Origin of the sequence: Pseudorhizobium xiangyangii (assembly GCF_020531965.1) — a bacterium.
Classification (GTDB): Bacteria; Pseudomonadota; Alphaproteobacteria; order Rhizobiales; family Rhizobiaceae; genus Neorhizobium; species Neorhizobium xiangyangii.
Window position 1 is genome coordinate 1 of sequence record NZ_JAJAWH010000031.1, and the last position, 47,643, is coordinate 47,643.

Annotated in this window: 35 protein-coding genes; 18 read left to right on the forward strand and 17 right to left on the reverse strand. The window is 61.1% G+C overall.

The features are described from left to right. Window positions 1-190: 190 nt before the first annotated feature. From LH464_RS21030 to LH464_RS21040, 3 genes are all read left to right on the forward strand, one after another. Window positions 191-898, forward strand: a complete 708-nt coding sequence (locus LH464_RS21030) for a phosphatase PAP2 family protein (RefSeq protein ID WP_226788376.1) — start codon at window positions 191-193, stop codon at window positions 896-898. 110 nt (window positions 899-1,008) lie between these two features. Next, window positions 1,009-1,590 (forward strand): J domain-containing protein, encoded by a 582-nt coding sequence (locus tag LH464_RS21035; RefSeq protein ID WP_226788377.1) that lies wholly within the window; start codon window positions 1,009-1,011, stop codon window positions 1,588-1,590. Between the two features lie 54 nt (window positions 1,591-1,644). Further along, complete coding sequence (locus LH464_RS21040; protein ID WP_226788378.1) at window positions 1,645-2,142, forward strand: cupin domain-containing protein; 498 nt, start codon at window positions 1,645-1,647, stop codon at window positions 2,140-2,142. A gap of 22 nt (window positions 2,143-2,164) precedes the next feature. On the opposite strand, the gene glgB is transcribed toward LH464_RS21040, so the two are convergent. The 5 genes from glgB to LH464_RS21065 all read right to left on the reverse strand — a co-directional run bounded on the left by glgB (window position 2,165) and on the right by LH464_RS21065 (window position 11,922). After that, complete coding sequence (gene glgB / locus LH464_RS21045; protein WP_226788379.1) at window positions 2,165-4,372, reverse strand: 1,4-alpha-glucan branching protein GlgB; 2,208 nt, start codon at window positions 4,370-4,372, stop codon at window positions 2,165-2,167. Further along, window positions 4,369-7,656 carry a maltose alpha-D-glucosyltransferase gene (treS, locus tag LH464_RS21050; RefSeq protein WP_226788380.1) on the reverse strand — a complete coding sequence of 1,096 codons (3,288 nt, stop codon included), beginning with the start codon at window positions 7,654-7,656 and terminating at the stop codon, window positions 4,369-4,371. Before treS ends, glgB begins: the two co-directional genes overlap by 4 nt. A 12-nt stretch (window positions 7,657-7,668) precedes the next feature. After that, on the reverse strand, window positions 7,669-10,911 hold the full coding sequence (locus tag LH464_RS21055; RefSeq protein ID WP_226788381.1) for an alpha-1,4-glucan--maltose-1-phosphate maltosyltransferase: 3,243 nt from the start codon (window positions 10,909-10,911) through the stop codon (window positions 7,669-7,671). A gap of 61 nt (window positions 10,912-10,972) precedes the next feature. After that, the gene (locus LH464_RS21060; protein WP_226788382.1) at window positions 10,973-11,194 is read right to left on the reverse strand and encodes a DUF982 domain-containing protein; all 222 of its coding nucleotides are present in this window, start codon (window positions 11,192-11,194) and stop codon (window positions 10,973-10,975) included. A gap of 224 nt (window positions 11,195-11,418) precedes the next feature. After that, on the reverse strand, window positions 11,419-11,922 hold the full coding sequence (locus LH464_RS21065; RefSeq protein WP_226788383.1) for a TIGR00645 family protein: 504 nt from the start codon (window positions 11,920-11,922) through the stop codon (window positions 11,419-11,421). Between the two features lie 247 nt (window positions 11,923-12,169). Here LH464_RS21065 and LH464_RS21070 point away from each other — a divergent pair, with 247 nt between their 5' ends. Beyond that, window positions 12,170-15,067, forward strand: coding sequence for a hybrid sensor histidine kinase/response regulator (locus LH464_RS21070; protein ID WP_226788384.1), 2,898 nt, complete (start codon window positions 12,170-12,172; stop codon window positions 15,065-15,067). A gap of 18 nt (window positions 15,068-15,085) precedes the next feature. Here the strand turns inward: LH464_RS21070 and LH464_RS21075 are convergent, their stop codons facing one another. After that, complete coding sequence (locus LH464_RS21075) at window positions 15,086-16,339, reverse strand: AGE family epimerase/isomerase (RefSeq protein ID WP_226788385.1); 1,254 nt, start codon at window positions 16,337-16,339, stop codon at window positions 15,086-15,088. Between the two features lie 154 nt (window positions 16,340-16,493). Between LH464_RS21075 and metH the strand changes: the two genes are divergently transcribed. Further along, a complete protein-coding gene (gene metH / locus LH464_RS21080) occupies window positions 16,494-20,258 on the forward strand; it encodes a methionine synthase (RefSeq protein ID WP_226788386.1) in 3,765 nt (1,254 codons plus the stop codon). Window positions 20,259-20,348: 90 nt separating this feature from the next. Here the strand turns inward: metH and LH464_RS21085 are convergent, their stop codons facing one another. The 5 genes from LH464_RS21085 to LH464_RS21105 all read right to left on the reverse strand — a co-directional run bounded on the left by LH464_RS21085 (window position 20,349) and on the right by LH464_RS21105 (window position 25,319). After that, complete coding sequence (locus tag LH464_RS21085) at window positions 20,349-21,404, reverse strand: ABC transporter ATP-binding protein (protein WP_226788387.1); 1,056 nt, start codon at window positions 21,402-21,404, stop codon at window positions 20,349-20,351. 13 nt (window positions 21,405-21,417) lie between these two features. Beyond that, entirely contained in the window at window positions 21,418-22,209 is a 792-nt protein-coding gene (locus tag LH464_RS21090; RefSeq protein ID WP_226788388.1) for an ABC transporter permease, read from the reverse strand. Beyond that, window positions 22,206-23,081, reverse strand: a complete 876-nt coding sequence (locus tag LH464_RS21095; RefSeq protein WP_226788389.1) for an ABC transporter permease — start codon at window positions 23,079-23,081, stop codon at window positions 22,206-22,208. Before LH464_RS21095 ends, LH464_RS21090 begins: the two co-directional genes overlap by 4 nt. A gap of 116 nt (window positions 23,082-23,197) precedes the next feature. Further along, entirely contained in the window at window positions 23,198-24,304 is a 1,107-nt protein-coding gene (locus tag LH464_RS21100) for an ABC transporter substrate-binding protein (protein WP_226788390.1), read from the reverse strand. 127 nt (window positions 24,305-24,431) lie between these two features. Continuing rightward, on the reverse strand, window positions 24,432-25,319 hold the full coding sequence (locus LH464_RS21105) for a MurR/RpiR family transcriptional regulator (RefSeq protein WP_226788391.1): 888 nt from the start codon (window positions 25,317-25,319) through the stop codon (window positions 24,432-24,434). A gap of 163 nt (window positions 25,320-25,482) precedes the next feature. Between LH464_RS21105 and LH464_RS21110 the strand changes: the two genes are divergently transcribed. From LH464_RS21110 to LH464_RS21135, 6 genes are all read left to right on the forward strand, one after another. Beyond that, window positions 25,483-26,253, forward strand: coding sequence for an N-formylglutamate amidohydrolase (locus LH464_RS21110; RefSeq protein ID WP_226788392.1), 771 nt, complete (start codon window positions 25,483-25,485; stop codon window positions 26,251-26,253). 122 nt (window positions 26,254-26,375) lie between these two features. Beyond that, complete coding sequence (locus LH464_RS21115; protein WP_226788393.1) at window positions 26,376-27,875, forward strand: amino acid permease; 1,500 nt, start codon at window positions 26,376-26,378, stop codon at window positions 27,873-27,875. 66 nt (window positions 27,876-27,941) lie between these two features. After that, entirely contained in the window at window positions 27,942-29,312 is a 1,371-nt protein-coding gene (locus tag LH464_RS21120) for a glutamine synthetase family protein (protein WP_226788394.1), read from the forward strand. Between the two features lie 57 nt (window positions 29,313-29,369). Further along, a complete protein-coding gene (locus LH464_RS21125) occupies window positions 29,370-30,755 on the forward strand; it encodes an aldehyde dehydrogenase family protein (RefSeq protein WP_226788395.1) in 1,386 nt (461 codons plus the stop codon). Further along, complete coding sequence (locus tag LH464_RS21130; protein ID WP_226788396.1) at window positions 30,752-31,897, forward strand: iron-containing alcohol dehydrogenase; 1,146 nt, start codon at window positions 30,752-30,754, stop codon at window positions 31,895-31,897. The genes LH464_RS21125 and LH464_RS21130 overlap by 4 nt, the downstream gene beginning before the upstream one ends. A gap of 203 nt (window positions 31,898-32,100) precedes the next feature. Further along, on the forward strand, window positions 32,101-32,814 hold the full coding sequence (locus LH464_RS21135) for a ParA family protein (RefSeq protein ID WP_226788397.1): 714 nt from the start codon (window positions 32,101-32,103) through the stop codon (window positions 32,812-32,814). A gap of 48 nt (window positions 32,815-32,862) precedes the next feature. On the opposite strand, the gene LH464_RS21140 is transcribed toward LH464_RS21135, so the two are convergent. Continuing rightward, window positions 32,863-34,233 carry a L,D-transpeptidase gene (locus LH464_RS21140; protein WP_390625031.1) on the reverse strand — a complete coding sequence of 457 codons (1,371 nt, stop codon included), beginning with the start codon at window positions 34,231-34,233 and terminating at the stop codon, window positions 32,863-32,865. Window positions 34,234-34,426: 193 nt separating this feature from the next. On the opposite strand from LH464_RS21140, the gene LH464_RS21145 reads away from it, so the two are divergent. From LH464_RS21145 to LH464_RS21155, 3 genes are all read left to right on the forward strand, one after another. Then, window positions 34,427-35,266, forward strand: coding sequence for a DUF4432 family protein (locus LH464_RS21145; RefSeq protein ID WP_226788398.1), 840 nt, complete (start codon window positions 34,427-34,429; stop codon window positions 35,264-35,266). Window positions 35,267-35,337: 71 nt separating this feature from the next. Continuing rightward, window positions 35,338-35,676, forward strand: a complete 339-nt coding sequence (locus tag LH464_RS21150) for a TIGR01244 family sulfur transferase (protein ID WP_226788399.1) — start codon at window positions 35,338-35,340, stop codon at window positions 35,674-35,676. Window positions 35,677-35,742: 66 nt separating this feature from the next. Beyond that, the gene (locus tag LH464_RS21155; RefSeq protein WP_226788400.1) at window positions 35,743-36,084 is read left to right on the forward strand and encodes a RidA family protein; all 342 of its coding nucleotides are present in this window, start codon (window positions 35,743-35,745) and stop codon (window positions 36,082-36,084) included. Window positions 36,085-36,133: 49 nt separating this feature from the next. Here the strand turns inward: LH464_RS21155 and LH464_RS24655 are convergent, their stop codons facing one another. The 5 genes from LH464_RS24655 to LH464_RS21175 all read right to left on the reverse strand — a co-directional run bounded on the left by LH464_RS24655 (window position 36,134) and on the right by LH464_RS21175 (window position 41,285). Continuing rightward, the gene (locus LH464_RS24655) at window positions 36,134-36,259 is read right to left on the reverse strand and encodes a hypothetical protein (RefSeq protein WP_255648559.1); all 126 of its coding nucleotides are present in this window, start codon (window positions 36,257-36,259) and stop codon (window positions 36,134-36,136) included. Between the two features lie 57 nt (window positions 36,260-36,316). Continuing rightward, complete coding sequence (locus LH464_RS21160) at window positions 36,317-37,966, reverse strand: thiamine pyrophosphate-binding protein (protein WP_226788401.1); 1,650 nt, start codon at window positions 37,964-37,966, stop codon at window positions 36,317-36,319. Further along, window positions 37,963-39,168 (reverse strand): CaiB/BaiF CoA transferase family protein, encoded by a 1,206-nt coding sequence (locus tag LH464_RS21165; RefSeq protein WP_226788402.1) that lies wholly within the window; start codon window positions 39,166-39,168, stop codon window positions 37,963-37,965. Before LH464_RS21165 ends, LH464_RS21160 begins: the two co-directional genes overlap by 4 nt. A gap of 11 nt (window positions 39,169-39,179) precedes the next feature. After that, window positions 39,180-40,070 (reverse strand): DMT family transporter, encoded by an 891-nt coding sequence (locus LH464_RS21170; RefSeq protein WP_226788409.1) that lies wholly within the window; start codon window positions 40,068-40,070, stop codon window positions 39,180-39,182. A gap of 240 nt (window positions 40,071-40,310) precedes the next feature. After that, window positions 40,311-41,285 (reverse strand): alpha/beta fold hydrolase, encoded by a 975-nt coding sequence (locus tag LH464_RS21175; protein WP_226788403.1) that lies wholly within the window; start codon window positions 41,283-41,285, stop codon window positions 40,311-40,313. Between the two features lie 50 nt (window positions 41,286-41,335). Between LH464_RS21175 and ettA the strand changes: the two genes are divergently transcribed. The 4 genes from ettA (at window position 41,336) to metF (ending at window position 47,622) form a co-directional block, all read left to right on the forward strand. Next, a complete protein-coding gene (gene ettA / locus LH464_RS21180; RefSeq protein WP_226788404.1) occupies window positions 41,336-42,985 on the forward strand; it encodes an energy-dependent translational throttle protein EttA in 1,650 nt (549 codons plus the stop codon). 269 nt (window positions 42,986-43,254) lie between these two features. Further along, a complete protein-coding gene (locus LH464_RS21185; RefSeq protein ID WP_226788405.1) occupies window positions 43,255-45,567 on the forward strand; it encodes a methyl-accepting chemotaxis protein in 2,313 nt (770 codons plus the stop codon). Between the two features lie 136 nt (window positions 45,568-45,703). Continuing rightward, window positions 45,704-46,705, forward strand: a complete 1,002-nt coding sequence (locus tag LH464_RS21190) for an ArsR/SmtB family transcription factor (RefSeq protein WP_226788406.1) — start codon at window positions 45,704-45,706, stop codon at window positions 46,703-46,705. Between the two features lie 17 nt (window positions 46,706-46,722). Next, the gene (gene metF, locus LH464_RS21195) at window positions 46,723-47,622 is read left to right on the forward strand and encodes a methylenetetrahydrofolate reductase [NAD(P)H] (RefSeq protein ID WP_226788407.1); all 900 of its coding nucleotides are present in this window, start codon (window positions 46,723-46,725) and stop codon (window positions 47,620-47,622) included. The last annotated feature ends 21 nt before the right edge of the window (window positions 47,623-47,643 follow it).

The following is a 47,643-nucleotide window of genomic DNA, read 5'->3' on the forward strand; positions in this document are numbered from 1 at the left end:
TCCATGGAAGCGGGCCTTTTCCGTTTCCCGCCGATGTCCCGCGGGTCTGATCGCGCTCGGGTTGTTTGTGTTCGGTGTCTAGGGTTTGATCGAGGCGCGCTATCGCATAATCCGCATACCGGCACTAAGTGATGCCAAGCGCGCGGTGACCTGATAGCCGTGAAGAAGAACACCAGGAGCGGAGTTACGGATGGCGTTTCCCCAGCGGGTCGGCCGCAAGATCATGGACCGGATCACGGCTTTCGAACCGGTCACCCTTATCCTGGTGGCGGTTGCGGCGGGCGGTCTTTTCATCTTCCTGCAGTTGACCGGTGAAGTGATCGAGGGCGATACGCATGCCTTCGACGAGAAACTGCTGCTGCTGCTCCGCACCACGGATGATCCCGGCATGCCGGTTGGTCCATACTGGCTTTCTCATGCGGTCAACGACATCACTGCGCTCGGCGGGGTAACCGTCCTGACGCTAATGACGGTTATGGTCACCGTGTACCTCATCCTGTCGAAGCGCCCGGCAATCGCCATCTTCACCTTTCTCTCCGTGGTGGGAGGCTGGCTCTTGAGTTCGCTGCTGAAGCTCGGAATTGCCCGGCCAAGGCCTGAAATCGTTCCCCATCTCGTCGAGGTTCATGATCTCAGCTTCCCCAGCGGACACGCCATGCTCTCGGCAGTAACGTATCTGACGCTTGGTGCCTTATTGTCACGCGCGCAGCCAAGCCGCATCACAAGGCTCTACCTGATAGGCGTCGCCGTATTTCTGACGTTTATCATCGGTTTGAGCAGGGTCTATCTCGGTGTACACTATCCGACCGATGTTCTCGGCGGCTGGTGTGCCGGCGCGACCTGGGCGTTGATCTGCTGGCTGATCGCGCGCCGCTATATCGCACGCACGCCGGGCTGAGACGGTTGTCGTTGATGGGGAAAATGTCGTTTCGCCTTGAGCGGAGGAGCGGCAAGCTCTAGGACAGGGGCGGCTGGAAATCGGGCTGACCGGAAATCAGGTGGGACACGTTGATCGATCCATACGAGACCCTCGGTGTTGCGCGTAATGCCGATGCAGCACAGATCAAGACGGCGTACCGCAAGCGCGCCAAGAACGCGCACCCGGACGCCGGCGGCGACGTCGAGGCGTTTGCCAGACTGACGACCTCCTACGAAATCCTGTCCGATCCCGTGCGTCGCAAGGTCTATGACGAGACCGGCTACGACCCGACGCTCGCCGACGCGAAGGATCTGGAGGGGCTGGTCGTCCTGGAAAGCCTGATCAACGAGTTCATTCTCGATGAACGGGATCCCGGCAGTTTCGATCCGGTCGCGGCCATGCGCCGCAAGTTGACCGACAGGATCGTCAACGTGCGTTTTCATATCCTTGAGCTTGAGCGCCACCGGGCCCGCATCCGCAACCATCTGGACCGGATCGGAAAGCGACCGGATACGGATTTCCTGGGCAGCATGATGCGTGCGCGCAGCGATTCCATAACCGATGCGATCATCAAGGCGGAGACCCAGATCGCCACGATCGAGCAGGCGTATCAGATGCTCGACGGCTATTCCTACGAGATGGAAGTCGAGGCGAGGAGCGCCGCCGAATAGGAGTTGAACCGGTCCAGTTCGCTTCGGCTCCGCGCCAGATCAGGAGGAGCGACGATGCATGTGGATCATTTCCTACTGTCAAAGAATGGTTGGGTGCCGAACAATCCCCGTTTGCCGGTGATCATCTATCATGGCGTATCTGGAGACGGTGAAGATCTGGCCGATGCTTTCGAGGCCAGGTTTGCCCGGAATGGGTGGAAGGGCATCTGGCGCAACGGCGTCTATAACTATCATCACTACCACACCATGGCGCACGAAGTGCTGGGCGTAGCCAGGGGATACGCGACCGTCGTGCTGGGCGGTCCCGGCCAGCGCGAGTTCCTCATATCCGCCGGTGATTGCCTGATCCTGCCGGCCGGAACCGGCCACTGCTGCATCGGCGCCAGCAGCGATTTCCTCGTTATCGGCGCCTATCCGCCGGGGCAGAATCCGGACCTGCGAAAAGATGCGCCGGGCGAGGCCGGGATACACTACATCGATACGCTTCCTCTTCCGGATGCCGATCCTCTCGGGGGCGACGCACTGGAGAGGCTATGGACGGGCAAGGCGTAACACGATTCAGTCGAGGTCACAGCTACCCCCGCCACAGGAGATAGATCGTCGCGAGCGGCGGCAGGGCCAGTATCAGCGACTGTTCCTTGCCGTGGGCCGGCACGGTTTCGGTCCAGACCTGCAGATTGCCAAGATTGGAGCCGCCATAGCAGGCGGCGTCAGTGTTGAGAATTTCCTCCCACCGGCCGGCATGCGGCACCCCGACGTGGTAGCCCTGTCGGGGAACCGGTGTCATGTTGGAAATCGCCAGCACACATGAGCGGCGATCTTCTGGCCAGCGGAACATGCCGAAGATGGAATTCTCCGCATCGTCGCCGATCGCCCATTCGAACCCCTGCGGGTTCAGGTCTCCGAATTGCAGCGCCGGTTCCCGCACGTAGACATGGTTGAGGTCCCGGATCAGCCGTTGCATGCCGGCGTGCTCCGGTCGGTCGAGAAGGTCCCAGACAATCGAACCGTCGTGGTCCCACTCCATTTCCTGCGCGATCTCGTCGCCCATGAAGATCAGCTTCTTGCCCGGATGCGCCCACATGAAACCGTAGTAGGCACGCAGGTTCGCATGCTTCTGCCAGCGATCGCCGGGCATCTTGCCGAGCAGAGAGCCCTTTCCGTGCACCACCTCGTCGTGGCTGAGCGGCAGCATGAAACGCTCCGAGTAGGCGTAAATCATGCCGAAGGTCATCATGCCGTGGTGATATTTCCGGTAGACGGGGTCCTCCTGCATGTAATGCAGGCTGTCGTGCATCCAGCCCATGTTCCACTTGAAGTCGAAGCCGAGGCCTCCTTCTTCCGGCTGCTTGGTGACGCCCGGCCATGCGGTCGATTCCTCGGCCGCCGTGAAAGCATGCGGGCAGCGGTGGTGGATGATGCTGTTGAGGTGCCTGAAGAACTCGACGGCTTCGAGGTTCTCGCGGCCGCCGAACTGGTTGGGAACCCAATCCCCGGCATCGCGGCTGTAGTCGCGGTAGAGCATAGAGGCGACTGCATCCACGCGCAGCGCATCGACGTGATAGTGCTCCAGCCATTCCAGCGCGCTGGCGATCAGAAAACCTTTTACCTCGTTGCGGCCGAGGTTGTAGATCAGCGTGTTCCAGTCCCTATGGAAGCCTTCGCGGGGATCTGCATGTTCGTACAGCGGAGTTCCGTCAAAGCGGGCGAGGCCCCAGACGTCGGTCGGGAAATGTGCCGGCACCCAGTCGAGAATGACCCCGAGCCCGGCGGCATGGCAGCGGTCGACGAAATAGGCGAAATCCTCGGGCGTGCCGTAACGGCCAGTCGGTGCGAACAGCCCGAGCGGCTGGTAGCCCCAGGAGCCGCCGAAGGGATGCTCCATGATCGGCAGCAGTTCTATATGGGTGAAGCCGAGATCGGCGGCGTAGGGCACAAGGCGCTGGCTGAGCTCGACCCAGCTGAGGTTGCGGTTGCCTTCCTCGGCTATGCGCAGCCAGGATTCCAGATGGACCTCGTAGACAGACATCGCGCTTCGGCCTTCGCGGGCCGCCTGATGCTTGCGCATCCATTCGTCGTCACTCCACCGGAATGGCTTGTTCGATGCGACGATGGACGCGGTTGACGGTGCCGCTTCGCTGGCGCGGGCAACCGGGTCGGCCTTTTGCGGCAGAACATGGCCATTGCTGTCGATGATTTCGAGCTTGTACCTGTCGCCGGGTCCGAGCCGGGGAATGAACAATTCCCAGATGCCGGCCGAAGGGCGCAGCCGCATCGGGTGCCGCCTACCGTCCCATGAATTGAAGTCGCCGACGACCGAGACCCGCCGTGCATTGGGTGCCCATACGGCAAAACGCACGCCCGATATGCCGTCGATATCCATAGGCTGGGCGCCCAGAGCCCGGGCAAGATCGTAATGCGTGCCTTGCGAGATCAGGTGCAGATCGAGGTCGCCAAGAAGCAGGCCAAACGAATAGGGGTCCTCCGTTTCCTGAACCGCATCCGGCCATGTGATGCGCAGACGGTAGTTTCCGCGGCCACCGATGTCTGCGGCGTAGAGGCCGCCGCCGAACACCTGTTCCATCCGCGCCACGACGCCGTTGCTGTCGCCATCGATCACCTCGACCGCGGTCGCGCCGGGAAGCAGCGCGCGAACCACGTTCGTTTCCCCGACCGGGTGTCGCCCAAGGATCATGAACGGGTCGCCATGGCGACCATCGATGAGAGCCTGAAGAGCGCCGTGATCGATGTTGAGAAGAAGGTCAGCGCGCTCGAGGTTCATTCGGCATTCTCCAGGAGCCGCTTTGCAATTTCGGAAAAGCCGCCAAGCGGTATCGGCAACCATTTCGGCCGATTGCGCGCTTCGTATCCGATCTCATAGGCGGCTTTTTCCAGCAGGAAGAGGTCAAGCAGGTCGGCGCGCTTGCTGTCCGGCACGGCAAGGGGGGACGATCCGCCAACCGCTTTGAAATACTGCTTTCGGAAGGCCTGTTCGGCACCGGTCACGAAGTGGTCGACAACGGCGTGCCGGCGGGACTGGTCGGCATCCACGACGGCGTCCTGCTCGAGATCCGCTGTCGCGGCCAGATAGTTGAGCGATCGCAGGAAGCCGGCGACATCCCGCAGCGGGCTGGACTTTGCCCGCCGATCAGCAAGGTCGCGAGCAGGTTCACCTTCGAAGTCGATCAGGTAGGCGTCGCTTTCCGCGACCAGTATCTGCCCGAGATGGAAGTCGCCGTGGTGCCGCGTCATGAGGCTGCCGATACCGGCATCGGCAAGTCTTGAGGCTGCTGCGATCAGGCTTTCCCTCTTGTCCAGAAGCGGTTGCACCTGCTGGGCCATTTCCGGTTCGAGATTGCTCTTCTCTTCCACCAGAATATCCAGCGCGCTGGCGATCTGGTCGGTAACGGACGTCCGCCACGCCTCGATGTCTCCGGCCGTTGCCTTGACCGGCGCGAAATCCGGGTCGTCCGTCGGGCTGGCGAGTGCGACATGCAGTTCGCCCAGCCGTTTTCCGGCAGTGCCGGAGAAATCCACAAGGGGACGGAAATGGTCGGCAATCGCCTCGTGCTCGCCGCCGGTCAGCAGGACCTCGTCGATGCCACGGCGCAAGCTGTTCAGCATCCAGGACCAGGCATCTCCCTGGTTGCGGATGGCGCCCTGGATGATGATAAGCGTATAGCGGCTGCCATCCGGGGCGGTCCGTACCACTTCACCCAGCAATGGTGGCGTATTGGCATAACCGGCCTTGGTCAGGTGGCGGGTCATTTCCACTTCCGGGTGAACTCCCGGGAAGATGTGACGGATAAGCTTGATCATCGCCATGTCGCCGACAATCAGCGAACTGTTCGACTGTTCCGCCGACAACCAGTGGACGTGCAGGTCGTCGGTCATGCCCATGCAGTCGAGCTGGTCCGTCCCAACGAATTCCAGGGTACCTGCGCGCCCGGAAATCGTCGAACGCTCGCAGAGACCGCGGATAATGGCCCGCGCCATAGCCTCCATGGCAAACCCGTCCGTCAGGAAGCCGACGCGTCGACCGTGACGGATGCGTGCGAGCGCCAGCTGCTGGGCAAGAGCCGTCGGGCCGGTTTCGTCCCATGCCGCCGCGAGAGGCAGGAGGTAGGTCTCGGTATGGCCCTCGAGCTCCGCTTCAAGTTCGCCCAGCAACATGTTGCCTGCAAAGGGCAGGGGTGTTGCCGCAACGAGGTGCGCACTTTTCAGAACCTCGCCCTTGGAACCGAACCAGCGTCGCTTCTCGAGATAGGCGGGCAGGATGTCCTTGGACATGGTGTTGGACAGGCGTGAATCGTCCACAAGCTCCAGCAGGTCGCGCCGGATGACCATGGTCACAAGGTCGGGTAGCTGTTCCGGCGGCTCCTTCCGCCAGGCTGGTCCGTCGGCCTCTGCCACCAGCTGGAACCAGAAGAACCCGTAGGGCGGCATTGTCAGCAGGTAGGTCAGCTGGCCGATCGGCGGGAAGGGCGACATGCCGGTCAGTTCTATGGGCACGCGGTTCTGGAATTCGGAAAGATCCAGTTCGACCGCCTGGGGAAGCCGCGAAAGATTGGCGACGCAGAGGATCGTCTCGCCGTTGTGTTCTCGCAGATAGGCGAGGATCTTCCGGTTGCCCGGCGCCAGAAAGCGGAGCGTGCCGCGACCGAACGGCGGATGCTTGCCGCGTAGCGCAAGCATTCTGCGGGTCCAGTTCAGGAGCGAGTGCGCGTCGGCTGCCTGCGCTTCGACGTTCAAGGCCTCATAGCCGTAAAGCGGGTCCATGATCGGTGGCAGGACGAGCCGCGCGGGATCGGCTTTTGAGAAGCCGCCATTGCGATCCGGCGACCATTGCATCGGCGTGCGCACACCGTCGCGGTCGCCGAGATAGATGTTGTCGCCCATGCCGATCTCGTCGCCGTAGTAGAGGACCGGCGTCCCGGGCATGGACAGAAGCAACGCGTTCATGAGTTCGATGCGCCGACGGTCACGCTCCATCAGAGGCGCGAGGCGGCGACGGATGCCGAGGTTGATGCGCGCGCGCCGGTCGGCGGCATAGGTGTTCCAGAGGTAGTCGCGCTCCTCGTCGGTCACCATTTCGAGCGTCAGTTCGTCGTGGTTGCGAAGGAAGATCGCCCATTGGCAGTTTTCCGGAATTTCCGGCGTCTGGCGCATGATGTCGGTGATCGGAAACCGGTCCTCCTTGGCGATCGCCATGTACATGCGCGGCATCAGCGGGAAGTGGAACGCCATGTTGCATTCGTCGCCGTCGCCGAAATATTCGCGCGTATCCTCAGGCCACTGGTTGGCCTCCGCGAGCAGCATCTTGCCGGGATGCGTGGCATCGAGAGCAGCACGAATTTTCTTCAGGATCTCATGTGTCTCGGGAAGGTTTTCGTTGATCGTGCCTTCCCGCTCGATGAGATAGGGAATGGCATCGAGGCGGAACCCGTCGATGCCGGTCTCCAGCCAGAACCGCATGACGGTGAGCAGTTCCTCCAGCACGAGAGGGTTGTCGAAGTTCAGGTCGGGCTGGTGGGAATAGAAGCGATGCCAATAATAGGCACCGGCTACCGCATCCCAGGTCCAGTTCGACTTCTCGGTGTCGAGGAAGATGATGCGCGTTTCGGGAAATTTCTGGTCGTCGTCCGACCAGACATAGAAGTCGCGTTCCGGAGACCCGGCAGGGGCGTGTCGGGCTCGCTGAAACCAAGGGTGCTGGTCGGACGTGTGATTGATGACGAGCTCGATGATCACCCGCATGCCGCGTTGGTGTGCCGCTTCGACGAAGGCTTTGAACTCTTCCACGCTGCCGTAGTCGGGGCTCACGTCGCCGTAGTCTGCAATGTCGTAGCCGTCATCGCGGCGGGGCGAGGGGAAGAACGGCAGGAGCCATATCGCCGTTGCTCCGAGGGATGCGATGTGGTCCAGCTTCTCGTGCAGGCCCTTGAAGTCGCCGATGCCGTCTCCGTTGGCGTCGAAGAACGACTTGACGTGTATCTGATAGATGATCGCGTCCTTGTACCACAGCGGATCGCTCACGATCTGGCCTTGAGCCTGCAAGGTATCCATACTCTTTTCCCCTTATCTCACGCGCCAGATCGAGAAAGGCATTCCCGGCTCCAGACGAAGCCGCTGCCATTTTCCGGTCCAGGTGAACTTGTGACCTGAAACGAGGTCCTCCATGGAAAGCGATCCGTGGTCTGGAAGGTTCCATGACCAGAGAGGAACCTCGACGTCCGCCTCCTGGGCGTGGTGAGGATCGAGACTGATTGCGATCAGCAGTACGTTCTCCCGTCCCGGGCTCGCCTTCTCGAAGAACATGACGTTGTCATTCCCGGCGTTGAGGAGCGTCAGGCCGAGATGCGAATGAAACGCCGGATTTTCCTTGCGGATGCGGTTCAACAGGCCGATTTCATGCTTGATATTGCCGGGCCGGTCCCAGTCCCATGCGCGGATCTCGTATTTCTCGCTGTCGGCATATTCCTTGCGCTTGGCGTCCGGGCGCCCTTCGCAGAGTTCGAAACCATTGTAGACGCCCCAGAGGCCGGACAGGGTCGCAGCGAGTGCCGCGCGGATCAGGTAGGCGGGGCGCGGCGCGTTCTGCAGGAAGTCCGGATTGATGTCGTGCGTGTTGACGAAAAAGTGCGGCCGGAAGAAATCCTTCGGCTCTTCCGTGGTGATTTCGCGCATGTACTGCTCGAGTTCCCATTTCGTGTTGCGCCAGGTGAAGTATGTGTAGGACTGTGAAAACCCGATCTTCGCCAGCCGGTACATGACCTTCGGCTTGGTGAACGCTTCCGACAGGAAGACCACTTCCGGGTGCCTGGAGCGGATGTCGGCGATCAGCCACTCCCAGAACGGGAAGGGCTTCGTGTGCGGGTTGTCGACCCTGAACAGCTTCACGCCCTGATCGACCCACTTCTGCACGATGTCGCGCAGTTCCTGCCAGAGCGAGGGGATTGCGTCCTTTGCGTAGAAGTCGACGTTGACGATGTCCTCGTACTTCTTCGGCGGATTTTCGGCGTAACGGATGGTGCCGTCCGGCCTCCAGTCGAACCAGCCGGGATGTGTTTTGAGCCACGGATGGTCGGGAGATGCCTGGATGGCGAAGTCGAGTGCAATCTCCAGACCTTGATCATGGGCGGCGGCAACCAGGCGTCGGAAGTCCTCGAAGGTGCCGAGTTCGGGATGGATGGCGTCATGTCCTCCATCCTCCGAGCCAATTGCATATGGGCTTCCGGGGTCACCCGGCAGAGCCTTCAGGCTGTTGTTCCGCCCCTTCCGATTGGTCGAGCCGATAGGATGGACCGGCGGAAAATACACGACGTCGAAGCCCATCTCCCGGATCGCGGGCAGGCGCTGGATCACGTCATCGAAGGTGCCGTGACGGTTGGGATCGCCGCTCTGCGACCTCGGGAATATTTCGTACCAGCTGGCAAAGGAGGCGCCGATGCGCTCCGCATCCAGCGGAATGATCTGCGACCGGAGACGAAAGGGACGCCGGTCGGCCTCTGCCATCACTTCCGACGTGTGGTGGTCCAGCAGGAGTTCGATCCTGCGCGTTTCCGGCGCATGCTTCAGTTCGTCCAGTATTTGCCGCAGCTGCCCCTTCTGGGGTGCAGAGGTGTGCTTGGCCGCATCCTCGATGAGGTTGATGCCTTCCTGGATTTCCAGCCTCAGGTCCAGGCGCGCCTCGTGCTTCTTCGTGAACTCGTAGCGAAAGATTGCGTATGGGTTGCGCCATGTCTCGACGGCGAACTCGTGCCGGCCCATCCGCCGCGGCGTAAACTCGCCCCGCCAGCGGTCGTTTTCAAAGAGCTGCATGCGCGTTTCATGCCATTCCTCGTGGTCGCCCTCGCGCCACAGAAGGACGGCGGCGAGCGGATCATGGCCGTCGCCGAAGATGTCGGCTTCCACCCGGATCGTCTCGCCGACTACACGTTTGACAGCGAACCTGCCGTCATCGACCGTTGGCGTGATCTTCTCGATTGCCAGCCTGGGGGCGGTGGCGGCGACACTCAGATACGGAAGAGGGGAGTCGGACTGGATGGGCGTGGAGGCCGTTCCCTCCAGTGTTCGCACTTCGCCAGGCTTCAACCGTGGGCCGGAGGGCCCGTCTGCCTCGGATAGCGGCAGAAAGGAGGAAACGACCTGCTGGATGGCGTTGAGCGGTGGCGGTGCAGTCTGCCGCAGATCCCGGTTGACGACGATCACGCGCACCTTGTCGGACGTCCGCAGATCTTCCCGATCCGACTGGACGATTGCAATGGCAGGCGTGTGAGTGGCCGCGATGACGGTGAAGGGGCGCCGGTAGAACTGTTCCCGGCCTCGGTGCAATGCCTCGTTGGTCGCCCGGATCTCGCTGCAGATGTCGAACGAAGACTGGTCACGGAGCCCGGCAAGCCCGAGACCATCGCCATGCATCGGATCGAGGGGCGTCGACGCTCCGTATTCAAATCCCATCGACACCATCACGCCGCCGCTGAGTGTCGCAGACAGGTGCAATCCGCGCAGAGCCTTGCGCTGCAGGATCTCGCAACTCTCGGTGCCGTGGGCGATGCGTTTGCCGTAAGGAGGCTCGGGGAATGCAACCTGATAACCAAGGCCGCGTTGCCGTACATGTTCTTCCGCCAGCCAGCCGTCATCGAGATTCCACCAGGCGAACGAGGAAAAGCAGCCGTTGAAACCGAGGCCCTCCAGTGCGCGTCGGCGGTCGAAACTCGTGCCCGGGGTCCACGCCAGGAACTCGACGCTATCCCGGCGGGCTCTGGCGGCCTTTATGAGCGAAGCCCAGGCTTCTTCCGGAACGTGTTCTATGCCGAGGCAGCGAAAACCGGCGACGCCGGCGTCCACCAGAACGCCAATGCGCTGGCGCCATTCTTCCAGGTATTGAAAGGTCACTTGGCTGGGCGAAAGATCGAGAGGCTGGCTGCAGTTTGCCTCAGGGGGCATGCGCGGATCTGCGACGATACTGTCCGTGCCTGCGTCCTCGCGTGCAGTTCTATCGATGACAAGATCGAGCATGAGCCTGATCTTGTGGTTGGCGGCAAGCGCTGTCAGCTGTGAAAACGTGTTCTCGACATCGTCGCCCAACTGCAATGCCGGGTCGATGCGGTCGAAACTGCGGGAGACGAAAACGCTCGTATGGTTTCCCCTCTCGAAAAGGGGCGCTGTCAGGACAGTATCGAAGCCGAGACTGTACGCATGTTCGAAAATCTCACCCCAGGCGTCGTAACCTCGTAGCTGCAGCGGATGGACGTAGTAAATCCTTGGTGGCTGCTTGAGACGTGAGACCGGAGCATTGAACGTCGGGACAGAATTCATCGCGGGGCCTTGCGTTAGCGTTGAACGCTTAACGGCAGTACCTCTCGCTGGTTCCAAGGAGCTACATCAGCTGTGCTTCGACCACGGCATCGTTGAAACGTTCGCGAGCCACTTCCGGAGACTCTCTTCCATCGAGCGCGGCAAGACACGCATAACGTGCTTTGACGAACCTTGGTCCCTTAATGTTGGGCCAGTGATGATCCAGAAGATCGAGTGCTTCGAAGGCACTGGAGACGGCAGAAAAGCTGGTATCTACCGGCCTCTGCCAGGTGACGTTCTGCATGACATCCTCCCATGGTGCTTTAAGTCATTGGTCCCAGGACCGCGACGCTCAATGAACGCCCAGGGGGTGCAACGGTTGCGCTGCATTAGGAAACTATCATGAATCACTGGCAGCCTCATCAGCTTTCTGTCTGCAAACGCAGCTGATGGGACGAACAGCAGACAAAAAGCCCGCGCCGAAGATCGGGGCAGGCTTTCGTCAGCCGAACATGCCGGTCGTCGGCCTCAGGCTTTCAGCTTTGTCATGATCTGTTCGAGGAAGCCGAGCATCAGCGCGGAAACGACGAACGCCAGATGCATCAGCGTCGCCCACATCAGGCGGGTGCCATCGTATTGCTGCATGTTGAGGAATATCTGCAGCAGGTGGATCGAGGATATGGCGACGATGGACGATGCGACCTTGATCTTCAGGCTGCCAGAATCGAGCTTGCCAAGCCAGGAGATCTCTCCGCTGTCGTGTCCGTCGAAGCGGCTGACGAAGTTCTCATAGCCGGAGATCATGACCATGACGATGAGGCTTGCGACGAGGGCAGCATCGATCAGTCCCAGCATGGCCAATATCATTTCGGCCTCGTCCAGAACGAAGACGCTGCCGGCGACCTTGGCGAACTTGTAGAGGAAGGCGATGGCATAGACGCCGAGCGCAGCCGCAAGTCCCATGTAGAACACCACAAGGATCCAGCGGGCGGACAGGATAATTCGTTCGATCAGCAACTCGAGAGATTTCATAAAATACCTTTGTTCGATGTAGGCGCCCGATAGCGCGAATGATCCTCTCTGCCAACTGGTCTCGTCATCCGATTGGTCCGCCACAAACGCGAATGTGATGGGGTGCCTGCGTGATTGTCACCGGGATGGTGGATTCGATCCGCTTCGGTCACTACCGGCATTGCCGCGACCTCTTCCGGTGCTTGGTAATTGTTATTGCGAGAGGAAGGACTATAACCGCTTTCAGGGTCTGAAATGGGAATGGGGCATGTTTCGGCGGACAGGGCTATCCAGCATCGATTTGAATCTGCTGTTCAACATCTCTCCCAATCCTTACGTCCTGCTGGACGGGGATTTGAGCATCGTTGGGGTGAATGACGCTTACCTTGCGGCGACGATGCGCAGCGAGGAGGATCTGGTCGGGAAAAATATGTTCGACGTATTCCCGAGCGACCCTGCGTCGCCGCACGGGAAGATGCTTAGACAGTCTTTTGCACGGGTCTTCGAGACCAGCGCGGTCGATCACCTGCCACTCATTCCCTATCCTATTCCAGCCCAGGACGGCGGAATGGAGCATCGCTTCTGGAGCGCCACGCATACCCCCATCAAGGATGGCGATGGCAAGGTCGCGTACGTTCTGCAGCATACGGTCGATGTTACGGAGTTGCACCAGTTGCGCCTCGCGAGCAATGGCAGCGACTGGAAGGTGCAGACCGATCTTCTGCGCCGGGTCGATGCGGTTCAGGGTCGCAACAAGGTCCTCGACGAGGAGCGGGAATATCTACGCAGCTTGTTCGAACAGGCGCCGGGCTTCATGGCGGTGGTTCGCGGACCGCACCATACATTTACGATCGCAAACAAGGCTTACCGCGAACTCGTTGGATACAGGGATCTGATCGGCAAGCCGATCAGGAAAGCGCTGCCCGACGTGGCAGGGCAAGGCTTTTACGAACTGCTCGATGAGGTGTTCAAAACGGGAAAACCCTATGCCGGGAGCGCGGCACGTGTGCTCCTGCGCCGGAGACCGGGCGAGGCGCCAGAAGAGCGGTTCCTCGATTTCGTCTACCAGCCCCTTCGGGATGCCTCCGGCGCCGTTATCGGCATCTTTGTTCAGGGTCACGATGTCACCGGCCTGAGACAGGCTCAGGAGGAGGCCCGACAGAACGAAACCCGTTTTCGTACGCTCGCGCAATCGTTGCCAAACCAGGTTTGGACGGCATCGCCGAATGGGCAGATGGACTGGTGCAACGATCAGCTTTACCGATATAGCGGGCTGACTTCCATCTACTTCGATGCGACCAGACGGTCACGGATGCTCCATCCGGACGACGTGGAGAGCGTCAGCAACAACTGGCAACTGGCGCTTCGCAGCGGGCAACAGTTCGAGATGGAGATGCGGCTGCGCCGGCACGATGGTGCCTACCGCTGGTTCATCAGCCGTGCCGCGCCGATCACCAACAATGACGGCGACATCATCCTCTGGGTCGCGACCAATACGGATATCGAGGAGCAGAAGAAGACCGAGTCGCATCTCGAGTATCTCGCGGAATCGCTCGGGCACACCGTTGAAACACGGACCCTCGAACTGGAGCATGCACAGGAAGCCTTGCGCCAGAGCCAGAAGATGGAGGCGATCGGCAACCTCGCGGGCGGCATCGCCCACGATTTCAACAATCTGCTTCAGGTGATCACGGGCAACCTGCAACTGCTGAGCCGTGATTTCCAGGACAATGAGGTTGCTGAAAGGCGCGTCAACAGCGCCCTTGCCGGAGCGGCAAGAGGTGCCCGGCTTGCATCGCAGCTCCTTTCCTTCGGGCGGCGACAGCCGCTGGAGCCGAAGGTCGTCAACCTCAGCCGCCTCATCCGCGAGATGGATCATCTGCTGCGCCGCAGCCTCGGCGAGGCGATCGAGATCGATACGATCGTGAGCGGCGGGTTGTGGAATACGCTGGTCGATCCAAGCAATGTTGAAAACGCCTTGCTCAATCTGGCGATCAACGCCCGCGATGCCATGGACGAGCAAGGCAAGCTGACGATCGAACTCGGCAACGCTTTCCTCGATGACGAATATGCGCGCAATACCTTCGACGTGAAGGCTGGCCAGTATGTCATGCTGGCGGTCAGCGATACCGGCACCGGGATGACGCCCGATATCCTCGGCAAGGTGTTCGATCCCTTCTTCACGACCAAGCCCGACGGCAAGGGAACCGGGCTGGGCCTTTCGATGGTCTACGGCTTCGTCAAGCAGTCAGGTGGCCACATCAAGCTCTACAGCGAACCAGGCAGCGGGACGACAGTGCGCATCTACCTGCCTCGGTCGCTGGAGGCAGAAGACATCGTCATGGACAGCGTTGGCGGACAGGCGACCGGAGGCACGGAAACCATTCTTGTCGTCGAGGACGACGAGGCGGTTCGGGATGTGACGGTCAATCTCCTGACGGAGCTGGGATACAAGGTTCTGAAGGCACGAGACGCGGACAGCGGCCTTGCAATCGTGGAGAGCGGTGTGCCGATCGATCTTCTGTTTACGGACGTGGTGATGCCGGGGCGGCTCAAGAGCCGGGATCTGGCCCGCAAGGCCAAGGAACGGCTGCCGATGCTGGGTGTGCTTTTCACCTCCGGCTACACCGAAAACTCCATCGTGCATGGTGGTCGTCTCGACCCCGGCGTCAATCTGCTGAGCAAGCCCTATACGCGTGAGGCGCTGGCCCGAAAGATACGGCATGCCATCGATCAGACGCGCGAGAACGAGCCCCGGCCAACGGAGCCGGCCGCAGATCCGAAACCTCAGGAGCCCGCGGCAAATCTCCCGATCACCGTTCTTCTGTGCGAGGACGAAGCGCTTATCCGCATCTCGACGGCAGACTTTCTGCAGGACAGCGGAATGAACGTGGTCGAGGCGGGAACCGCAGGCGAGGCGATTGCCGCGGCGGAAAGCCATCCCATCGATGTCCTCGTCGCCGATGTCCACCTTCCGGACATGAGCGGGTTGGACCTGACGCTGAACCTGCGGGAGAAAATGCCGCAACTGCCGGTCATCTTCGCGACCGGCGACCGTAGCGTCCCTGGCGCGGAGGGATTGACGAATACCGCGCTGATCACCAAGCCGTACGACTACGATGTGCTGGCGGAACGGATCCGGGCGATGGTGATCCCACGTACATAAAGCGTGAGGCGCCGGCGGCTAGAGCTTGCCACCGGTTTCCCGGATGACCTGCGTCAGGCTGCCGCTTGCCGGAAAGAGCGGTATGAGGCAGGCCTGCAGCGCATGGTAGATGTCGCCTTTTCCGGGGAAGAGCGTGTGCGCCGGCACCAGATCCTCCGTCAGCTCCTCATGCCAGCCACCATTCTTGTGGTCGATGAACCGATTGGCGATCGTGCTCCAGATCAGCCGGTAGCTGTCTTCGTAGAAGTCGTCGACCGGCAGGTGCTCGTTGAGGAAGTGGGCGGCGCCTGCGGCCTCGCACATTGGCCACCAGAGCTTGTTGGTCTTCGCCGGCCGGTCGTCCCAGTCGAGTGTATAGACGAAGCCGCCGAGCTTCTTGTCCCAACCCAGTGACATGGCCTGCACGAACAGCGCCTTGGCTGCTTCCGGCATCCAGCCATGCTTCTTGCCGCCGAGTGGCCACAGCTGCAGGAGCAGGCGGGACCATTCAAGCCAGTGCCCCGGCGTCGTGCCGGCAGGGCGGAACATCTCGTTCTGGTGATAGTAGTCCCGATCGATGTTCCAGTCGGGATCGAAATGTTCGGCCACCCGGAAGCCGACGCTTCCGGCGCAGCGGCGGATCACCAGATCGGCGATGCTTTCCGCCTTGTCGAGGTAATGTCTCTCTCCGGTGACTTCGAAGGCGGCCATCAGCGCTTCGGTCAGGTGCATGTTCGAGTTCTGGCCGCGATAGTTGCCGCCGTCGATCGCGGACCAGTCGGACGTGAACTCCTCGGCGATCGCTCCGTGGCGCTCCTCCCAGAAGCGGGTATCGATGACTTCCGTGATGTCGGCCAGCATCCGGTCGGCGAGGGGGTGCCCGGCCACCTTCGCCGAAGAGGCGGCGAGCAGCACGAAGGCATGCCCGTAACCCTGCTTGGTGGCATCAACGGGGCCGCCATCGTTGAGGGACCAGTAATAGCCGCCGTTTGAGGTGTCACGGTGGTGATCCCAGAGGTAGGTCATGCCGTGGTCGATGATGTCGCCTGCGCCGGGACGACCCAACAGGTAAGCGATCGAGTAGCAATGCACCATGCGAGCCGAGGCATGGATTCCGCGTACCGCGTTTTCGGCCGCGAGCGGTGCCCCTCGGTCGTCGAGGTCGTGGAAGCCACCTTTCGAGTTGATCGCGCGATACTGGAAGAAGTCCATCAGCGCCTCGGCCTGCCGTAGCAGCCACTGGCGGTGATAATCGTGCTTCGCCCATGTCCGCGGCAGACTTGACTCGCTCATGAAACCTCCCGGCAAGTGATCAATTTTGCTACTCGGCGTATACCGCGCGCCGGTCCCACTGTCATGGCGTTTGTGTATGGAAGACCATATGCTTATTGTTTGACATAAAGATATGTTTATGCGCTTATGGCGCAAATTGACAAAGGAGATGTCTATGTTCGACGAGCTCTTCGGCCCGGAGGCTGCCCCACGTGACGGCGCGGAGGTGCTTGCCGCATTGCAGAAGGCTGCGCGCGAACGCATTCTGGTCATCGACGGTGCCATGGGCACCCAGATCCAGGGTCTAGGTTTCGACGAATCTCATTTCCGCGGTGATCGCTTTATCGGATGTGCCTGCCATCAGCAGGGCAATAACGATCTTCTGATCCTGACGCAGCCGCAGGCGATCGAAGATATCCACTATCGCTATGCGATGGCGGGTGCCGACATCCTCGAGACGAACACATTTTCGTCGACGCGGATCGCACAGGCGGACTACCAGATGGAGAATGCCGTCTACGACCTGAACCGCGACGGCGCGCGTCTGGCTCGGCGAGCTGCATTGAGGGCGGAGAAGGAGGACGGCCGGCGACGTTTCGTTGCCGGCGCCATCGGCCCAACGAACCGGACTGCCTCGATCTCGCCCGACGTCAATAATCCCGGTTACCGGGCGGTGACATTCGACGATCTGCGGATTGCCTATGGCGAGCAGATCGACGGCCTGATCGACGGCGGCGCCGACATCATCCTCATCGAGACGATTTTCGATACGCTGAATGCCAAGGCAGCGATCTTCGCCTGCGAGGAGCGTTTCGCGGCCAAGGGCATCCATCTTCCGGTGATGATCTCCGGCACGATCACCGACCTGTCCGGCCGCACATTGTCGGGGCAGACACCGTCGGCATTCTGGAGTTCGGTCAGTCACGCCAGCCCGTTCACAGTCGGCCTCAACTGCGCACTCGGCGCCAACGCGATGCTTCCGCACCTGCAGGAACTCTCCGGGGTCGCCGACACCTTCATCTGTGCCTATCCCAATGCCGGACTGCCGAACGAATTCGGCCAGTATGACGAAACACCGGCGGACATGGCCCGCCAGGTGGAAGAATTCGCCCGGCAAGGTCTCATCAACGTGGTCGGCGGCTGCTGTGGATCGACGCCCGAGCACATCCGTGCGCTCGCCGAGGTGGTCTCCGGCTATGCGCCACGCGAAGTGCCGGAACACAAGCCGTTCATGTCGCTTGCCGGCCTCGAGCCTTTCGTGCTGACCAAGGATATTCCCTTCGTCAACGTCGGCGAGCGGACCAATGTCACCGGCTCGGCAAAGTTCCGCAAGCTGATTACCGCCGGCGACTATGCGGCCGCGCTGGCCGTCGCCCGTGACCAGGTGGAGAACGGCGCCCAGATCATCGACATCAACATGGACGAGGGCCTGATCGATTCCGGCCGGGCGATGGTCGAGTTCCTCAACCTGATCGCCGCTGAACCGGACATCGCGCGCGTGCCGGTGATGATCGATAGCTCGAAGTTCGAGATCATCGAGGACGGCCTGAAATGCGTGCAGGGCAAGGCTGTCGTTAACTCCATCTCGCTCAAGGAAGGGGAGGAGAATTTTCTCCGTCAGGCCCGACTGCTTCGCAACTATGGTGCCGCCGTCGTCGTCATGGCCTTTGACGAGACCGGACAGGCCGATACCTACGAGCGCAAGGTCGAGATCTGCGAGCGGGCCTACAAGATCCTCACGGAACAGGCTGGTTTCCCGCCGGAAGACATCATCTTCGACCCGAACATCTTTGCGGTCGCGACCGGCATCGAAGAGCACAACAATTACGGCGTCGATTTCATCGAGGCCACGCGGACGATCCGCGAGCGCATGCCGTTGGTGCATATTTCCGGCGGCGTCTCCAACCTGTCGTTCTCCTTCCGCGGCAACGAGCCGGTGCGCGAGGCGATGCACGCCGTGTTCCTCTACCACGCCATCCAGGCAGGCATGGACATGGGCATCGTCAATGCCGGGCAGCTGGTGGTTTACGAGACGATCGATCCTGAGCTTCGCGAGGCCTGCGAGGATGTGGTTCTCAACCGCCGCGCGGATGGCACGGAACGGCTGCTTGAGGTCGCCGAGCGTTTTCGAGGCGGCCCCGGCAGGGAAGCAAGGGTGCAGGATCTTGCCTGGCGGGAATGGTCGGTCGAAAAACGGCTCGAGCATGCGCTGGTCAACGGCATTACAGACTATATCGACGCCGATACGGAAGAAGCCCGCCAGCAGGCGGCCCGCCCATTGCATGTGATCGAAGGCCCGTTGATGGCGGGCATGAATGTCGTCGGCGACCTGTTCGGTGCGGGCAAGATGTTCCTGCCGCAGGTGGTGAAATCGGCCCGTGTCATGAAGCAGGCCGTGGCCGTGCTTTTGCCGTACATGGAAGAAGAAAAGCGCCTCACCGGCGGCGAGCAGCGGCGGTCGGCGGGCAAGGTGCTGATGGCCACCGTGAAGGGTGACGTCCACGACATCGGGAAAAACATCGTCGGCGTCGTACTCGCCTGCAACAACTATGAGATCCTGGACCTCGGCGTCATGGTGCCGGCGACCAAGATCCTCGAAATGGCAGTTGCGGAGAAGGTCGATATCATCGGCCTGTCAGGCCTCATCACCCCGTCGCTGGACGAGATGGTGCATGTGGCCGCGGAGATGGAGCGACAGGGTTTCGACATTCCTTTGCTGATCGGTGGAGCAACCACGAGCCGCGTCCACACGGCAGTCAAGATCCACCCGCGCTACGATCGCGGCCAGACGATCTACGTGACTGATGCGAGCCGCGCCGTCGGTGTCGTATCGTCGCTGCTGTCGCAGGAGGCGAAGCCGGACTATGTCGGCAACATTCGCGCCGAATACGCCAAGGTCGCTGCGGCCCATGCCCGCAGCGAGGCGGAAAAGAAGCGCCTGCCGCTGGAGCGAGCGCGCGCGAATGCGGAGAAGGTTGATTGGCAGGACTACCAGCCAGTTGCGCCGACATTCACGGGAACGAAGGTGTTCGACGATTACTCGCTTGAGGAGTTGGCACGCTACATTGACTGGACGCCCTTCTTCCAGACATGGGAGCTGAAGGGGCGTTATCCGGCTATTCTGCAAGACGAGAAGCAGGGCGAGGCTGCCCGGCAGCTTTTCGCGGATGCGCAGGCGATGATCGAAAAGATCATCTCGGAAAAGTGGTTCCGGCCACGCGCCGTTATCGGCTTCTGGCCAGCCAATGCGGTCGGCGACGATATCCGTCTGTTCACCGACGAGAAGCGCAGCGAAGAACTCGCAACCTTCTTCACGCTCCGCCAGCAGCTATCCAAGCGAGACGGGCGGCCGAACGTGGCGGTTTCCGACTTCGTTGCGCCGGTGGACAGTGGCTGCCAAGACTATGTCGGCGGCTTCGTGGTCACCGCCGGGATCGAGGAGATCGCCATCGCGGAGCGGTTCGAACGCGCCAACGATGACTATTCCTCCATCCTTGTGAAGGCTCTGGCAGACCGCTTCGCGGAAGCCTTTGCGGAGCGTATGCACGAGCGGGTGAGGCAGGAGTTCTGGGGCTATGCGCCGGATGAAAACCTGTCGCCGGAACAGTTGGTCACGGAAGACTATGCAGGCATCCGCCCCGCACCGGGCTATCCGTCGCAGCCCGACCACACCGAGAAGGAAACACTGTTCCGGTTGCTCGACGCGGAGAATGCGACGGGCGTGAAGCTGACGGAGAGCTACGCGATGTGGCCCGGTTCGTCCGTTGCCGGCCTCTACATCGGCCATCCGGCTTCCTACTATTTCGGGGTTGCCAAGGTCGAACGGGATCAGGTCGACGACTATGCCCGACGCAAGGGCATGCCGGTGGCGGAGGTGGAGCGTTGGCTCGGGCCGGTGCTCAACTACATCCCTTCGGCCGCCGTCGAAGACGCGGCCTAGTCGGCAGGCAAGAATACGATCCGCCACAAGGTCCCGCGGCGGATCGCACCCTCTCTAGTCTCGCCCCTTCTCGCCCCTTCTCGCCCCTCTCTAGTCTCGAACGATGAGAAGGTCGCCGGACGAGAAGTGGAGATTGATGTCTTCTCCCGGCGCCGGCATCCTGAGGTCCGGCGAATTGAACATGTCGAACGACACCGTGCTCCCGCCGACGGCGATCTTGGTGCGGACGACGGATCCGAGGAAGCTTGCCGATATGACTTCCCCGCGAAGGGTGGCGTCGCCATGTTCGGAAAGGGATGCTGCCTCGGGCCGTAGCGCAAGGGTTATCGGGTCGCTGGGCTTTCTGTTCCCCACCGACTCGCGGAGCGCGATCAACTGGTCGCCGATCCGCACGGTCTGTGCCGCAGGATCGGCCACGACTGCATCGATCATGTTGAGCGTGCCCACGAATGACGCGACGAACCGGGTGGCGGGGTGGTTGTAGATTTCCGACGGGCTGCCGATCTGGTCGGCATGGCCGGCATTCATGACGACGATGCGGTCGGAGATCGACAGTGCCTCCTCCTGGTCGTGCGTCACGAAGACCGTGGTGATCCCGAGCTGTCGCTGGATCTGGCGGATCTCTTCGCGAAGCGAAATGCGGATCTTGGCATCCAGCGCCGACAGAGGCTCGTCGAGCAGCAGGAGTTGTGGCTTCGGAGCCAGCGCGCGCGCAAGCGCAACACGTTGCTGCTGTCCGCCGGATAGCTGGTAGGGGTAACGGTCGGCGAGGTGCTCGAGGCGGATGAGCGCCAGCATCTCCTTCACCCGCGCCTCGATCTGCGTCTTCGGCGTTCCCGCCACCTTCAGGCCGAATGCGACATTGTCGAAGACGTTCATGTTCGGAAACAGGGCATAGGCCTGGAAGACCATGCCGATGTTGCGCTGGCTCGTCTTCAGGCGGCTCTGATCCTTGCCGTTGATGCTGATCGTGCCGCCGCTCGGCGTCTCGAAGCCGGCGATCATCCTCAGGATCGTCGTCTTGCCGCAACCGGATGGTCCGAGAAAGGAAACGAACTCGCCCTTCTCGATCGACATGTTGAAATCCTTCACCACCTGCACGGCGCCGAAGCTTTTCTGGAGATTTTCGAGAGCCAGGAAAGACATGAACGGAAAACCCTTAGATGCGTGGCGGTGCCATCTTGCTGAAGCGGGAAACGAGCTGGATCAGCGCGAGGCAGCCCCATGTAATGCCGAATGCGATAACCGACAACGCGAACGGCTCATAGGCCTTGTTGGCGCCGATCCGCTGGAGATACGGGCCAAAGGCGGGCCGGTCGAGAAGCGCTGCCAGCGTGAATTCGCCGATGACGATCGCGAAGGTGAGGAAGGCGCCGGATAGCACGGCCGGAACGACGTTCGGCAGGATGACCCGGCGCAGGATGGTGATCCAGCCAGCGCCCAGGCTCTGCGCCGCTTCGGTCAGCGTCGCAACGTCGATGGTGCGCAGGCCGGTATCCACGGCGCGGTACATGTAGGGCAGCGCCAGCATGGTATAGCCGAAGGCCAGCAGGGCGTTGGTTCCGGTCAACGATCCGGTCAGCGGCAGCCAGCTCGACGTGTTGTAGAGGCGGATATAGCCAAAGACGATGACGATTGCCGGAATGACGAGCGGCAGGAGGGTCATGAATTCGACGTAGGGCCGAGCCCAGGGCATTTTCAGGCGCACCCAGAACGCCGTGGGAACGACGATCAGGATGCCGATCACGATGGTCACCAGCGCCATGAAAACTGAATAGCTGAATGTGGCCTGGAATTGCGGATCGGCCAGCACCCGGACGTAGGCATCCAGGCTATAGACACCGCGGCGGGCCCTTAGCGAGAATTCGAACAGGCCGCCAAGCGGGACGAAGAAATAGAGCAGCCCGAATATCAGGACCGCCCAGCCGATGATGCGGGTCAACAGGCTCATTTCAACCACCTTTCGGCGCGGATGCGCAGCAAGATGTAGACGACGTTGGAGGCGGCGGTGACAACGATCATCCCGAAGGCCATGGCGTAGCCGAGATTGGGATTGCCCAGGACATCGCCGCGGATCTGCGCATAGAGCTGTATCGGAACGATGTTCAGGCTGGAGCCGGTGAGCGCGATGGCGGTAGCGACAGCGCCGAAGGCGTTCGCGAAGAGGAGTGCAAAGGTGCCGAGCAGGGCGGGAAACAGGATTGGCAGCGCTACCATCCGCCAATATTGAAATGCCGTCGCTCCCAGTACTTCGGCCGCTTCGCGCCATTCGCGCCGCAGGCCTTCCAGCGCCGGCGTGATGATCAGGACCATCAGCGGGATCTGGAAGAACAGGTAGGTGACGGTCAGGCCCCAGAAGCTCAGGATGTTGAAGCCGAGGTCGCGCTGGAGGACGATCCCGAAATTCTGGCGCAGGAACAGTGTGACGAGGCCGACAGGCCCGAACGTTGCAAGGAATGCGAACGCAAGCGGCACGCCGGCGAAATTGGAGGCGACGCCGGAAAAGGTCAGGAGCGGCGACTTGATCCAGCGGGGGACTGCGCCGAAGACCACGGCCGCTGCCATGCCGAAGCCGATCAGGCAACCGAGAGCGGCCGAAGCGAATGAGATCTTGATGGAAATCCAGTAGCTGGACGGGATAGTCCCGGTGTTGAGGTCGATGATGTTCTGCAGCGTGAACGAGCCGTCACGGGTCTGGAATGCACCGATCACGATGTGCATCGTCGGCAGTATCAGGAACAGCAACACGAAGATGACGAAGGGCATGAGGCCCAACCAGGTGAACGACAGGCGCAGCCGGAGTGCGGGTGGGGCTTGGTTCATGTCTGCGGCTCTTCCCCCGTTCGGTCGTCTCGTATGTGGCAAAATGCGGCGACGCATTTCAGGATGACTGACCCCGGCCCGATGAGCTCGGGCCGGGGTCATAACTCAAAGCAGGCTTATTGTACGTTTGCGCCGACAACGCTATCCCAGCCGCCGGTGACAGCAGCCTTGTTGGCGTTCTGTTCTTCGACGGTCGGGAATACGGCTGCTTCATAGCTTGCAGCCGGTGGCAGGGCATCCAGCAGTTCCTGCGGGATCTTGCCTGCCTTGGCCATGGCGTTGAAACGCGCGGGGTGGCAATAGCCCTTCAGCCAGAGGTTCTGACCTTCGTCCGAATAGAGATATTCCATCCAGAGCTTCGCGGCGTTCGGGTGCGGCGCGAATGCCGAGATACCCTGAACGTAGACGCCTGCCAGAACGCCCGTCTTCGGCACGACAACCTCGACCGGCGGATTGCCCTTCAGTTCGTCGCGCCAAGCCAACGCGTTGTAATCCCATGCGACCGCAATCGGCGTGGCGCCCTGGGCGATCGTACCCGCCTTGGCGATGACTGGAACGAAGTTGCCGGCCTTGTTCAGTTCGGCGAAGTAGTCGAGACCGGACTTGCCGGCTTCTTCACCCGACTTGGCTCCCTTGGAAAGACCGGCAGCAAGGACCGCGAGGATTGCCTGGTTGGAGGCGCGCGGATCACCGGCAAGTGCGACCTGGCCAGCATATTCAGGCTTCAGAAGGTCGGCCCAGTCCTGCGGGGCGTTCTCGACCATGTCCTTGTTCACAATAAGGGACAGAACGCCGTAGTAGTCGCCGTACCAGTGGCCTTCAGGGTCCTTGATGTCGTCCGGAATCTCGTCCCATGTCGAGACCTTGTAAGGCTGCAGAAGACCTTCTGCCTTCATCTGGGGACCGAATGACAGGCCAACGTCGATGACGTCGGGAGCCTGGGGACCCTTGTTGTCTTTGTTTGCCTTGATGGCCTCGACTTCGTCGGCAGAGCCGGCGTCCGGGTTCAGTTCGTTGACCTGAATGTCGGGATACTTTGCCTTGAACCCGGCGATGACGTCACCATAGCCGCACCAGCTGTGGGGCAGGGCGATGGTGGTGAGCATGCCTTCCTTCTTGGCGGCTTCGATCAGTTCCGCGCTCGGCTCGGCAAGTGTGAGACTGCTCGAAGCAAGGACGATTGCGGTGGTCAGCGAGAGCAGGCGGTGGGTGTTATTCAGCACGATATCCTCCTGAGGTTGGTCGTGTTCGGTGCGACTCGTAGAGCCAGTTGATGTACTCTATGTGACAGATACGAGGTTGAGCAATTGCTCATAAATGCTTTGGATAGAAGGTTTTTTCCTCATCGGGCTACTCCAGTCGCTGGCGGTTGTGACGACGGAACAGGCGAGATTTTTCAAAGAGCTCTTCCAGCGAATTCATGCGGTCCCGGGTCTTGTCCCAGGTGGCGCTCTGAACCGCTTCGATCAGGGCCTCGACGACGAAGAGGGTCACTACCGAGGAGTCCCAGGCACTGGGTGCTTCGATGCGGACACGGAAGGTATGCAAGGCATGCTGTGCAACCGGAGATCTCCACGTGTCCGTCAACAGAATGATGACGACGCCGCTCGCCTTGGCGACTTCGGCGAGTGTCTCCATTTCCTGCTCGTAGCGCCGGATGTCGAAGATGACGAGGACGTCGCCGGGGCTCATGTTCAGAACATGCTGCGGCCAGGAACTGGAGCTCGTGGAAATGAGGGCGGTCTTGGGACGGATGACCTGCATGTGGGTGAAGAAGTATTCCGCCAGTGACCCAGTTATGCGTCCGCCGATGAAATAGATGCTTCGGTTGCGGTCGCCAAGCAGGGCTGCGGCATCCTCGAATGTCTTGGTGTCGAGGTCCGACAGCGTGTCGCGGAGGTTGGCGGTAATGGCGTCCGCGAAACGGTTGAGGATGTGCATTCCGGGCGCATTCAGCGCCCAGCGATCGTGCTTGGCGATCGGGTTGGAAATTGTCTCTTCGAGTTCCTGGTGCAGATGAGACTGAAACTCGGGATAGCCCTTGAAGCCAAGCTTCTGCACCATGCGCGCGACCGTCGGCGTCGAGACGCCGGCGTTGTCCGCGATCGTGGTGATGCTGCCGAGCCCGGACACCGGATAATTCTCCAAAATCCTGTCGGCCAACTGCTTTTCCGCCCGCGTCAGGCTGTCGTAACTTACGCGTATGACATCCGAGACGGTGCGCGCTGTTGTTGGCACTAAGCTGTTCCCTCCGGTCTTCGCCGGTTGTGAAAGATTTAACAATTCTTTTCGGGCTGGAGTCAATGGAGGCGATGAAGAGAAATTTTCAGAATCACGTTGACGGAAACGAAAAGATGAAGAATTCTCTTCTTAATCGTTACATCAATCCCAGATGGTTGGCATGCTGGCCGAGACGCAATTTTTCACCGAAGGCGATGGCGAGCCGGTGGCAGTCGAAAATGCCGGCGCGGCTGGCGATGTCCTGCTCGTATGCGAGCATGCATCGTCGCAGATTCCGAAGCGCTATGGCACGCTCGGCCTCTCGGAAGACGCGCTCAGTTCCCATATCGCTTGGGATCCGGGCGCGCTGGCTGTGTCGCAGCTCATGTCGCGGCAACTCGCCGCTGTACTGATTTACCAGCGTTTTTCGCGGCTGGTCTATGACTGCAACCGTCCGCCGGAATCGCCGGCCGCGATGCGCGACAGCAGCGAGATCTTTCGGATTCCCGGTAACGAGGACTTGTCCGAGGCCGAAAGATCGTTGCGCACGGCGTCTCTCTACCTGCCGTTCCAGGGACGGATACGCGACGAGATCGAGGTTCGCAGGCGGCAGGGCCGGCGAACAGTGCTGGTTACCATCCACAGCTTCAATCCGGTCTATTTCGGGGAGAGGCGCGAGGTGGAGATCGGTATCCTGCACGACAAGGACAGCCGTCTGGCAGACGCGATGCTGAAGGCTGCTGCCGACACACGGCTTTATCGGGTCGAGCGCAACGAGCCTTACGGGCCGGAGGATGGCGTGACACATACGCTGGAACTCCACGCCACGGCGGACGGGCTTTTGAACGTGATGATCGAGGTGCGCAACGATTTGATTTCAGACGAAACCGGCCAGGGGGTTGTGGCCGATTTCTTGACAGGATTGCTGAGGGAAGCTCTCGAAGCAATCTAGACCCGGGGAGCAGCAAAGGCTGCGGCGCACCGACACTGAAAAATCGGGCGGTGCATGACATGTCGACTGGGTGAGGCGGGCCGGACGGCTCGCCGCCCATTCCTTGATCAGGAGAGAAGGGCATGGAAAGTTCATCTGCGGGCGTCAGCTACAAGAAGGCTGACGCAGCCTACTTCGAGAAAAGAGGACTTTCGCGATATGCGGGGGTCTGGTCGCTGTGGGCGCTGGGGGTTGGTGCCGTCGTTTCAGGCCATTTTTCCGGATGGAATTTCGGCTTCGCCACGGGCGGCTGGGGCGGCATGCTGGTCGCCGGCATCATCATCGCCATCATGTATCTGGGGCTGACGTTCTCGATCGCCGAGATGAGCCCCGCACTGCCGCATACGGGTGCTGCCTATTCTTTTGCGCGGACTGCCATGGGGCCTTGGGGCGGCTTCATCACCGGGCTGTGCGAGAACGTGGAATACGTGCTGACGCCGGCCGTCATCGTCACGTTCATCACGGCTTACGTGAATTCGATCCTCGGTTTGGACCCGGTCTATTCGCCGCTCTTATGGATGCTCTTCTATGCGATCTTCCTGGGATTGAACATCTTTGGACTGGAGCTGTCCTTCAAGGTGACGCTGGTCATCACCATCGTATCCTTGGCGGTTCTGGTTTTCTTTTGGGTCAGCGCGATCCCCAATATGGATTTTTCGCGCTGGGCCTTGAACATCGGGGTGGGGCCTGATGGGGGTGCCGTCGAGCTGCCGGAGGGGAATGGGGAATGGTTCCCCTTCGGCATCTCCGGTGTGCTTGCGACGCTGCCCTTTGCGGTCTGGCTGTTTCTTGCCATCGAGCAATTGCCGCTGGCCGCCGAGGAATCCGTCGATCCCAAGCGCGACATGCCGAAGGGTATCATCCTCGGAATGGTGACGCTGATGATCTCCGCCTTCATGATCGTGCTTCTGAACCCGTCCGTGCAAGGCGTCGGGTCCTTCCATCTCGGTTCGTCGCTGGAGCCGCTGCTTGACGGGTTCAAGGCGGTGTACGGCGACAGTGGCGTGGTTATCCTCGGTCTGGTGGCGCTCACGGGTCTGATCGCGAGCTTCCATACGATCCTTTATGCGCAGGGGCGGCAGGTCTATTCCCTGTCGCGCGCCGGTTACTTCCCGACGGCCCTGTCGGTAACGCATCGGGTCTACAGGACGCCCTATATCGCCATGATCACCGGTTCGCTTGTCGGGCTCTCCGTGATGCTGGTCATCTGGTTCTCGCTGGGTGCGGAGCAGGGTGGCAGCATCATCGGCAGCGTCCTGCTCAACATGGCGGTGTTCGGAGCGATGTTCTCCTACATCATGCAGGCGATCTCCTTCATCATCCTGCGCAAGAAGCTGCCAAACATCGAGCGACCGTTCCGTTCGCCGCTTGGTATCCCGGGTGCCGTCCTGACGATCATCATCGCCGTGGTGACCTTGCTCTACCAGGTTCAGGACCCGAACTTCACCAAGGGAGTGCTCTGGGTAGTCCTCTGGTTCGCCGTCGCCATCGCCTACTTCGCTATGGTCGGCCGTCACCGGCTCATCCTCTCCCCGGAAGAGGAGTTTGCGATGGAGCACAAACAGGCAGCGTCGCTCGCCTGACCTCAGCGGCGCGGCTGAAGGGCCGCGCCTTTCTCATTATTACTTTTATATGAATGGATAAGAGGCATGAGCGCCAGCTACTCTTTGGACGACCTGAAGCGCGATGTGGCCGAGGGCCGCATCGACACCGTCATCGCCGCGCAGGTCGATATGCAGGGGCGCCTGATGGGCAAACGCTTCCATGCGGAGTTCTTCATCGAGAGCGCTTACAAGGAAACCCACTGCTGCAACTACCTGCTCGCGACCGACATGGAGATGGAGACCGTCTCCGGCTACAAGGCGACGAGCTGGGAGAAGGGCTATGGTGACTACACCATGAAGCCAGACCTTTCGACGCTTCGCCGCGTGCCATGGCTGGAAGGGACCGCGATGGTGCTTTGCGACGTACTGGATCATCATACCCACGAGGACGTGCCGCATTCACCACGTGCCATCCTCAAGAAGCAGGTGGCGCGGCTTGAGGCCATGGGCATGAAGGCCTTCATGGCGACCGAGCTGGAGTTCTTCCTGTTCGACCAGACCTACGAGCAGGCGCAGGCGTCGGGGTACCGGGATCTCAAGCTGGCAAGTGCTTATAACGAGGACTACCACATCTTCCAGACAACCAAGGAAGAAGAGGTGATGCGGGCGATCCGCAACGGCCTGCAGGGCGCGGGCATCCCGGTCGAGAACTCGAAGGGCGAAGCATCGGCGGGCCAGGAGGAGATCAATGTCCGCTATGCGGATGCGCTGACCATGGCCGACCGGCACGTCATCATCAAGAACGCGGCCAAGGAGATAGCCTGGTCCAAGGGCAAGGCCATTACCTTCCTCGCCAAGTGGAACTACAACGCCGCCGGCTCGTCGTCGCACATCCACCAGTCGCTCTGGAGCGCGGATGGCAAGACGCCGCTGTTCTTCGACAAGGACGGCGAGCACGGTATGTCGCAGACGATGCGGCACTACGTTGCCGGACTGCTCGCCCATGCAGGCGAAATCACCTGTTTCCTGGCGCCTTACATCAACTCCTACAAGCGGTTCATGGCAGGCACGTTTGCGCCGACCAAGGCCATCTGGAGCAAAGACAACCGCACTGCCGGTTACCGTCTCTGCGGCGAAGACACGAAGGCCATCCGTATCGAATGCCGCGTCGGCGGGTCCGATCTCAATCCGTACCTTGCCATGGCGGCGCTTCTCGCGGCAGGCATCGACGGGATCGAGAAAAAGATGGAACTGGAACCGGCATTCGTCGGTGACGCCTATGGCCGGAAAGATATCCGGGAAATCCCACACACCCTGCGTGATGCGACGGCGCTGATGTCGGGCTCGGAGATGCTCCGCTCCGCCTTCGGTGACGACGTCGTCGACCACTACGCGCGCGCCGCCCGGTGGGAGCAGGAAGAGTACGATCGTCGCATCACCGATTGGGAAGTGGCGCGCGGCTTCGAAAGGGCCTAACTGTCCACAGGACCTCGTGCTCGATCAATTAGATCATAAACTACAGGAATAGTGATCATGACCATGATCCAATGTATCTCGCCGGTCGACGGCTCGGTCTATGCCGAGCGTGAAGCCATGACCTTCGAGCAGGCTTCGGCGGCGGTTGATCGCGCGCGCAAGGCCCATAGAGCCTGGGCGAAGCGGCCGCTCGAGGAACGTGTTCAGCTTGTCCTGAAGGGCGTGGCGCGGCTGAACGAGATGGCCGATGAGATTGTGCCCGAACTCGCCTGGATGATGGGCCGCCCGGTTCGCTACGGCGGCGAGTTCAAGGGGTTCAACGAACGCTCGAACTATGTGGCATCCATTGCCGCCGATGCGCTGGCGCCGCTGCGCGTCGAAGACAGCGCCACGTTCGAACGTCGGATCGAGCGCGAACCGCATGGCGTCGTCTTCGTCATCGCGCCGTGGAACTACCCGTACATGACGGCGATCAATACGATTGCTCCGGCACTGATGGCCGGCAACACGGTGGTGCTGAAACACGCGTCGCAGACGCTGCTGGTCGGCGAGCGGATGGTGCGGGGGTTCGTCGAGGCGGGTGTTCCCGAGGACGTCTTCCAGAACCTCTTCCTGGATCATGATACGACGTCGGCACTTATCGCCGCCGGCAAGTTCAACTTCGTCAACTTCACCGGCTCCGTCGAAGGCGGCCGGTCTATCGAACGCGCAGCGGCGGGGACCTTCACCGGCATCGGGCTTGAGCTCGGCGGCAAGGATCCGGGCTATGTGATGGAGGATGCCGACCTCGATGCAGCGGTCGACACGCTGATGGACGGCGCGACCTTCAATTCCGGCCAGTGCTGCTGCGGTATCGAGCGCATCTACGTCCACGAGACGCTCTACGACCGGTTCGTCGAAAAGTCGGTGGCGTGGGTGTCTAACTACAAGCTCGGCAATCCACTCGAGCAGGAAACGACGCTCGGCCCGATGGCCAACAAGCGCTTCGCCAAAGTGGTACGCGAGCAGATTGCCGATGCTGTCGCGAAGGGTGCGAAGGCGCTGGTCGATCCGAAGCTGTTTCCCGCCGATGACGGCGGCGCCTATCTGGCGCCGCAGGTGCTCGTGGATGTCGATCACTCGATGGCATTCATGCGCGAGGAAACCTTTGGCCCGGCCGTGGGCATCATGAAAGTCAGGGATGACGACGAGGCCATCGCCCTGATGAACGACAGCAAGTATGGGCTGACCGCTTCTCTGTGGACGCAGGATGCAGACAGGGCAGGGCGTATCGGCCAGGAGGTCGAGACCGGGACTGTCTTCATGAACCGCGCCGATTATCTCGACCCGGCGCTTTGCTGGACCGGCGTCAAGGAAACCGGCCGCGGCGGCTCGCTTTCCGTGCTCGGCTTCCACAACCTCACCAGACCCAAGTCCTATCATCTGAAGAAAGTCACCCAATGAACATCGTCGCGAACTGGAGCTATCCGACTGCCGTCAAGATGGGACGCGGCCGGATCAAGGAGCTGGCGGATGCCTGCAAGACGCTCGGCATCAAGAAGCCTTTGCTCGTCACCGATCGGGGACTTGCGTCCATGGCGATCACGGCGCACGCACTGGATATCCTCGCCGAGGCCGGTCTCGGCCGCGCAATCTTCGCCGATGTCGATCCGAACCCGAACGAGAAGAACCTCGAGGCGGGCGTGAAGGCTTTCAAGGACGGTGGGCACGATGGCGTCGTCGCCTTCGGCGGCGGCTCCGGTCTGGATCTCGGCAAGGCCGTCGCTTTCATGGCCGGCCAGACGCGGCCTGTCTGGGACTTCGAGGATATCGGCGACTGGTGGACGCGCGCCAGCACGGACGGCATTGCGCCGATCGTCGCCGTGCCGACGACCGCCGGCACGGGCTCGGAAGTCGGACGCGCCTCGGTCATCACCAATTCCGAGACGCACGTGAAGAAGATCATCTTCCACCCGAAATTCCTGCCGGGCGTGGTCATCTGCGACCCTGATCTGACAGTCGGGATGCCGAAGGCGATCACCGCTGGCACCGGCATGGACGCCTTCGCGCACTGCCTGGAAGCCTATTGCTCGCCGTTCTTCCATCCGATGAGCCAGGGTATCGCGCTCGAGGGGATGCGTCTGGTGAAGGAATTCCTGCCGCGCGCCTACAAGGACGGGACGGATATTGAGGCGCGGACGAACATGATGGCTGCGGCCGCCATGGGCGCGGTGGCCTTCCAGAAGGGGCTGGGCGCGATACACTCGCTGTCTCACCCGATCGGTGCGGTCTACAATACTCATCACGGCATGACGAATGCGGTGGTGATGCCGCCCGTGCTTCGTTTCAACCGCGCTGCCATCGAGGAGCAGATCGAGCGCGCTGCCGCCTATCTCGGCATCTCGGGCGGGTTCGACGGTTTCTATGCCTACGTGCTTTCGTTACGGTCCGAGCTTGGCGTGCCGGAAAACCTGACGGCGATGGGCATCGGGCCGGATCGTATCGACGAATTGACCGCGATGGCGATCGAGGATCCGAGCTGCGGGGGGAACCCGGTGCCGATGACGCTGGAAAACACCAGGCAGCTCTTCCTGGAGTGCTTCTGACCGATACGGAAATGCCGCATCTGCCAAAGCCTCGGGGCATCCGCTCCGGGGCTTTTTCGTGGCCGGTGCACCAAATTGCGGGTTACATCCGAGGGTGCCTAATTTACCCTTCGTTAACTATGATTAAGCAAAATTGAGGCAAAGCACCATGCTTCGCCGGTGCGCTTCTGAGCGATGCGGCTCATGCCCCTTAAGGACCGAGAATGCCCGTAATTTCATTCGCCAACGCCAAGGGCGGCGCCGGAAAGACCACTGCAGCGCTTCTGCTTGCGACCGAGCTTGCCCACCAGGGTTATCGTGTCGCGATCATCGATTGCGACCCGCAGCACTGGATAACCCAGTGGGCCGAGGTCTCCGGTCCGGTCCGCAACCTCGAAGTCATCTCCGAAGTTTCCATTTCCTCTCTCCAGTGTCATCTGCGGGAAATGGCTGGGCATGTCGACTACTTCGTCATCGATCTTGCCGGAGCAAAGGATGCGCTCGTGACGACGGCCATTGGCCTGTCGGATCACGTGATGATTCCGGTTCAGGGCTCAGCCATGGACGCAAAGGGTGCCGCGCAGATCCTGGACCTGCTCGCCCTGATGAAGGAGAAGGCCAATCTCGTCATCCCGCATTCGGTCGTCCTCACACGGGTAACCTCCATGGTGACCACCAAGGCTCTGCTTGCGATCAAGGGCCTGCTTGCGGCACGCGGTGTCAATGTCCTCAACACGCCGATCGGCGAGCGCGCTGCTTTCAAGGAGCTTTTCGAAGTGGGCGGCACGCTTCACACGCTGAATGCCACGAAGGTCAGCAACGTCGACAAGGCGAAGGAAAATGCCGGCGCCTTTGCGCAGGAAGTGGTCCGCCTGATGCCGCCGCGCGTCGTGCGCACGTTGCGGCCGAGGCTTTTCTCATTCGGACGGGCCGCTTAAGCCGGCCAACCGATGAAGCAAAAAAAAGGCGCCCGAAGGCGCCTTTTTCTATTCCACGAATTCGACACTGACACCGGGCTTCACCATCTTGGCGAGTTCGGTGGCGTCCCAGTTCGTCAGGCGGATGCAGCCGTGACTGTTGGTCTTGCCGATCTTTGACGGTTCGGGGGTTCCGTGGATGCCGTAGCTGGGCTTCGACAGCGCGATCCATACCGTGCCGACCGGACCATTCGGGCCCGGAGGGATCTGCAGGATCTGGTCGTTGTTGCCCTGCTTGAAGTTGATTTTCGGATTGTAGGTATAGCCCGGATTGAGCGCCACGCGTTGGACCGAATGGGTGCCGGTCGGCGAGGGCGTGTCGGTCGAGCCGATCGTGGCGGGATAGGCAGCAACCAATCCGCCGTCCTCGCCATAGGCGAAGATCTGCCTCTTGCTCTTGTCGGCGACGATGCGGCTTACGCTGCCGGTCTTCGGCTGGGCCGGATTGATGACTTTGATCGTAGTGCCGGGAATGGAGAAGTCGGCGTTCGGATTGAGCGCCTTCAGGTAGTTTTCGTCCATGTGGAACTGTTCAGCGAGCTTTTCGCTCGTCGATGTGTAGGACATGGCCGGCAACTGTGCCTTGTGGGCGTAGTCATCGGGAATGGAAGCGACAAAGGGGCCGGCCGCATCAGCGGCCGTGATCGTGTAGTCGACGATGGGCAGGCCGCCGGAATAGGCCAGCCGTTGCATGATGTCTTCGGAATTGTTCGGGTCGAGCGTCTCGCCGGTCATTTCCTGCCAGGCGGCAATCGCCTTGTTGACGTTGTCACCGAGATGACCGTCGATCACGCCGGGCGAAATTCCTTCGCGGTCGAGGAAAACCTGGAGCGCGGCGATTTCCGCCTGCGGCTTTCTGGTGACGGCGATGATCGGAGTTTCCGGCTCGAGCGCGCGTCCCGGCTCCTGGTCGGGAGAGATGGCGGCGTAGTCATCCTCGGCGCCCGGGGCGTTGGGATAGGGCTGCTCCTCGAGCGGAAGCCGGGTGATCGATCCGGGTCCCGGGACTGAGCCGGTAAACTCGCCGGGTTCGCCCGGGCGATATTCGCGGTAGTCGCGATACTCGGCCGTGTCACGATGGCGGCGATAGTCGCTGGGCGGCGGCGGGTAGCGGTCGATGCTGCGCTGATTGTAGGATTCGCGGTGCATCTCCGTGGCAACCACGTTACCATAGTGGTCGATCAGGACGCGCCGTCCCGATCGATCCCGGCTGATCACGACCTCGTCCTGTTCTGGAATGTAGTCGAGGATACTGCCGTCAGGAGCAACCAGCATCGTGTCGGACGCATAAGGATCATAGATCGCCTGCGCCGAGGCTGGCGAAATCCCATGGGTCGCGAGGAGCACAAGTCCCACACTTGCAGTAAAAAAGCGCTTCACGTTGCCACCGATTCCTAATTTGACGTATTCGACAATTGCCAAGGTGATCAAAACGTTCCGACCCGTGCGTAGAACACCACAGACAAGGTAAATTTGACGCTAGTGTGAAAAAGGTGAATTCGTCATGAACGCGACGTTAAACTTAGATCACGTTCTGGTAACAGATTCGCGTTTCAGGGAGTGAAAAATTGAAATGAAAGCCTTTTCCGCAGCTGTCGGCCCTCGTTTGCTCCTCGATGAAAGTTCGGTTCTCGACATCGGCTCATGCTTCGTCGGTGATGTCGATATCGCGCCAGGCCGGGCCATCCCCGACGACGGGGACCCGCGCATCGATCACTCGCTGGAAGGCTTCCTCTTCACCTGTGGGCCGGATCACATACGCCATCCCGAGCCTATTGCCGGTCGAAAGGACGGAAAGAAATATCCGCTGCACGGATCGTTCTCGTCGCACGCAGCCGACGTGGTGTTCTGGGATGTTCAGGACGGCAGTGCGGAGTGCCGGGCGAAGGTTCCGGTCAATCTCGCCGATGGAGGCAAGGCGCTGCTCGAGCGCCACTGGCGAATCGACGGCGAAACCGGCGAGACCTGCCTGACCGACAGGGTCACCAACGCCGGGGCCAAGCCGTTTCCACCCGTCCAGATGTATCACATGAATATCGGCGCCTGGCTCTTCGACAACAACGTCAAGCTGAAGGGTCTGATGCTGGAGAGCGGCGGCATGCCCTGGAACTTCGGTGAGAACCCGGGTGGCGTTTTCTGCGTCCCCGCGGTGACGGACGGGGCATCCTGGGCGGAGGTCAGCCTTGGCCCGATCGCAGCCGTCGGTGGCGCCACGTTGAAAGTAAAGTTTCGCACCGACACGCTTCCCCATCTGCAGGTCTGGCGCAACCAGCAAGAGCCGGCCCATGTGCTTGGCATCGAGCCTGTTTCGCACCGCTGGGTGAGCCGTCAGGAACTGGCGGAAAATGGCGAGCTTTCAATGCTGAAACCGGGAGAGAGCATTGATTATGCTCTGCGCTTCTCCTTCGTCTGACCACCGTCATCGATTGACGCTTCGGCGGCAGCGGCGTAATGGACTTGCCACATCCAAGCCGGAGGAAAGCCATGGACATCCGTCAGATCAACGATGAATACGCCGTCGCGGGCCAGATCACCGTCGAGGAGCTGGACGAGATCAAGGCGATGGGGTTCAAGTCGATCGTCTGCAATCGGCCGGACGAGGAAGAGCCCGGTCAACCGAGCTTTGCGGAGATCGCCGCCAAGGCCGAAGAACTCGGCATCGAGATCAAGCATGTACCGGTCGGCCGCATGGGCGTCGACGCAGATGCCGTGAACGGCATGGTCGATGCGCTCGACGAGTTGCCGCGGCCCATGCTCGGTTATTGCCGCTCGGGCGCCCGTTCCACGACGATCTACGAAAAAAGCCAGCATCTGCGCGGCTGAGACCTTCGCCACCGGTCGGTTGTCACGGCCGGTATCTCCACGCTCGAACCTTTTTCAGGAGTATCCATGAGCATCAAGCGCATCGAAACCGGCGCCCGCATGAGCGGTGCCGTCGTCCACGGCAACACCGTCTACCTGGCCGGCCAGGTCGGTGAAGGCGAAACCGTGAAGGAACAGTGCGAATATGCGCTGCGTGAAGTCGATCGTCTTCTGGCTGTTGCCGGAAGCGACAAGTCGAAGATCCTGCAGACGCTGATCTACCTCTCCGACATGTCCTATTTCGCGGAAATGAACGCGGCTTGGGAAGCCTGGATCGATCCGGCGAACACGCCTGCTCGCGCGACCAGCGAAGCCAAGCTTGCTGCGCCGAAGTACAAAGTCGAGTTTACCGTAACAGCTGCACTCTAAGTGCTGGAAAGGCGGGGTCGGCGTGGCCGGTCCCGCACCCGCTTCCTGACTAGCTTGCCTCGCCGGGTGTAAGGCCGACGAAGTAGAAGGCAGTCAGAGCGAGCGCGATCAGGGAGATGACGATGACGAACATCGTCATTCCGCCGAGAGCTTTGCGTTTGGTATCGTTTGCCATGAGCCGTTAACGGCCGGACAGATGATCTGTTCCGGCCGTCGCACATGGCTCGTCCCGTTACATCTTTTCTCTGATCTGGGTGAGCGTCTTGGCCGGCGTGATGGCTTCTGCATCGAGTTTCACCTCGATGATTGCCGGCTTGCCGCTTGCGCGGGCACGCTCGAAGGCCGGACCGAAGTCGGCGGTCTTCTCCACCAGTTCGCCATGCCCGCCATAGGCCTTGGCGAAAGCGACGAAATCCGGATTAACGAGATCGGTCGCGCTGACACGGCCCGGATAATCCCGTTCCTGATGCATGCGGATCGTTCCGTAGGTGCCGTTGTTCACCAGAACGGTGATGAGGGGCAGGTTGTAGCGCACGGCGGTGATGAACTCCTGGCCGTGCATCATGAAGCAGCCGTCGCCTGCAAAGCAGATAACCTCGCGTTCGGGGAAAAGCTGCTTGGCCGCCACAGCCGCCGGCAACCCATATCCCATGGAGCCCGAGGTGGGTGCGGCTTGTGTGTTGTACTTCCGGAATCGGTGGAAGCGATGCACCCAGGTGGCGTAGTTGCCTGCGCCGTTGGTAAAGATCGCGTCATCCGGCGTGTTCTCTTCGATCCAGTCCATGATCGGTCCCATCTGAACCTGGCCCGGACCGGTCCGTGGTGGTGTCGACCATTTCAGATACGCATCGTGCATCGCCGACTTGCGCTCGGCCCAGAGCGGTGCCGCCGGCGGTTCGAGATGCTTGAGTGCGGCGCTGAATTCGGCCGGCGCCGCACAGATTGCGAGATCCGGGCGATAGATGCGTCCAAGTTCGCCGGCGTCCGGGTAGATATGGACCAGCTTCTGCTTGGGGTAGGGGATGTCGATCAGCGTGTAGCTGGAGGACGGCATTTCCGACATGCGGCTGCCGACGAGCACGAGCAGGTCGGCTTCCTTGATCTCCTTGGCGAGTGCCGGGTTGATGCCGATGCCCACATCGCCCGCGTAGGACGGGTGGAGATGGTCGAACAGCATCTGGCGGCGGAAGGAGCAGCCGACCGGAACCTTGAAGCGGCTGGCGAACGTCTGGAAATCGGCGACGGCCTCTTCGCTCCACCGCGTACCCCCGATGATGAACATCGGCCGCTGGGCCTGCTTCAGAAGCGCATCGAATGCCTGCATCTGGCTCGGGCCGGGATGGGCCTCCACGGGCATGTAATGCTGCGCTGCCGGTACTTCGACCTCTTCCACGAGCATGTCTTCCGGCAACGTGAGGACGACCGGGCCGGGGCGGCCGGAGGTGGCAATAGCAAAGGCGCGCGTGACGAATTCCGGGATGCGGCGTGCGTCGTCGATCTCGCCGACCCATTTGGCGAACTCGGTGAAGGCGCGTCGATATTCCACTTCCTGGAAGGCTTCGCGTTCACGCGCGTCGCGCTGGACCTGGCCGATGAAGAGGATCATCGGAATGGAATCCTGGCGGGCGATGTGAAGGCCTGCCGAAGCATTCGTGGCGCCGGGACCACGGGTCACCATGCAGATGCCCGGTTCACCGGTCAGCCGGCCCCAGCAATCCGCCATCATCGCCGCGCCGCCTTCCTGGCGGCAGACGAGGACGTCGATGCCTGTATCGTAGAGCGCGTCCAGCACGGCGAGGTAGCTTTCTCCAGGCACACAGGAAATGCGCTTCACGCCATTTGCCTGCAATGCCTCGACGATCAGTTGGCCCCCGGTCTTCATCGTTTGTCCCCCCTGTTTTCCATGTCTTGCAGTTCCGCCAGAACATCGGCGGTATGCTCTCCGAGCTTCGGGCTCGGGCGGTGATATTGAAGTGGCGTCTCGGACAGCACGATCGGGCTGCGGACGCTCGGGATCATCGTGCCATCGGCGGCCTCGAGCTCGATACGCAGCTCGCGCGCCTTGACCTGGGGATCCTCGAACATCTCTTCGATCGAGTTGATCGGCCCCGCCGGCACGGCGTTTTCGCCGCAGGCGCCGAGAAGGTCCGTCTTCGTCCATTTTTCTGTTTCGCCCAGCACGATCCGGCGGACATCGACGCGGTTGGCAACACGCGCCTTGTTGGTGGCGAAGCGCTCGTCGTCGGCTATCGCTTCCATGCCCAGGATGCGGCAGAAGCGACGGAACTGACCATCATTGCCGACCGCCAGAATGATGTGCCCATCCTTTACCGGCACGACTTCATAGGGGCTGATGTTCGGATGGGCGTTGCCGAGCCGCATCGGTGCGGTGCCGGAGATCAGGTAGTTCATGTTCTGGTTGGCGAGGACCGCCGACATGACGTCCAGCAAGGCCATGTCGACCATCTGGCCTTCGCCGGTCTTCATGGCGTGGATGAGCGCAGCCTGGATGGCGGTGACGGCATAGATCCCGGTGAATATGTCGGCGATCGCCACGCCAGCCTTCATCGGCTGTCCCTCGGTCTCGCCGGTGATCGACATGAAGCCCGACATGCCCTGGACGATGTAGTCGTAACCGGCGAGGTTGGCATAGGGGCCGTCCTGGCCGAAGCCCGTGATCGAGCAGTAGACAAGCTTCGGATTGATGGCCTTCAGGCTGTCGTAGTCCAGCCCGTATTTCTTCAGTCCGCCGAGCTTGAAGTTCTCGATCACCACGTCGGCCGTCGCGACGAGGCGGCGAACGATCTCCTGGCCATCCTCCGTTTTCAGGTCGACGGCGATGGAGCGCTTGCCCCGGTTCGTCGCGTGGTAATAGGCGGCGGAGAGGTTCTCCCCGTCTTTGCCTTCGACGAAGGGCGGTCCCCAGGCGCGGGTGTCGTCGCCGCCCTCGGGATTCTCGACCTTGATGACGTCGGCGCCCATGTCGGCCAGCATCTGGCCGGCCCATGGTCCGGCAAGCACCCGAGCCAGCTCGATGACGCGGATGCCGGAAAGGGGCGGTTTCTTGGATTGGATCTGGGTCATGGTGCTCTGGTTCAGGGTGCGACGCTGACGTCGGCGGAGGTGACGGGTTTGGATGCAACGCGGCGCTCGCGCCAGATGATGTAGAGGCCGGAACTGACGATGATGGAGATGCCGAGCCATTTCATCGCGTCGGGGAAATCGCTGAAAACGAGCCAGCCGAACAGCGTCGCGGAGACGATCTCGAAATACTGGATGGGCGCCAGCACGGAGGCGGGGGCAACGCGGTAGGCATAGACGGCCAGAATGCCTGAGAAGGCGGCAAAGAAACCGACGCCGACCAGCCAGCCGAAGACCATGGCGTCCGGCAGCGAAGGAGCGAGGAAGCCGATACCCGTCCAATCGCCGAGGAGGAGCAGCAGTGCGCAGATAGGCATGCCCCACAGGGCCATCTGGAACTGCATGGACCAGGGGTTTTCACGCGGTGCCAGCGCGCGCGTCATCATGGCGAAGATCGCGACGCAGAATGCCGTTACGACCGGCAGAAGCGCCACGTAACCGATTTCCTGGAAGCTGGGGCGGATGACGATCATCGCCCCCACGAAGCCGACGGCGCAGGCGGTGTATCGGCGCCAGCCGATGATTTCCTTGAGGAAAATGCTGGAGAGCACGGTCAGGATGATCGGTTCGACAAAGAAGATGGCGATGGCATCTGCCACCGGCATGACAGCCAGCGTGGCGACAAAGCAGATCATCGACAGGGTAATGATCGCGGCCCTGATGGCGTGATAGAAACTCATGCGCCAGGAGAAGTTCCGCCACAGCCCGTTCCAGAGAATGATGGGCAGCATGAACAGTGCCTGGAAGACGAAACGAGCCGCCGTGATCATCGTCGGCGACGTGGTGTGGGTCGCCAGCTTGGCGAAAATATCGATCAGGGGCGCGGCCAGCATTGCCAGCAACATCAACAGCAGGCCGTTCACAATGCCTGCCGCTGGCACAGAGGAGGCCGGTACAGACGGGGCAGGGGTAGAGGGTGAAAGAGCGGATGGGGTGGCCAGATTGCCGGCTGGTGAGGTCATGCTTGCCACTCTTGCGAAACGCCGCGCATCCGATGCCGCTGCAGTGTCCTATGTATACTCAAGTACCTGTTGGATGGCACATGATGAAATGTCATTACTTCATTCCGTTTAAGGTGTGGCCGTTTAAGGCGTGACCGCCTCAGGCGTGAGCACGGCTTTCGCCCATGTGGCGAATTCCGCCATTGCCTCGTGCCGGACCGTGTCGTTCAGCGTCTCATGACGCGTCCGGGGCCAGATCTTCGTGGTGACCTGCGACAGGCCCTGCTTTTTCAGATGATCCGAGAGCCAGAGAACCTCCCGCCCGCCATTGGTCGCCGGGTCGTCGGCCCCGCCGGTGAGATGGACAGGCATGGTCTTTGGCAGCCACTCGGCAAGCTTGGGTCCCCGGAACGTCATGTCGAACAGGTCGATCCATAGCGAGATACTCGCGTCGAAGCCGCAGAGCGGATCGGAGATATAGGCATCGACCTCGGCGGGGTCGTTGCTCAACCAGTCAGATTCCGTGCGTTTTTCCGGCATGGACCGGCCCCAGGTTCGGAAGGTGGCTCTGGGAAGAATGGCGCTTGGGACGTCGGCGCCCATCAGCGCCTTTTCGATGCGCAGGACGACCTGCCCAAATCGGCCGGCCACGCCCGGATTGAAGTTAGAATTCCACACGGCCAGCGCCTGGAACCTGTCCGGGTAATCGACCGCGGTGTTGAGGGCGATCAGGCCGCCCATGGAATGACCGAACAGGATGACCGGCAGTCCGGGATGAGCTGCGGCGGCGAGGTCTCGCATGGCGCAGACGTCATCGATTACCTTGCGAACACCGTCCCGCACGGCAAATCTCGCCATCGGCGCATCCGGCGCCGTCGTTTGGCCATGGCCACGGTGATCATGGGCGTAGACATGGAAGCCATGGCCGCTCATAACCTCGGCGAACTGCGCATACCTGGCCGAATGCTCGGCCAGGCCGTGGCAAATGATGAGAATGCCAACGGCATCGCCTTGCGCGGGCTGATAATGGAAGGCCAGATGGGCGCCAGACGGCGTATCGAACCAGCGTGTCTGTGCGAACTTGGGTATTCTGTGGCCCTCCCGCATTGCCCCTGTCATTCAATTCCCCTACATAGCGGCAAACCAAATTCCCCGGAGTACTTTTATCCATGGCACGTCAGTTCATCTACCACATGTCGGGACTGAACAAGTCCTACGGCGCCAAGAAGATCCTCGAAAACGTCAACCTGTCCTTCTACCCGGATGCCAAGATCGGTATTCTCGGCCCGAACGGCGCCGGCAAGTCGACCGTCCTGCGCATCATTGCCGGTCAGGACAAGGACTTCACCGGTGAAGCCTGGCTGGCCGAAGGCGCCACAGTCGGCTACCTGGAGCAGGAGCCGCACCTCGATCCGAACAAGAACGCGTTCGAGAACGTCATGGTCGGCGTCGCCGACAAGACGGCCATCATCGATCGCTACAACGAACTGATGATGAACTACTCCGACGAGACCGCCGACGAAGGCGCCAAGCTCCAGGACATCATCGACAGCAAGAACCTCTGGGATCTGGAACAGCAGGTCGAGATGGCGATGGAAGCGCTTCGCTGCCCGCCGAAGGACAGCGACGTCACGCTGCTCTCGGGTGGTGAGCGCCGTCGTATTGCGCTCTGCCGCCTGCTCCTGTCGCAGCCGGACCTGCTGCTGCTCGACGAACCGACCAACCATCTTGACGCGGAAACAATTGCCTGGCTCGAAAAGCACCTGCGCGACTATCCCGGCGCCGTGATGATGATCACCCACGATAGATACTTCCTCGACAACGTCACCGGCTGGATTCTCGAACTCGACCGTGGCCGTGGCATTCCCTACGAAGGCAACTATTCGGCATACCTGACGGCCAAGGCCAAGCGCATGCTGCAGGAATCCCGTGAGGATGCCGGCCGCCAGAAGGCGATTTCGCGTGAACAGGAATGGATTGCATCCAGCCCCAAGGCGCGTCAGGCCAAGTCGAAGGCCCGTATCAAGTCCTATCAGCAGCTGGTGGATGCCGCCGAGAACGTTCGGCCCGGCGACGCGCAGATCATCATTCCCGTGTCCGAGCGCCTCGGCCAGGTGGTCATCGAGATGGAAGGCATCACCAAGGGCTTTGAAGGTCGCACGTTGATCAACGATCTGTCGATCAAACTGCCGCCGGGCGGCATCGTCGGCATCATCGGCCCGAACGGCGCCGGCAAGACGACGCTGTTCAAGATGATCACCGGTCAGGAAAAGCCGGATAGCGGCTCTGTTCGTATCGGCGACACCGTGCATCTCGGTTATGTCGACCAGAGCCGTGATGCGCTCGCGGCCGACAAGACTGTCTGGGAGGAAATTTCCGGCGGTGCCGAAGTCATCAAGCTCGGCAAGTTCGACATGAACTCCCGTGCCTATTGCGGCGCCTTCAACTTCAAGGGCGGCGACCAGCAGCAGAAGGTCGGCAACCTGTCGGGTGGCCAGCGTAACCGCGTCCACCTTGCCAAGATGCTGAAGGCCGGCGGCAACGTTCTCCTGCTCGACGAACCGACCAACGACCTGGATACGGAAACGCTCGGCGCGCTGGAAACAGCACTCGAAAACTTTGCCGGCTGCGCCATCATCATCAGCCATGATCGCATGTTCCTCGACCGCCTGGCGACGCATATCCTCGCCTTCGAAGGCGATGGCCATGTCGAGTGGTTCGAGGGCAACTTCGAGGACTACGAGCAGGACAAGGTTCGTCGTCTCGGCCCCGATGCGCTCAACCCGGGCAGCCAGTCCTACAAGCGCCTGACGCGTTAAGCGCCAAGTCGCACTCGGCCTTTATTAGCACCACGCGCCCGAGAGGGTGCGTGGTGCTTTTTTATGCGTTTTGCTGTGTGAAAATTAAGCAAGAGAGTAAAATCCGGTCGGGTACACGGTATGTAGTTGATAATCATCAAGTATACTCTCGATTTTGTCTTTTCTTCTGTTCCTATTAGTTCGCCATGGATGCCGTTTCTTGCTTATATAGATCCGCGCATGAATGCGCGTTTGAGTGCTGGCATGAGGCCTGATTATGGAGCAGTTTCATGCGACTTGTAGATATTTCAATCAGCAAACGGTTATTCGCAGCGGTGGCTTTGCCGCTTCTGGCCGTGGGCTATCTCGCCTACACGCAAATATCGGAACGCGGGCGTACCTATCACGACATGACGCAGATCGTGACTGTCGGCGAGGGACTGACGGGCCTGAGCGGTATGGTGCACGCCTTGCAGGTGGAGCGTGGTCTGTCGGCGGGTTTTATCGGTTCCAAAGGCCAGAACGGCGCTGCCGGGCTTGCCCAGGCGCGTGCGGCCACCGACGCCGCGATCAGCGGCTTTCCGGCACTTGCAGAGAACATTCCCAGCATCGGCGACCGTGCGCTTGCCGGAACGATCGAGAACGAATTTATTCGCTTGAAGGAGACGCGTGCGTCCATCGACGGCCTTTCGTTGCCGGCAGCGGGATCCTTCACATTCTATACCGGTACAGTGTCTCAGCTGATTTCGCTGTCACGCGCGCTTCCCATGTCGGGAGCAAGCGCCGAAATCTCCACAAGCATGACGGCGTACATGCAGCTTCTGCAAGCAAAGGAGCTAGCAGGTCAGGAGCGGGCGATGGGTAACGGCTTCATCACCTCCGGCAAGGTCGACGAGACCCGCTTTCAGAATTTCGCAGCCATTGCGGGCGGGCAGGGCGCGCTGATCGATGCATTCCTGTCCATGCAGGATAGCCAGTCGGCGCGGGCCTTCCAGGCACGTCTTGATGCGGCCGCCGGCGATATCGCCAAGATGCGCGGGCAATTGCTGGTCAATGGAGCGGGAGCCGAAGTCGTCGGCATGGATAGCGCGGCGTGGTTCTCGACAGCGACGCAACGTATCGAGGCCATGAAGCTCATCGAGAATGGCAGTCTTGGCAAGATTGCCGCGCTGGCATCCGCCGATGCGGCAAGCGCCTTGCGCGGCCTGATTGTCATCGCGGTCCTCTGCATCGGCGGAATTGCCCTGATGGTCATGCTTTCGATACTGATGGCCATGACTGTCGTCAAACCGCTGGGCCGGCTCGTGGCGTACATGGCCAGACTGGCTGGAGGTGAAATCGATTCTGCCAATGCCGTTTCCGGGCGCAAGGACGAGATCGGCGCCATGGAGCAGGCGATCGAAGTCTTCCGTCAGGCAGCCATTCGCAATCGCGAGCTCGAGGCGGCAGAGGCTGCGGATCGGGAACGTGCCGAGGCCGAGCGTAAGGATATGCAGCGGCGTGCCGAAGAAGAGGCGCAGGCGCGCTTGACGCAGGCCACCGGCGCTCTTGCCAATGGTCTTCGCCGTCTCGCCACTGGAGACATGCTGTGCGAAATCCAGCAGGCATTTGCACCACAGTTCGAGCCGTTGCGGCATGACTTCAACACTTCGGTCAGCCAGTTGCGAGAGGCGCTTGCCAGTGTCGGGCAGTCGGTATCTGCCGTAACCGGCGGGTCCAAGGAAATTTCGCAGGCCTCCGATAATCTGGCCCGACGCACGGAACAGCAGGCGGCCTCGTTGGAGGAAACCGCTGCGGCGCTTGAGGAAATCACGTCGAACGTCGCTTCGACCTCGACGCGCGCCGGGGAAGCCCGCGAGGTGGTGCGTAACGCTCGCAGTCGGGCAGACCAGTCCGGCGAAGTGGTGCGCAATGCAGTTTCTGCGATGAATCGCATCGAGCAGTCGTCGCAGCAGATCGAGCAGATCATCGGCGTCATCGATCAGATCGCCTTCCAGACCAACCTCCTGGCGCTCAATGCGGGTGTCGAGGCGGCACGGGCAGGCGACGCCGGCAGGGGGTTTGCCGTCGTTGCGCAAGAGGTTCGGGAACTGGCGCAGCGCTCGGCCACCGCGGCGAAGGAGATCAAGGGTCTGATCGCCAATTCGACCGTTGCCGTGAGCGAGGGCGTTCGGCTGGTCAGCGATACGGGAGAAGGCCTTGATGTGATCGGGCAACTGGTCCAGACGATCAATGTTCATATGGACGCGATCGCGACTGCGGCGCAGGAGCAGTCGGCTGGCCTGACGCAGGTGAACACCGCGGTGAACCACATGGACCAGGCGACGCAGCAGAATGCGGCCATGGTGGAGGAAATGAATGCGGCCGGCGCGGGGCTTGCCCAGGAAAGCGTGATGCTCAGCGATCTCCTGGCCAGCTTCCAGCTCGGTGATGCAGTCAAGCAACTGCGCGGTACCGCCGAACGGATGCGGATGCCTGCAGAGAGTGGTAAAACCGCTGTGCCGCAGAGGCGGGCCGCCGCGGGATCGAGGTCGCTCCGAACTGCATCTGCGGGCAACGCTGCACTGGCAAGAGCGCCCGGCGAAAATTGGGAAGAGTTCTGAGCCAAGTCGAGTTCATGTGCGAGGGCGGCTTCGGCCGCCCTTTCGCATTCTGGGCAGCCAGCAACATTAAAGCTTGCCTCTTCGGAACCGTAGATATAAAGATATCTTTATATGTTGATTGCGGGGATACGCAAGTATGGGGCTTTCGCTCGACACAATCGTCGACGTTCTGAAGACTGCCGGCGAGCCGACGCGGTTCCGCCTGCTAGCGCTTCTGGCGGCGGCCGATCTGACCGTGACCGACCTGACCGAGATTCTCGGGCAGTCGCAACCGCGCATCTCCCGTCATCTCAAGCTTCTAGGCGAAGAGGAGCTGATCGAGCGTTATCAGGAAGGTGCCTGGGCTTACTTCCGGCTGAAGCAGGATGGCCCCGCAGCAGCACTGGTGCGGACCGTGCTTTCCGCCGCCGCCATTGACGATCCGGTCATCGTGCGTGATGGCGAGCGTCTGACGACCGTGAAGAGAGCAAGGGCGGAGCGAGCGCAGGCCTACTTCAGCCGCAACGCGTCGGAATGGGATGAACTGCGTCGCCTGCAGATCAGCGATGCCGCCGTCGAGCGAACGCTTCTGCAACTCGTCGGCAAGGACCCGGTCGATGCCCTCCTTGATCTGGGTACCGGCACGGGCTGGATCCTGCAGCTTCTGTCGAAGGTCTATCGGCGCGCTGTGGGCATCGATGCGAGCCGGGACATGCTGTCGGTGGCGCGCGCCAATCTGGACAAGGCAGGCATCGTCAAGGCGTCCGTGCGGCAGGGGGATATCTTCAATCTGCCGCTTGAGGGCCAGGACTTCGACCTGATTACGATCCATCAGGTTCTCCACTTTCTCGATCAGCCCGAGCTGGCCATTGCGGAGGCGGCGCGTGTCCTGCGTCCCGGTGGTAGGTTGCTGATCGTCGATCTCGCCCCGCACAATCTCGAATACCTGCGTGACGACCATGCGCATGTCCGTCTCGGATTCTCCCATCCGGCAATGGCGGATTGGCTGGAAAAGGTCGGCCTCGACGTGCAGGAGGTGATCGATCTCAATACGGACAAACAGGGTGCTCCGTCACTGACGGCGACCTTGTGGATTGCCCGCGACCGACGTCTGCTGATTGCGGATGGTGCGGCCGCAGAAGAACTTACGACAGCCTGACAGGAGGAGAACCGCCCATGACCCCGACCAACACTCCGCGGAAGTCCTTCGGAATTTCCTTCGAATTCTTTCCCCCGCGTTCTCCCGATATGGAGGGGCAACTGTGGGATGCCGTCATCGAGCTCGGCGCGTGGGATCCGGATTTCGTCTCGGTTACCTACGGTGCCGGCGGCTCCACCAAGGCCCCGACGCTTGCGACGGTTCGTCGCCTGCTCCAGGAGACATCGCTCGATACGGCAGCACATCTGACGTGCGTGGACGCACCTCGCGACGATGTCCATGGGGTGGTCGAGGAGTATCGCGCCTCCGGCGTGAAGCGCATCGTTGCGCTCCGCGGCGATCCCTCCAGCGGCATCGGCACGGCCTACGTCCCGCATCCTGAAGGATATGCCGATACGGCGGAACTTGTGGCAGGGCTCAAGGAGCTCGGCGACTTCGATATTTCCGTCTCCGCTTATCCGGAAAAACATCCGGAAAGTGCCGATCTTGCGGCAGACATCGAAATGCTGAAGCGCAAGGCGGACGCAGGAGCCGCACGGGCACTGAGCCAATTCTTCTTCGATAACGACGTCTATGAACGCTACATGGAGAAGGTGAGCGCGGCGGGCGTGACCATCCCGGTCATCCCGGGAATCATGCCGATCCAGAACCTGACCCAGCTCAAGCGTTTCGCGGGCCGTTGCGGCTCGACTGTTCCAGCGTTCCTCGACAAGCGATTCGAGGGGTATGAGGACAAGCCGGAAGAGCGGGCAAAGGTTGCGGCGGATGTTGCCGCCGAGCAGATGGAGGATCTCCTCCGCCGCGGCGTCAAGGATTTCCACATCTATACGATGAACAGGGCAGGCCTCGTCAGCGGTGTGCTGGAGCGACTCGGACGTACCCGTGAGGGCCAGTCGCAGGCAGGCGCTGCCGCATAAGAAAACGCAGCTCCTAGGAGC

Bases quoted from the DNA above. Each gene is read 5' to 3' on its own strand.
- LH464_RS21030 (WP_226788376.1), top strand. From the start codon at position 191: ATGGCGTTTCCCCAGCGGGTCGGCCGCAAGATCATGGACCGGATCACG.
- LH464_RS21040 (WP_226788378.1), top strand. From the start codon at position 1,645: ATGCATGTGGATCATTTCCTACTGTCAAAGAATGGTTGGGTGCCGAAC.
- glgB (WP_226788379.1), bottom strand. From the start codon at position 4,372: ATGAACCTCGAGCGCGCTGACCTTCTTCTCAACATCGATCACGGCGCT.
- treS (WP_226788380.1), bottom strand. From the start codon at position 7,656: ATGGATACCTTGCAGGCTCAAGGCCAGATCGTGAGCGATCCGCTGTGG.
- LH464_RS21055 (WP_226788381.1), bottom strand. From the start codon at position 10,911: ATGAATTCTGTCCCGACGTTCAATGCTCCGGTCTCACGTCTCAAGCAG.
- LH464_RS21060 (WP_226788382.1), bottom strand. From the start codon at position 11,194: ATGCAGAACGTCACCTGGCAGAGGCCGGTAGATACCAGCTTTTCTGCC.
- LH464_RS21065 (WP_226788383.1), bottom strand. From the start codon at position 11,922: ATGAAATCTCTCGAGTTGCTGATCGAACGAATTATCCTGTCCGCCCGC.
- LH464_RS21070 (WP_226788384.1), top strand. From the start codon at position 12,170: ATGTTTCGGCGGACAGGGCTATCCAGCATCGATTTGAATCTGCTGTTC.
- LH464_RS21075 (WP_226788385.1), bottom strand. From the start codon at position 16,339: ATGAGCGAGTCAAGTCTGCCGCGGACATGGGCGAAGCACGATTATCAC.
- metH (WP_226788386.1), top strand. From the start codon at position 16,494: ATGTTCGACGAGCTCTTCGGCCCGGAGGCTGCCCCACGTGACGGCGCG.
- LH464_RS21085 (WP_226788387.1), bottom strand. From the start codon at position 21,404: ATGTCTTTCCTGGCTCTCGAAAATCTCCAGAAAAGCTTCGGCGCCGTG.
- LH464_RS21090 (WP_226788388.1), bottom strand. From the start codon at position 22,209: ATGAGCCTGTTGACCCGCATCATCGGCTGGGCGGTCCTGATATTCGGG.
- LH464_RS21095 (WP_226788389.1), bottom strand. From the start codon at position 23,081: ATGAACCAAGCCCCACCCGCACTCCGGCTGCGCCTGTCGTTCACCTGG.
- LH464_RS21110 (WP_226788392.1), top strand. From the start codon at position 25,483: ATGCTGGCCGAGACGCAATTTTTCACCGAAGGCGATGGCGAGCCGGTG.
- LH464_RS21115 (WP_226788393.1), top strand. From the start codon at position 26,376: ATGGAAAGTTCATCTGCGGGCGTCAGCTACAAGAAGGCTGACGCAGCC.
- LH464_RS21120 (WP_226788394.1), top strand. From the start codon at position 27,942: ATGAGCGCCAGCTACTCTTTGGACGACCTGAAGCGCGATGTGGCCGAG.
- LH464_RS21125 (WP_226788395.1), top strand. From the start codon at position 29,370: ATGACCATGATCCAATGTATCTCGCCGGTCGACGGCTCGGTCTATGCC.
- LH464_RS21130 (WP_226788396.1), top strand. From the start codon at position 30,752: ATGAACATCGTCGCGAACTGGAGCTATCCGACTGCCGTCAAGATGGGA.
- LH464_RS21135 (WP_226788397.1), top strand. From the start codon at position 32,101: ATGCCCGTAATTTCATTCGCCAACGCCAAGGGCGGCGCCGGAAAGACC.
- LH464_RS21145 (WP_226788398.1), top strand. From the start codon at position 34,427: ATGAAAGCCTTTTCCGCAGCTGTCGGCCCTCGTTTGCTCCTCGATGAA.
- LH464_RS21150 (WP_226788399.1), top strand. From the start codon at position 35,338: ATGGACATCCGTCAGATCAACGATGAATACGCCGTCGCGGGCCAGATC.
- LH464_RS21155 (WP_226788400.1), top strand. From the start codon at position 35,743: ATGAGCATCAAGCGCATCGAAACCGGCGCCCGCATGAGCGGTGCCGTC.
- LH464_RS24655 (WP_255648559.1), bottom strand. From the start codon at position 36,259: ATGGCAAACGATACCAAACGCAAAGCTCTCGGCGGAATGACGATGTTC.
- LH464_RS21160 (WP_226788401.1), bottom strand. From the start codon at position 37,966: ATGAAGACCGGGGGCCAACTGATCGTCGAGGCATTGCAGGCAAATGGC.
- LH464_RS21165 (WP_226788402.1), bottom strand. From the start codon at position 39,168: ATGACCCAGATCCAATCCAAGAAACCGCCCCTTTCCGGCATCCGCGTC.
- LH464_RS21170 (WP_226788409.1), bottom strand. From the start codon at position 40,070: ATGTTGCTGGCAATGCTGGCCGCGCCCCTGATCGATATTTTCGCCAAG.
- LH464_RS21175 (WP_226788403.1), bottom strand. From the start codon at position 41,285: ATGACAGGGGCAATGCGGGAGGGCCACAGAATACCCAAGTTCGCACAG.
- ettA (WP_226788404.1), top strand. From the start codon at position 41,336: ATGGCACGTCAGTTCATCTACCACATGTCGGGACTGAACAAGTCCTAC.
- LH464_RS21185 (WP_226788405.1), top strand. From the start codon at position 43,255: ATGCGACTTGTAGATATTTCAATCAGCAAACGGTTATTCGCAGCGGTG.
- LH464_RS21190 (WP_226788406.1), top strand. From the start codon at position 45,704: ATGGGGCTTTCGCTCGACACAATCGTCGACGTTCTGAAGACTGCCGGC.
- metF (WP_226788407.1), top strand. From the start codon at position 46,723: ATGACCCCGACCAACACTCCGCGGAAGTCCTTCGGAATTTCCTTCGAA.